Annotated in this window: 53 protein-coding genes and 1 tRNA gene (2 of these 54 only partly in view); 43 read left to right on the top strand and 11 right to left on the bottom strand. The window is 73.8% G+C overall.

Features of this window, described 5'->3' with window-relative positions; all coding sequences use genetic code 11:
* The 3 genes from rsgA to HKK73_RS13655 all read right to left on the bottom strand — a co-directional run.
* Positions 1–1050 carry the 5' portion of a ribosome small subunit-dependent GTPase A gene (gene rsgA / locus HKK73_RS13665; RefSeq protein ID WP_171468203.1) on the bottom strand. 18 nt of this gene lie to the left of the window's left edge, so the window shows 1050 of its 1068 coding nt (coding positions 1–1050); it begins with the start codon at positions 1048–1050; its stop codon lies beyond the left edge, outside the window.
* Positions 1050–2399 (bottom strand): 3-phosphoshikimate 1-carboxyvinyltransferase, encoded by a 1350-nt coding sequence (gene aroA / locus HKK73_RS13660; protein ID WP_171468202.1) that lies wholly within the window; start codon positions 2397–2399, stop codon positions 1050–1052. Before aroA ends, rsgA begins: the two co-directional genes overlap by 1 nt.
* A gap of 82 nt (positions 2400–2481) precedes the next feature.
* Positions 2482–3108 carry a DoxX family membrane protein gene (locus HKK73_RS13655; RefSeq protein ID WP_009862310.1) on the bottom strand — a complete coding sequence of 209 codons (627 nt, stop codon included), beginning with the start codon at positions 3106–3108 and terminating at the stop codon, positions 2482–2484.
* A gap of 304 nt (positions 3109–3412) precedes the next feature.
* Between HKK73_RS13655 and HKK73_RS13650 the strand changes: the two genes are divergently transcribed.
* Complete coding sequence (locus HKK73_RS13650) at positions 3413–4144, top strand: sigma-70 family RNA polymerase sigma factor (RefSeq protein ID WP_076405969.1); 732 nt, start codon at positions 3413–3415, stop codon at positions 4142–4144.
* Positions 4141–4476: a mycothiol system anti-sigma-R factor gene (gene rsrA, locus HKK73_RS13645; protein ID WP_241005831.1), complete on the top strand. Its 336-nt coding sequence runs from the start codon at positions 4141–4143 to the stop codon at positions 4474–4476. The genes HKK73_RS13650 and rsrA overlap by 4 nt, the downstream gene beginning before the upstream one ends.
* A gap of 109 nt (positions 4477–4585) precedes the next feature.
* Here rsrA and HKK73_RS19435 read toward each other — a convergent pair whose 3' ends face one another.
* Positions 4586–4660, bottom strand: coding sequence for a 50S ribosomal protein bL37 (locus tag HKK73_RS19435; protein WP_099052597.1), 75 nt, complete (start codon positions 4658–4660; stop codon positions 4586–4588).
* Between the two features lie 230 nt (positions 4661–4890).
* Between HKK73_RS19435 and HKK73_RS13640 the strand changes: the two genes are divergently transcribed.
* The 3 genes from HKK73_RS13640 to HKK73_RS13630 are packed head-to-tail and all read left to right on the top strand — an operon-like array spanning position 4891 to position 7273.
* Positions 4891–5820 carry a DUF4097 family beta strand repeat-containing protein gene (locus HKK73_RS13640; RefSeq protein ID WP_171468201.1) on the top strand — a complete coding sequence of 310 codons (930 nt, stop codon included), beginning with the start codon at positions 4891–4893 and terminating at the stop codon, positions 5818–5820.
* Positions 5820–6419 carry a PadR family transcriptional regulator gene (locus HKK73_RS13635; protein ID WP_076405974.1) on the top strand — a complete coding sequence of 200 codons (600 nt, stop codon included), beginning with the start codon at positions 5820–5822 and terminating at the stop codon, positions 6417–6419. Before HKK73_RS13640 ends, HKK73_RS13635 begins: the two co-directional genes overlap by 1 nt.
* Positions 6420–6469: 50 nt before the next feature.
* Positions 6470–7273: a DUF4097 family beta strand repeat-containing protein gene (locus HKK73_RS13630; RefSeq protein WP_021483234.1), complete on the top strand. Its 804-nt coding sequence runs from the start codon at positions 6470–6472 to the stop codon at positions 7271–7273.
* Positions 7274–7345: 72 nt separating this feature from the next.
* On the opposite strand, the gene HKK73_RS13625 is transcribed toward HKK73_RS13630, so the two are convergent.
* On the bottom strand, positions 7346–7969 hold the full coding sequence (locus HKK73_RS13625; RefSeq protein ID WP_031316757.1) for a GDSL-type esterase/lipase family protein: 624 nt from the start codon (positions 7967–7969) through the stop codon (positions 7346–7348).
* Positions 7970–8057: 88 nt separating this feature from the next.
* Positions 8058–8972 (bottom strand): aldose 1-epimerase family protein, encoded by a 915-nt coding sequence (locus HKK73_RS13620; protein WP_082774797.1) that lies wholly within the window; start codon positions 8970–8972, stop codon positions 8058–8060.
* Positions 8973–9080: 108 nt separating this feature from the next.
* Here HKK73_RS13620 and HKK73_RS13615 point away from each other — a divergent pair, with 108 nt between their 5' ends.
* Positions 9081–10076 (top strand): aldo/keto reductase, encoded by a 996-nt coding sequence (locus HKK73_RS13615; protein ID WP_043655897.1) that lies wholly within the window; start codon positions 9081–9083, stop codon positions 10074–10076.
* A gap of 102 nt (positions 10077–10178) precedes the next feature.
* Here HKK73_RS13615 and HKK73_RS13610 read toward each other — a convergent pair whose 3' ends face one another.
* From HKK73_RS13610 to HKK73_RS13600, 3 genes are all read right to left on the bottom strand, one after another.
* The gene (locus HKK73_RS13610; RefSeq protein ID WP_249355983.1) at positions 10179–14006 is read right to left on the bottom strand and encodes a multifunctional oxoglutarate decarboxylase/oxoglutarate dehydrogenase thiamine pyrophosphate-binding subunit/dihydrolipoyllysine-residue succinyltransferase subunit; all 3828 of its coding nucleotides are present in this window, start codon (positions 14004–14006) and stop codon (positions 10179–10181) included.
* Positions 14007–14401: 395 nt separating this feature from the next.
* A complete protein-coding gene (locus HKK73_RS13605) occupies positions 14402–15598 on the bottom strand; it encodes a cell wall metabolism sensor histidine kinase WalK (RefSeq protein ID WP_137281208.1) in 1197 nt (398 codons plus the stop codon).
* Positions 15595–16401 (bottom strand): response regulator transcription factor, encoded by an 807-nt coding sequence (locus HKK73_RS13600; RefSeq protein WP_228075110.1) that lies wholly within the window; start codon positions 16399–16401, stop codon positions 15595–15597. Before HKK73_RS13600 ends, HKK73_RS13605 begins: the two co-directional genes overlap by 4 nt.
* Before the next feature lie 186 nt (positions 16402–16587).
* On the opposite strand from HKK73_RS13600, the gene HKK73_RS13595 reads away from it, so the two are divergent.
* The 4 genes from HKK73_RS13595 (at position 16588) to HKK73_RS13580 (ending at position 20585) form a co-directional block, all read left to right on the top strand.
* On the top strand, positions 16588–17964 hold the full coding sequence (locus HKK73_RS13595) for a hemolysin family protein (protein ID WP_085388699.1): 1377 nt from the start codon (positions 16588–16590) through the stop codon (positions 17962–17964).
* Positions 17961–19004 (top strand): hemolysin family protein, encoded by a 1044-nt coding sequence (locus tag HKK73_RS13590; RefSeq protein WP_085387547.1) that lies wholly within the window; start codon positions 17961–17963, stop codon positions 19002–19004. Before HKK73_RS13595 ends, HKK73_RS13590 begins: the two co-directional genes overlap by 4 nt.
* A 155-nt stretch (positions 19005–19159) precedes the next feature.
* Positions 19160–19966, top strand: coding sequence for a D-alanyl-D-alanine carboxypeptidase family protein (locus HKK73_RS13585; protein WP_085387548.1), 807 nt, complete (start codon positions 19160–19162; stop codon positions 19964–19966).
* Between the two features lie 55 nt (positions 19967–20021).
* Positions 20022–20585 (top strand): hypothetical protein, encoded by a 564-nt coding sequence (locus HKK73_RS13580; RefSeq protein WP_171468200.1) that lies wholly within the window; start codon positions 20022–20024, stop codon positions 20583–20585.
* A gap of 39 nt (positions 20586–20624) precedes the next feature.
* Here the strand turns inward: HKK73_RS13580 and HKK73_RS13575 are convergent, their stop codons facing one another.
* Positions 20625–21257 carry a CYTH domain-containing protein gene (locus HKK73_RS13575; protein ID WP_034655122.1) on the bottom strand — a complete coding sequence of 211 codons (633 nt, stop codon included), beginning with the start codon at positions 21255–21257 and terminating at the stop codon, positions 20625–20627.
* Between the two features lie 112 nt (positions 21258–21369).
* Positions 21370–21442, bottom strand: a tRNA-Arg gene (locus HKK73_RS13570).
* Positions 21443–21677: 235 nt separating this feature from the next.
* Here HKK73_RS13570 and argS point away from each other — a divergent pair.
* The 33 genes from argS to nrdH form a co-directional block, all read left to right on the top strand.
* Positions 21678–23363 carry an arginine--tRNA ligase gene (gene argS / locus HKK73_RS13565; RefSeq protein WP_171468199.1) on the top strand — a complete coding sequence of 562 codons (1686 nt, stop codon included), beginning with the start codon at positions 21678–21680 and terminating at the stop codon, positions 23361–23363.
* Entirely contained in the window at positions 23360–24748 is a 1389-nt protein-coding gene (lysA, locus tag HKK73_RS13560) for a diaminopimelate decarboxylase (protein WP_171468198.1), read from the top strand. The genes argS and lysA overlap by 4 nt, the downstream gene beginning before the upstream one ends.
* Positions 24749–24907: 159 nt before the next feature.
* Entirely contained in the window at positions 24908–26245 is a 1338-nt protein-coding gene (locus tag HKK73_RS13555) for a homoserine dehydrogenase (protein ID WP_086150772.1), read from the top strand.
* A complete protein-coding gene (thrC, locus tag HKK73_RS13550; protein WP_171468197.1) occupies positions 26245–27348 on the top strand; it encodes a threonine synthase in 1104 nt (367 codons plus the stop codon). The genes HKK73_RS13555 and thrC overlap by 1 nt, the downstream gene beginning before the upstream one ends.
* On the top strand, positions 27348–28277 hold the full coding sequence (gene thrB, locus HKK73_RS13545) for a homoserine kinase (protein WP_043658744.1): 930 nt from the start codon (positions 27348–27350) through the stop codon (positions 28275–28277). Before thrC ends, thrB begins: the two co-directional genes overlap by 1 nt.
* Positions 28278–28526: 249 nt before the next feature.
* Positions 28527–30647, top strand: a complete 2121-nt coding sequence (rho, locus tag HKK73_RS13540) for a transcription termination factor Rho (protein WP_171468196.1) — start codon at positions 28527–28529, stop codon at positions 30645–30647.
* 164 nt (positions 30648–30811) lie between these two features.
* Complete coding sequence (gene rpmE / locus HKK73_RS13535) at positions 30812–31030, top strand: 50S ribosomal protein L31 (protein ID WP_021483241.1); 219 nt, start codon at positions 30812–30814, stop codon at positions 31028–31030.
* Positions 31031–31232: 202 nt separating this feature from the next.
* Positions 31233–32336, top strand: a complete 1104-nt coding sequence (prfA, locus tag HKK73_RS13530) for a peptide chain release factor 1 (protein WP_171468195.1) — start codon at positions 31233–31235, stop codon at positions 32334–32336.
* Position 32337: 1 nt separating this feature from the next.
* On the top strand, positions 32338–33348 hold the full coding sequence (gene prmC / locus HKK73_RS13525) for a peptide chain release factor N(5)-glutamine methyltransferase (RefSeq protein ID WP_171468194.1): 1011 nt from the start codon (positions 32338–32340) through the stop codon (positions 33346–33348).
* Positions 33345–34115, top strand: a complete 771-nt coding sequence (locus HKK73_RS13520; protein ID WP_171468193.1) for an L-threonylcarbamoyladenylate synthase — start codon at positions 33345–33347, stop codon at positions 34113–34115. Before prmC ends, HKK73_RS13520 begins: the two co-directional genes overlap by 4 nt.
* Positions 34112–35368: a glycosyltransferase family 4 protein gene (locus HKK73_RS13515; RefSeq protein WP_085387555.1), complete on the top strand. Its 1257-nt coding sequence runs from the start codon at positions 34112–34114 to the stop codon at positions 35366–35368. The genes HKK73_RS13520 and HKK73_RS13515 overlap by 4 nt, the downstream gene beginning before the upstream one ends.
* Entirely contained in the window at positions 35365–35916 is a 552-nt protein-coding gene (locus HKK73_RS13510) for a hypothetical protein (protein ID WP_253705644.1), read from the top strand. Before HKK73_RS13515 ends, HKK73_RS13510 begins: the two co-directional genes overlap by 4 nt.
* Positions 35917–36154: 238 nt before the next feature.
* Complete coding sequence (gene atpB / locus HKK73_RS13505; RefSeq protein ID WP_021482770.1) at positions 36155–36949, top strand: F0F1 ATP synthase subunit A; 795 nt, start codon at positions 36155–36157, stop codon at positions 36947–36949.
* A 104-nt stretch (positions 36950–37053) separates the two neighbouring features.
* Entirely contained in the window at positions 37054–37284 is a 231-nt protein-coding gene (locus HKK73_RS13500) for an ATP synthase F0 subunit C (RefSeq protein ID WP_021482769.1), read from the top strand.
* On the top strand, positions 37284–37892 hold the full coding sequence (locus tag HKK73_RS13495; RefSeq protein WP_034653505.1) for a F0F1 ATP synthase subunit B: 609 nt from the start codon (positions 37284–37286) through the stop codon (positions 37890–37892). Before HKK73_RS13500 ends, HKK73_RS13495 begins: the two co-directional genes overlap by 1 nt.
* Positions 37892–38707, top strand: a complete 816-nt coding sequence (locus HKK73_RS13490; protein ID WP_043655661.1) for a F0F1 ATP synthase subunit delta — start codon at positions 37892–37894, stop codon at positions 38705–38707. The genes HKK73_RS13495 and HKK73_RS13490 overlap by 1 nt, the downstream gene beginning before the upstream one ends.
* Positions 38708–38816: 109 nt before the next feature.
* Positions 38817–40448 carry a F0F1 ATP synthase subunit alpha gene (gene atpA / locus HKK73_RS13485; protein ID WP_034653508.1) on the top strand — a complete coding sequence of 544 codons (1632 nt, stop codon included), beginning with the start codon at positions 38817–38819 and terminating at the stop codon, positions 40446–40448.
* A gap of 2 nt (positions 40449–40450) precedes the next feature.
* Positions 40451–41347: a F0F1 ATP synthase subunit gamma gene (locus HKK73_RS13480; protein WP_021480884.1), complete on the top strand. Its 897-nt coding sequence runs from the start codon at positions 40451–40453 to the stop codon at positions 41345–41347.
* A 91-nt stretch (positions 41348–41438) separates the two neighbouring features.
* Positions 41439–42920, top strand: a complete 1482-nt coding sequence (atpD, locus tag HKK73_RS13475) for a F0F1 ATP synthase subunit beta (RefSeq protein WP_021480886.1) — start codon at positions 41439–41441, stop codon at positions 42918–42920.
* 132 nt (positions 42921–43052) lie between these two features.
* Positions 43053–43319 (top strand): F0F1 ATP synthase subunit epsilon, encoded by a 267-nt coding sequence (locus HKK73_RS13470; RefSeq protein ID WP_021480887.1) that lies wholly within the window; start codon positions 43053–43055, stop codon positions 43317–43319.
* A 13-nt stretch (positions 43320–43332) separates the two neighbouring features.
* On the top strand, positions 43333–43749 hold the full coding sequence (locus tag HKK73_RS13465; RefSeq protein ID WP_034653511.1) for a DUF2550 domain-containing protein: 417 nt from the start codon (positions 43333–43335) through the stop codon (positions 43747–43749).
* A gap of 64 nt (positions 43750–43813) precedes the next feature.
* A complete protein-coding gene (nucS, locus tag HKK73_RS13460; protein ID WP_021480889.1) occupies positions 43814–44509 on the top strand; it encodes an endonuclease NucS in 696 nt (231 codons plus the stop codon).
* Positions 44510–44728: 219 nt separating this feature from the next.
* A complete protein-coding gene (locus HKK73_RS13455) occupies positions 44729–45418 on the top strand; it encodes a TetR/AcrR family transcriptional regulator (protein ID WP_171468192.1) in 690 nt (229 codons plus the stop codon).
* Positions 45415–46401, top strand: coding sequence for a YndJ family transporter (locus HKK73_RS13450; RefSeq protein ID WP_171468191.1), 987 nt, complete (start codon positions 45415–45417; stop codon positions 46399–46401). The genes HKK73_RS13455 and HKK73_RS13450 overlap by 4 nt, the downstream gene beginning before the upstream one ends.
* The gene (locus tag HKK73_RS13445) at positions 46398–46919 is read left to right on the top strand and encodes a DUF1990 family protein (protein WP_171468190.1); all 522 of its coding nucleotides are present in this window, start codon (positions 46398–46400) and stop codon (positions 46917–46919) included. The genes HKK73_RS13450 and HKK73_RS13445 overlap by 4 nt, the downstream gene beginning before the upstream one ends.
* A 48-nt stretch (positions 46920–46967) precedes the next feature.
* Complete coding sequence (locus tag HKK73_RS13440; protein ID WP_171468189.1) at positions 46968–48248, top strand: N-acetylglucosamine-6-phosphate deacetylase; 1281 nt, start codon at positions 46968–46970, stop codon at positions 48246–48248.
* Positions 48249–48493: 245 nt separating this feature from the next.
* Positions 48494–49546 carry a LacI family DNA-binding transcriptional regulator gene (locus tag HKK73_RS13435; protein WP_137281218.1) on the top strand — a complete coding sequence of 351 codons (1053 nt, stop codon included), beginning with the start codon at positions 48494–48496 and terminating at the stop codon, positions 49544–49546.
* Positions 49547–49616: 70 nt separating this feature from the next.
* Entirely contained in the window at positions 49617–50918 is a 1302-nt protein-coding gene (locus HKK73_RS13430; RefSeq protein WP_034653513.1) for an ABC transporter substrate-binding protein, read from the top strand.
* A gap of 101 nt (positions 50919–51019) precedes the next feature.
* A complete protein-coding gene (locus HKK73_RS13425; RefSeq protein WP_081895893.1) occupies positions 51020–52009 on the top strand; it encodes a carbohydrate ABC transporter permease in 990 nt (329 codons plus the stop codon).
* Positions 52009–52932, top strand: coding sequence for a carbohydrate ABC transporter permease (locus tag HKK73_RS13420; protein ID WP_085387561.1), 924 nt, complete (start codon positions 52009–52011; stop codon positions 52930–52932). Before HKK73_RS13425 ends, HKK73_RS13420 begins: the two co-directional genes overlap by 1 nt.
* Positions 52933–52989: 57 nt before the next feature.
* Positions 52990–55287, top strand: a complete 2298-nt coding sequence (gene yicI, locus HKK73_RS13415; RefSeq protein WP_171468188.1) for an alpha-xylosidase — start codon at positions 52990–52992, stop codon at positions 55285–55287.
* Between the two features lie 129 nt (positions 55288–55416).
* On the top strand, positions 55417–56904 hold the full coding sequence (locus tag HKK73_RS13410; RefSeq protein WP_253705643.1) for a GH1 family beta-glucosidase: 1488 nt from the start codon (positions 55417–55419) through the stop codon (positions 56902–56904).
* A 642-nt stretch (positions 56905–57546) separates the two neighbouring features.
* Positions 57547–57671: the 5' portion of a glutaredoxin-like protein NrdH gene (gene nrdH, locus HKK73_RS13405; RefSeq protein WP_021480849.1), read on the top strand. It continues 121 nt past the right edge of the window; 125 of the gene's 246 nt are visible here — the first part of the coding sequence; it begins with the start codon at positions 57547–57549; its stop codon lies beyond the right edge, outside the window.

Here is a 57671-nt window from a genome sequence, read left to right as displayed (position 1 = left end):
CGAGGCGAGCACGCGCCGGAACGACTCGAGCCGCGCCGCGCGGGCGTCGCGGGTGACGTCGTCGGGGGAGTCGGCCACCCAGTCGTCGAGCGCGCAGTCCGGCGCGTCGTCGAGGTGGGTGCACCCGCGCGGGCACGCGGCGGCGACGGCGTCGAGGTCCTCGAACGCGCGCAGCAGGTGGTCGACCTGCACGTGCGCGAGCCCGAACGACCGCACGCCCGGGGTGTCGATGACCCACCCGCCGCCCGGCAGGCGCAGCGCGACCGCCGACGTCGACGTGTGCCGGCCGCGCCCCGTGACGTCGTTGACGTGCCCCGTCGCGCGCCGGGCGTCGGGCACGAGCGCGTTGACGAGCGTCGACTTCCCCACACCCGAGTGCCCGACGAACACCGACGTGCGCCCGGCCAGCGCCTCGCGGACCGCGTCGAGCGGCTCGATGGCCCAGCCGTCCGGCGCGAGGCCGTCGGGCGCGCGCCGCGTGACGACGACGGAGACGCCGAGCGGCTCGTACAGCGCGCGCAGCGGCGCCGGGTCGGCGAGGTCCGCCTTGGTGAGGCACAGCAGGACGTCCATGCCGGCGTCGTACGCGGCGACGACGCACCGGTCGATCATGCGCGTGCGCGGCTCGGGCTCGGCGAGGGCGGTGACGACGACGAGCTGGTCCGCGTTCGCGACGATGACGCGCTCGTACGGGTCGGTGTCGTCGGCGGTGCGGCGCAGCACCGCCGACCGCTCCTGGATGCGGACGATGCGCGCGAGCGAGCCGTCGTCCCCGGTGACGTCGCCGACGAGGTCGACGCGGTCCCCGCACACGATCCGCGTGCGCCCGAGCTCGCGCGCCTTCATCGCGAGGACGGTGCGCTCGTCCTCGGCGCCGACGACCGTCCCGTCGTCGGTCCCGCCCACGAGCAGCGTGTACCGGCCCCGGTCCACGCCCGTGACGAACCCGGTCACCGCGTCCGCGTGCTCGGGGCGCTGCTTGGTGCGCGGGCGGCTGCCGCGCTTGCCGGGGCGCGAGCGGAAGTCGGACTCGTCCGGGACGCGGGCCATCAGCGGGCCGCCGCTCCCGAGCCGCCGAGCATCCGCTCCCACATGCCCGCGAAGCCGGGGAGCGTCTTGGCCGTCGTCGCGACGTTCTCGACGCCGACGCCCGGCACGCGCAGCCCGATCACGGCGGCCGAGGTCGCCATGCGGTGGTCGTGGTAGGTGCGGAAGACGGCGCCGTGCAGGGGGCGCGGCGTGATGACGAGCCCGTCGCGCGTCTCCTCGGCCTGCCCGCCGAGGCGCGTGATCTCGGCCGCGAGCGCGGCCAGGCGGTCGGTCTCGTGCCCGCGCAGGTGCGCGATGCCGCGCAGGCGGCTGGGCCCGTCGGCGAGGGCCGCGAGCGCGGCGATCGTGGGGGCGAGCTCGCCGGCGGCGTGGAGGTCCACGTCGACGCCGCGCACCTCGCCCGTGCCCGTCACGGTGAGCACGTCGCCGTCCAGGGACGACGTGGCGCCCATGGCCTCGAGCAGCTCGGGGACCATCGCGCCGGGCTGCGTGGTCGCCGTCGGCCAGCCCGTGACGCGCACGGTGCCCCCGGCGACGAGCGCGGCCGCGAGGAACGGCGCGGCGTTCGACAGGTCGGGCTCGACCTGCACGTCACGCGCCGCGATCGCCCCCGGCTCGACGCGCCAGATCGCCGGGCGCGAGTCGTCGACGACGACCCCGACCTCCCGCAGGACCTCCACCGTCATCTCGATGTGGGGCATGCTCGGCAGCGTGTGCCCGACGTGCCGGACCGTGAGGCCCTGGTCGTAGCGCGCCGCCGCGAGGAGCAGCCCGGAGACGAACTGGCTCGACGCCGACGCGTCGATGTCGACGGACCCGCCGCGGACCCGGCCGCGCCCGCCCACGGTGAACGGGAGCGTCGTGGGCAGGCTGCCGCCGTCGTCGCCCGCGACCGGGACGTCCAGCGCGCTGAGCGCCGCCACCACCGGGCCCATGGGCCGCACCCGCGCACCCTCGTCGCCGTCGAACCGCACCGCGCCGTCCGCCAGCGCCGCGACCGGCGGGAGGAAGCGCATGACCGTCCCGGCGAGCCCGCAGTCGACGTCGACCGGTCCGCGCAGGGTGCCGGGTGTCACGTGCAGCTCGGTCGGCGACGCGCCCTCCTCGATCCCCACGCCCAGCGCGCGCAGCGCCGCGATCATGAGGTCGGCGTCGCGGCTGCGCAGCGCGCCGCGCAGCGTCCCGGGGCCGTCGGCGAGCGCCGCGAGCACGAGCAGCCGGTTCGTCAGCGACTTCGACCCCGGGACCTCGACCGTCGCGTCGAGCGGCCCGCCCGCCGTGGGCGCGACCCAGGCGTCGGCCGGGGCGGGGGACGGTGCGTCGGTGGGCGCGGGGGGCTGCGTCGTCATGGCGTCCAGGCTAGTGGAGCGTCGCCGCCCGACGGCGGCCGGTCCCGCCCCGCGGACGGGCGCGGCCGCGCGGTGCGACGCGTCAGGCGACCTTGGCGCGGACGGCGGCCCCGGCGTCGTGCACGGCGCCCGCGGTGCTGCTCGCGGCGTGCTGCGCGGCGTCCTGGGCGGCCTTCGCGGCGCGGCGAGCCGAGCGTGACACGTCCTTCGCGGTGCTCTTCGCCCCCGCGACGACGGCCTCCTGCTTCGCCTGCTTGGCGAGCGCGAGGTCGTGCCGCGCCCGCTCGAGACGCCACTGGACGCCCGGGCGGCCCTCGTAGTCGGCGCCCGCGATGAGCGCGGCCCCGATCGCCCCGACGTTCGCGACGAACTTCCGCGTCCGCTCGGTGCGCGTGGCCTCGCCGCCCGTGAACGGCTGGTTGACGACGGCGAGCGGGACCGTGAGCGCGGCGAGCGCGAGCGCGGCGGTCCGGGGCGCCTTGCCGACGGCGAGGCACAGGCCAGCGACCGCCGTCGCCGCGCCGTGGGCGCGGACGAGCGTCGTCACCTGCCGCTCGCTGAGCGGGGCCTCGATGCCGACGCGCTTCTCGACGAGCTCGACGCCCGCGCGCGCGGCCCGCACGTGCTCCGCCGGCTTGAGCGCGGCCTGGACCCCGTCGTAGACGAACCACGAGGCCAGCATGGGCCTCGCGAGGTGACGCAGCAGCATCGGTTCTCTCCTCATCGCTGGTGACTCGCCGGTGCCCTGGGCGGGCGTCCTCCGGTGGGTCCCAGCCTGCCGCGCCCCCCGGGACGGCGCCACCCGCGGCGGTGCCCGGGCCGGGAATGCCTGGGGGCGCTCGCGGGTTGCACCCCTCGTGACCGCCCTGCTCCAGACTCCCGCACCCGCCGCCCGGGTCGCGTCGACGACCCCGGCGCCGGACGCCGCGTTCGCCGCCGCGTGGTCGGTGCCGAGCCGTGCGCGGGACGCCTCATCGAACACCCAGACGAACGGGGGACTAGGCTCGTTGTTGATGACAGAGCGAATCTCCGGCAGCGACGTCTCCGGCAGCCCTGCGACGACGTCGGGAACGACGCCGGACGACGGTGCGCCCGCCGGTACGACGCCGCCCGCCGACGCGACGGACGCCGAGGACACGAACCGCGCCCCGGAGGCCGAGAGCGACGCCGCGCGCGCCGCCCGGTTCGAGCGGGACGCCCTGCAGTACCTCGACCAGCTGTACTCCGCCGCGCTGCGGATGACGCGCAACCCCTCGGACGCCGAGGACCTGGTGCAGGAGACGTTCGCGAAGGCGTTCGCGGCGTTCCACCAGTACCGCCCGGGCACGAACCTCAAGGCGTGGCTGTACCGGATCCTCACGAACACGTTCATCAACACGTACCGCAAGAAGCAGCGCGAGCCGCAGCAGGCGCAGACGGACGACGTCGAGGACTGGCAGATCGCGCGCGCGGCGTCGCACACGTCGCAGGGCCTGCGCTCGGCCGAGGCGGAGGCGCTCGACCGCCTGCCGGACTCGGACGTCAAGCGCGCGCTCCAGGAGCTCCCGGAGGACCGGCGCATGGTCGTGTACTACGCCGACGTCGAGGGCTTCCCGTACAAGGAGATCGCGGAGATCATGGGGACACCGATCGGCACGGTCATGTCCCGCCTGCACCGAGGCAGGCGCCAGCTGCGCGAGCTGCTGGCCGACTACGCCGCGAGGCGAGGACTGGTGGGCGCGAAGAGCCCCGGAGGTGAGTCGTGAGCACGTCAGAGACCCGTGAGCCCGGACGGGGTCCGGTCGAGGAGCCGGTGACCCCGATCCCGCACTCGACCGCGGGCGAGTCCGAGTGCGAGCACGCGCTCACGCACCTGTACGAGTACCTGGACTCCGAGATGACGCCCGACGACGAGCTGCGCATGCGCCAGCACGTCGCGCACTGCTCGCCGTGCCTGGCCGAGCTGAGCGTCGAGGAGCTCGTCAAGCAGCTCGTGCGCCGCTCGTGCCACGAGAAGGCGCCGGCAGGGCTGCGGGAGCGCATCCACACGCAGCTCACCGTGATGGTCTCGACGACGACGGTCGTCGAGACCCGCTGACCCGGGCCGGGGGCCAGCCCCCGGGGCCCGCGCGGACGAGAGAGGGCCCGGACCGACGACGTCGGTCCGGGCCCTCTTCCGTGCTCCCCCTCGTGGGGGCTGCGCCGTCTCAGGCGTTGGGGCGCTTGCCGTGGTTCGCGGCGTTGCCCTTGCGGCTGCGACGCTTGCGTCCGCGCTTGCTCATGGTGTTCTCCTGACGGTCGGGGAGTGCTGCCGGTCTCGGCGGTTCTCGACGGGTGTCGACGTGGAACGACCGGTCTCGGCGTGTCCAGTCCGTCTCCCATGGTCCCACACGCGACCCCTTGTCACGGTCGAGCACGCGATATATCGTGTCTGGCGGAACGAGATATATCGCGAGTGCCTCCGGCCGTCCTGGTCGACCCGGCGCGCGCGGCGACCAGGACGGAGCGCGGGATGACGCAGGAGCTCTGGACCCTCACCGGTCCGCAGGCCATCGACCTCGCGCTCGTGCGCCGGCTCGACGCGACGATGATCGGCGGGCGCATCGACGTCGTCGCGCACGAGGACCCGGCACGGACCGACGCGCGCGTCGAGGTGCACTCGGTGAGCGGGCGCGCGCTCGAGGTGCGGCTCGACGGGACGACGCTGCGGGTGGGCTACGGCCCGTTCGAGGCGGGCTGGAAGGGCTTCCTCGAGCGCTTCCGCACGTACACCGGCAAGGACGCCGCGGAGGTCCACGTCGCCGTCCCGGCGGGCGCGCAGGTCGAGGTCGCGACCGTGCAGGGCGAGGCGCTCGTCGCGGGCGCCCGCGAGGGCGTGCGGCTCGCGACCGTGTCCGGCGCCGTCATGACGAGCCGGACCCGCGGCCCGCTGCGCGTCGACACCGTCTCCGGCGAGGTCGCCGCGAGCGAGCACGACGGCCCGGTCCGGATGGAGTCCGTCTCCGGCGGCCTCACCGCGACGGGTGCCCTGCGCTCGCTGCGGCTCGACTCGGTCTCCGGCTCCGTGACCGTGGACACGCGCACGACGCCGGACGAGATCACGGTGAGCGCCGTCTCCGCCGACGTGCTCGTGCGCCTGCCCGACCCGGACGCGATGGACTACGCCGTGCGCTGCCTCAGCGGCCGGCTCGTCGTCGACGGCGAGGAGCAGCGCGGGTCCGCGCGCTCCTTCCACCGCGCGGCGCGGCTCGGCGCGGGCGCGCCCGTCCGCGTCTCGGCCGTCTCGGGCGACGTCACCGTGCTGCGGGGGACGGCCGGGACGTCGTCCGCCCCGGCCGACGCGCCCCCGGTGCAGGACGCGGCCCCGGACGCCCCGGCGTGGGGCAGCCCCGGTGCGCCCGCCGGGCGACCGGCCTCCACGAGCGGCCCGGTGGACCGCTGATGGCCACCGTCTTCGCCCACGGCCAGCTCCGGCTCTACCTGCTGGCGCTCCTCGCGTCCGGCCCCAAGCACGGGTACGAGCTCATCACCGAGCTCTCCGAGCGGTTCGGGGGCACGTACCGCCCGAGCGCCGGGACGATCTACCCGCGCCTCGCGCGGCTCGAGGACGAGGGCCTGGTCCACCGCAGCGCCGACGGGCGCAAGACGACGTACGAGCTGACCCCCGCGGGGCGCGCCGAGATCGAGGCGCGGCGCGCGGACGTCGCGGCGCTCGAGCACGGCATCGCCGAGACGGTGCGCCAGCGCGCCGAGGCGCTGCGCGCCGACGTGCAGGGCTCGCTGCGCGGGCTGCGCGCCGAGCTCGCCGCCGCCGCCCAGACGGCGCGCGCCCGCCCGCGCGACGGCGAGCACGACACCCGCCGTCGCGAGTCGACCGCGCGCCGTGCCGAGGCGGAGGCCGTGCTCCAGCGCTTCCGCGACGAGCTCCGCGCGGACCTGCGCCGGGCGGACGCGACCGGCGGGGTGCCCGAGCTGACGGTCGACACGCTGCGCACCGTGCTCGACAGCGCGCGCCGCGCCGTGCGGTCCACCCTGCCCTGACGTCCCGAGACCACCGACCACGCACCAGAGAACCGAACGAGGAGAAGCGCATGAGCACCGAGTCCTGGGTCATCAACGCCCCCCGGAGCGTCGACGTCGCGGACGTCCGGCGCGTCGTCGTCCAGCTCACGGACGGGTCGGTCGACGTCGTCGCCGACCCCGGCCGCGAGAGCGGGGCGCACCTCGACGTGAGTGAGGTGTCCGAGCGCCCGCTGCAGGTGAGCGTGCACGACGGCGAGCTGCGCGTCGGGTACGACTTCGCCGGCATCGAGGGCCTCGTCGACCGCGCGAAGGGCCTGCGCGACAAGGACCGCGCCGTCGTGCGGGTCACCGTGCCCGCGAGCGTCCCGCTCAAGGTGACGACCGCGCGCGCCGCGGCGACCGTCGTCGGGACGCGGGCGGACGTGTCCGTCACGACCGGGACCGGCGCCGTCCGCGTCCAGGGCGTCTCGGGCACGGCGTCGGTCCGCACGGCCACCGGCTCCGTCGACGTCGGCGAGCACGTCGGCGACGTTCACGTGACCACCGCGTCCGGCACCGTCACGCTCGGCGGCACGCTCGGGCGCGTGTCGGTCAACACCGTCACGAGCGGCGTCGAGGTCGTCGCGCGCGAGAGCACCCCGCTCGTCGACGCGCGCACGGTCTCGGGCGACGTGGCCGTGCGCCTCGGCGCCGGCTCGGCCGTGAACCTCAAGGCCCGCAGCGTCACCGGCAAGGCCGTGCTCGACGGCGTGCGGCTCGACTCCAGCGCGCAGCGCACCACGTCCGTCGACCACGTCGACCAGCACGGCGCGGGCGGCGCCTACGTGTCGGCGAGCACCGTCTCGGGCGACCTCACGGTCTCGCGCGGCTGAGCGGTACCGCCCCGACGGCGAGGGCGAGGCGTGGTCCGTGACCACGCCTCGCCCTCGTGCGTCGGGGCGGGCTCAGACGGTGTCGTCGGGCAGGCCGAGCCACGCGTGCCAGCCGGTGTGCAGCACGAGCCACGCCATGAGCCCGTAGCCCGCCTGGCCGGGGAAGCCGTTGCCGCTCTGCGCGAGGTCGGCGAGCCACTGCTCGTGCGTGACGAGCGGGCTGAACGTGTCGACGTAGGGGACGCGGCGCCGGTTCGCGACGTCAGAGAACGCGTGGGACAGCTCCGCGAGGCGCTCCGCGTCCTGCGCGTGGCCCGGCGGCGGCCCGACGACGAACGTGGGCAGGCGGTGGGACTCCGCGACGTCGAGCACGTTCGCGAGGTTGAGGCGTGAGCGCGCGACCGACAGCCCCGCGTCGAGGTCGTGGCGGCCGAGGCCGATGACGAGGCGGTTGTCGACGTCCGGCTCGGGGGAGAACCGGCGCGCGGTCTCCGCCTCCCAGCGCTGGCTGAGCGCCGTCGTCGTCTCGCCGGGGATGGCGAGCGGGAACACGTACGCCGGCTGGGGGAAGCGCGTGCGCGCGACGACGCGCCCCGCCCACCCCAGGGCCTTCGCGTCGCCGACGCCGGCGCTCAGCTCGTCGCCGACGACGCAGATCCGTACCTCACGACTCACCGCGTCTTCCACGAGCGCCATTCTCCCCGACGCGGGCCGCGCGGGTCGATCCGAGCCGGTGCGGACGGCGTGTCGACCCGCGCGGGGGTCGCCGCGGCGCCCGGACGCCTCAGGCCAGCGTCGCTCCCCAGGTCACCTCGTGGGACGCCCCGGGCTCGAGCCGGACGAGGCGCTCGCCCGTGCGGAACGCGTCCGCGACGCAGCTCATCGGCTCGGCGGCGACGCCGGTGCGGCGGAACGCGACGTCGCCGACGTGGTCGCCCGTGCAGACCTGCCACGTGTCCATCGAGCCGTCCATCCACACGGCGGCCGTGCGGCCGTCGGGCGCGGTGAGGCGGATCCAGGACAGCCCGTCCTCGTCGCGCAGCACGTCGACGTACGCGTCGTCGAGGTCGACGCCCGCGAGCAGGCGCGGCTCGCGCAGGTCGAACGTGCCGGTGGCGGGCTCGGTGCCGGTCGGCAGGAGCCGCTCGTCGGTCGTGACACGCGTCGCGGCGTCCAGGCGCAGCGTGCACGCGTCGAGGTCCGCGCCGTCCGCCGAGAGCCACGGGTGGAAGCCGACGCCGTACGGGGCGGTCGCCGTGCCGACGTTCGTCGTGCGGACGTGGACGCGCAGCCCCGCGTCGTCGAGCGAGTACGTCACGCGGGCGACGAGGTCGAACGGGTAGCCCGGCGACGGCGGCAGGTGCAGCTCGAGCGTCGCGCGCGCGGCCTCGTGCTCGACGACCGTCCAGCGCTGCCAGCACGCGAGGCCGTGCAGCGCGGTCCCGCGGTCCGGCTCCGAGATCGGGACCTGGTACGTCGTGCCGTCGACCGTGTACTGCCCGTCGCGCAGCCGGTTGGGCCAGGGGAGCAGGACGGCGCCGTTGAACGCGGGCGACACCTCGTCCTCGCCGAAGGGCGTGAAGACCGGCCGGCCCCCCACCGCGTACTCGCGGACGGCCGCTCCGACCTCGGTGATCGTCGCTGCGTGGTCGCCGTGGGCGATGCGGACCTGGGCTCCTGAGGGGGCATGGGTGTTCACGCTCACATACGGTACTCGGCGTGCGCGGGTGCGCGATGCGCCCACGCCCGTCAGACTCGGTGCCCGGGTGTGTCTTCCGGCGCACCCGACGCAGCACGAGGAGGAACGATGGAACGACAGGTGCTCGGGCGGACGGGACGGCTCGTCTCGGTCGTCGGACTGGGAACCTGGCAGCTCGGCGCCGACTGGGGCGACGTGAGCGAGGACGACGCGCGCGCCGTCCTCGACGCCTCCGCGCAGGCCGGCGTGACGTTCTTCGACACCGCGGACGTCTACGGCGACGGGCGCAGCGAGCAGATCATCGGCTCCTACCTCGCCGACAACCCCGGCCACGGGATCACGGTCGCCACGAAGATGGGCCGCCGGGAGCCGCAGGACGCCGACAACTACACGCTCGCCAAGTTCCGCGAGTGGGTCGACCGCTCGCGCCGCAACCTGCGGACCGACCGGCTGGACCTCGTGCAGCTGCACTGCCCGCCGACCGCCGTCTACTCGCGCGACGAGGTCTACGACGGCCTCGACACGCTCGTCGCCGAGGGTGCGATCGCGAGCTACGGCGTGAGCGTCGAGACCGTGGACGAGGCCCTCACGGCCATCGCGCGCCCCCACGTCGCCACGGTGCAGATCATCCTCAACGCGTTCCGGCTCAAGCCGCTCGACGCGGTGCTGCCCGCGGCGTCCGACGCCGGCGTCGGCGTCATCGCGCGCGTCCCGCTCGCGTCCGGGCTGCTGTCCGGGAAGTACACGAAGGACACGACGTTCGCCGCGGACGACCACCGCACGTACAACCGCGACGGCAGCGCGTTCGACGTCGGCGAGACGTTCTCGGGCGTCGACTTCGAGACCGGCGTGCAGGCGGCGGCCGAGTTCACCACGCTCGTGCACGACGTCGTCGGGCAGGACCTCACCCCGGCCCAGGTGGCCATCGCGTGGGTCTGGCAGCAGCCGGGCGTGTCGACCGTCATCCCCGGCGCGCGCAACGTCGAGCAGGCGCGGTCGAACGCCGCCGCGGGCGACGCGGACGTCCTCGGCCCGCTCTTCACCTCGGGCGTGCGCGAGATCTACGACCGCTACCTGCGCGAGAAGATCCACGACCGCTGGTAGGTCGGCAGGACCGGCCCCCGGTCCGACGGCGACGGCGCACCGACGACGAAGGCCCCCTCCGCGCGGAGGGGGCCTTCGTCGTGCGCGGGTCGTGCGAGCCGGTCAGCGGGCGAACGCCTGCTCCAGCAGCACGGCCTGCTGCGCCTGGTGCTTCTTCGCCGTGCCGGCGGCCGTGGAGGCCGACGCCGGGCGGGAGACGACGCTCACGCGCGGCAGGTCCTCGGGCAGGTTGATGTGCACGAACGACCAGGCACCCTGGTTCTCGGGCTCGTCCTGGACCCAGACGACCTCGGCGCCCGGGTACTTCGCGAGCTCGGCCCGGATGCCGTCGACGTCGAGCGGGTACAGCTGCTCGAGGCGGACCAGCGCCACGCCCTCGTCGCCGCGCTTGGTGCGCTCGGCGAGCAGGTCGTAGTAGACGCGGCCCGTGCACAGGAGCACGCGGTCGACCTTCGCCGGGTCGGCCGACGCGTCCGGGATCACCGGGCGGAACGTGCCGGTCGTGAAGTCCTCGACGCTCGACGCGGCCGCCTTGAGGCGCAACAGCTGCTTCGGCGTGAAGACGATGAGCGGACGACGCGGGCGGGCGTACGCCTGCCGGCGGAGCAGGTGGAAGTACGACGCCGGCGTGGACGGCTGCGCGACCGTCATGTTGTCCTCGGCCGCGAGCTGGAGGAAGCGCTCGATGCGCGCGGACGAGTGGTCCGGTCCCTGGCCCTCGTAGCCGTGGGGGAGGAGCATGACGACCGAGGAGTACTGGCCCCACTTCTGCTCGGCGGACGAGATGAACTCGTCGATCACCGTCTGGGCGCCGTTGACGAAGTCGCCGAACTGCGCCTCCCACAGCACGAGCGCGTCGGGGCGCTCGACCGAGTAGCCGTACTCGAACCCGAGTGCTGCGTACTCCGAGAGCGAGGAGTCGTAGACCCAGAACTTCGCTTGGTCCGCCGACAGGTACAGCAGCGGCGTCCACTCGGCGCCCGTCTCGCGGTCGTGCAGGACGGCGTGACGCTGCACGAACGTGCCACGGCGCGAGTCCTGGCCGGCGAGGCGCACCGGGGTGCCCTCGACGAGGAGCGAGCCGAACGCGGCGAGCTCGCCGAAGCCCCAGTCGATGTTGCCCTCGACGGACATCTGCCGGCGCTTCTCGAGGAGCTGCGCGAGCTTCGGGTGGACGGTGAAGCCCTCCGGCGGCGCGACGTGCACCTGGCCGACGCGCTCGAGGACCGAGCGGTCGATCGCCGTCTTCCAGCCGACCATGGTCCCGGCGTCCTCGAGCTGGGACTCCGGGCGCTCGAGACCGGCGACCGGCTCGCGGTCCGCGGCGGGCGTGAAGCCGCCCTCCTTGGTCTCGGTGAAGACGCGCTCGAGCTGGGCCTGGTAGTCCTGGAGGACGTGCTCGGCCTCCTCGAGCGTGATGTCCCCGCGCGCGACGAGGTTCTCGGTGTACAGCTTGCGCACCGAGCGCTTCGCCTCGATGAGGTTGTACATGAGCGGCTGCGTCATCGAGGGGTCGTCGCCCTCGTTGTGACCGCGGCGGCGGTAGCAGATCATGTCGATGATCACGTCGCGGTCGAACTGCTCGCGGAACGCGAAGGCGAGCTCGGCGACGCGCACGCACGCCTCGGGGTCGTCGCCGTTCACGTGGAAGATCGGGACCTGGTAGCCCTTGGCGACGTCGGTCGCGTACGTCGTCGAGCGCGACGACGACGGGCCCGTGGTGAAGCCGACCTGGTTGTTGATGATGACGTGCACGGTGCCGCCGGTGCGGTACCCGCGCAGCTGCGCGAGGTTGAGCACCTCGGGCACGACGCCCTGGCCCGCGAAGGCCGCGTCGCCGTGGATGAGGATCGGCAGCACGGAGAAGCCGTCGCCGCCCAGGTCGATGCGGTCCTGCTTGGCGCGCACGATGCCCTCGAGCACCGGGTCGACCGCCTCGAGGTGCGAGGGGTTCGCCGCGAGGTAGACCTTCGTCGTCGCACCGGTCTCGGCCGTGAAGACGCCCTCGGTGCCGAGGTGGTACTTCACGTCGCCCGAGCCCTGGACGCTCTTCGGGTCGAGGTTGCCCTCGAACTCCGCGAAGATCTGCGCGTAGCTCTTGCCCGCGATGTTGGCGAGCACGTTGAGCCGCCCGCGGTGCGCCATGCCGATGCCGACCTCGTCGAGGCCGTTCTCGGCGGCCTTCGACAGGATCGCGTCGAGCAGCGGGATGAGCGCCTCGCCGCCCTCGAGCGAGAAGCGCTTCTGCCCGACGAACTTCGTCTGCAGGAACGTCTCGAACGCCTCGGCGGAGTTGAGGCGGCGCAGGATGCGGAGCTGGTCCTCGCGCGGCGTACGCGCGTACCCGGACTCGAGGCGCTCCTGGAGCCACTTGCGCTGGGTGCGGTCCGCCAGGTGCATGTACTCCACGCCGACGGTGCGGCAGTAGGAGTCGCGCAGCAGGCCGAGGATGTCGCGCAGCGTCGACTTGGTGCGGCCGCCGAACCCGCCCGTGGGGAACGTGCGGTCGAGGTCCCACAGCGTCATGCCGTGGTTCTGGATGTCGAGGTCGCCGTGCTTGCGCTGGCGGTACGCGAGCGGGTCGGTGTCGGCCATGAGGTGGCCGCGCGAGCGGTAGGAGTGCACCAGCTCGGCGATCTTGGCGGGCTTGGCCGCCTCGATCTCGGCGTCCGTCGTGTTGTCGCGGACCCAGCGCACCGGCTCGTAGGGGATGCGCAGCGCGGCGAACACGCGGTCGTAGAAGCCGTCCTCGCCGAGGAGCTTCTGCGACAGGATGCGCAGGAACTCGCCCGACTGCGCGCCCTGGATGATGCGGTGGTCGTAGGTCGACGTGATCGTCAGGACCTTCGAGATGCCCAGGCGGGCGAGCCGCTCGGTCGAGGCGCCCGCGAACTCCGCGGGGTAGTCCATCGCGCCGACGCCGATGATCGTGCCCTGGCCCTGCATGAGGCGGGGCACGGAGTGCACGGTGCCGATGCCGCCCGGGTTGGTGAGCGAGATCGTGGTGCCCGCGAAGTCGTCGACGCCGAGCTTGCCGCCGCGCGCACGGCGCACGAGGTCCTCGTAGGCCGCCCAGAACTGGGCGAAGTCCATCGTCTCGGCCTTCTTGATGCTCGGCACGAGGAGCTGGCGCGAGCCGTCGGGCTTCGCCAGGTCGATCGCGAGCCCGAAGTTCACGTGCGCGGGCTGGTTGATCGCGGGCTTGCCCTCGATCTGCGTGTAGCTCGCGTTCATCACCGGCATGTCGGCCAGCGCCTCGACGAGCGCGAAGCCGATGAGGTGCGTGAACGAGATCTTGCCGCCGCGACCGCGCGCGAGGTGGTTGTTGATGACGATGCGGTTGTCGACCATGAGCTTGGCCGGCACCGCGCGCACCGACGTCGCCGTCGGCACCTGGATGCTGGCCTCCATGTTCGTCACGACGCGCGCGGCCGGGCCGCGGAGCTTCTGCACGTCGTCCGTGGCCTGGTCCTCGGGCGCGGGGGCGCCGGCGACCTTGCGCGCGGGCACCTGGGCGTACGGCGCCGTCGCGGGCTGGGCGGTCGCGACGGGGCGCGACGCGTGCACGGCCTCGACCGCGGCGTTGACCGCCGGGTCGGCCGGGAGCTTCGGCGGCTTGACGCGCTGCGCGGCCTCGGCGGCGGCCGAGCCGTCCGTCACGGCGGTCGGCGCCGCGGGTGCCGGCGCGGTGGGCGCCGCCGGAGCGGGCGAGCCGTTCGCCGCGGCCGGGCGGGACCCGTTCGCGGGTGCCGCGGCCGGGACGGACCCGTTCGAGGGCGCCGCCGGGGCGTCGCTCGTGGTGTCGGCGTCCGAGCGCTCCGCAGGGCGGTAGTCCTCGAAGAAGTCCCACCACGCGGGGTCTACCGCGTTCTTGTCCTGGAGGTACTGCTCGTACAGCTCGTCGACGAGCCACTCGTTCGCTCCGAACACGGAGCTTGCGTCGCTGATCGCCTCTGACTCAGCCTTCGGGGACACGCGAGGATCGCCCACTTTCACACACAGGTCGCTGTCGGTCACAGCCCGCGACCGTGGCACGACGGCGCACCGCTGCTGCGGCGCCCCCGACGTCGGCACGGGCTCGTCCGGGTTCCGGACCACTCCAGCCTAGGCCCTCGTCGTCGGCCTCGGGCGTTGGGCCGAGCGTTCCGGCGCGGCCTGTTCGCGGGTTCTTCACGCCGTGTCTGGGCCAGGCAAACGTGACCCCACGCGCACCTCGTCGGAGGGCAAGATCGCGGAATTCCACGCCATCCCGAGGTATCTCCGCGCGGCGGTGTGACGCATCTCACGCACGAGCGCGGGCGGGTGCGCGCGCTGTCAGGACGGAGTCACCGCACGTCGGGGTGCGCCGTGTACGACGCGTCCCCGTCCTCGGGCGGGAACGGCGCGGAGCCCGCGTGCGCGGGCAGCGTGACGCGCATCGTCGCTCCCCGGCGCGAGTCCGCGACCTCGATCCGGCCGCCGTGCAGGTCCACCGCCCAGCGCACGATCGCGAGCCCGATCCCCGTGCCGCCCGTCGAGCCGCCCGTCGTCGTGTGCGCGCCCGTCGCGCTGGCCCGGGCGAACCGCTCGAAGATCCGCTCGCGGTCCTCCTTGGCGATCCCCGGGCCCTCGTCGACGACCTCCAGCACGACGTCGTCGTCCACCGGGTACGCCTCGAGCCGGATCTCCCCGCCCTGCGGCGAGTGCCGGATCGCGTTCTGCAGGAGGTTGGTCACGACCTGGTGCAGCCGCTCGCGGTCCGCCTCGAGCACGAGGTCCGGGGGCGTGACGTCGACGACGTAGCGCAGCTGCTTGCCCGCCTCGACCATCGACACGGCCTCGGCGTTCTCCTCGAGGAAGTCGCCGACGTCGATCTGGGTGATGTTGAGCGCCGCCGCGCCCGCCTCGATGCGCGACAGGTCCAGGAGGTACGCGACGAGCCGCGTGAGGCGCTCGGTCTGCGCGAGCGACATCTCCATCGTCGCGGGCGTCGGGGGCGTCACCCCGTCCACGACGTTCTCGAGCTGGGCCTGGAGCGCCGCGATCGGGGTGCGCAGCTCGTGCGAGACGTTCGCGATGAGCTCGCGGCGCACCTGGTCGCTCGTCGCGAGGTCCTCCGCCATGACGTTGAACGCGACCGCGAGCTGGCCCACCTCGTCGCGGCTCGTGGCGCGCACGCGCCGCGTGTAGTCGCCGTCGGCCATCGCCCGGGCGGCGGCGGTCATCTCCCGCAGGGGGGACGTCATACCGCGCGCGAGGAGCTGCGTGAGCAGCAGCGACAGCACGATCGCGAGCGGGAACGTGCGTGACGGCCCGAGCTGGTTCTGCAGCCCGATCCACGTGATGAGGACGGCGAGCGTCACCGTCGCGGCGACCAGCACGCCGAGCTTGATCTTCAGCGAGCGGAACGAGTCGAGCGGCCGGACGTCGGGGAGGTGCGGGCGGATCGTGTGGGCCCGGTGCGGTCCCGGCCGCGCCGGGCCGGGAGCCTGCGCCTGGCCCGGGTCCGTGCCGCCGGCGGGGTCGGCGGGGGAGGAGGTCATCCGGCGGGCGGCTCGAACGCGTAGCCGACGCCGTGGACCGTGCGGATGAGGTCCGCACCGAGCTTGCGGCGCAGCGCCTTGATGTGGGAGTCGACGGTGCGCGTCCCGCTGGCGTCGGCCCAGTCCCACACCTCGGCGAGCAGGCGCTCGCGCGTGAGGACCGTCTTCGGCGAGCTCGCGAGCATGACGAGCAGCTCGAACTCGGTGGGCGTGAGGTGGACCTCCTCCCCCGCGCGGTAGACGCGGCGCTGGGCCTTGTCGATCGTCACGTCGCCCACCGTCATGGGCGGGTCGCTCGGGGCGGAGCTCGCGGCCTGCGTGGCGCGGTCGACGCGGCGCAGCAGCGCCTTGATGCGCGCGACGAGCTCGCGCATGGAGAACGGCTTCGTCATGTAGTCGTCCGCGCCGACGCCGAGCCCGATGAGCATGTCGGTCTCGTCGTCGCGCGCGGTGAGCATGAGGATCGGGACGGGCTGCTCCGCCTGGATGCGGCGCGTGACCTCGAGGCCGTCGATGCCGGGGAGCATGACGTCGAGGACGATCGCGTCCGGGCGCAGGCGCGCCGCGGCGTCGACGGCGGACAGGCCGTCGCGCGCGACCTCGACGCGCCAGCCCTCCGCGCTCAGCCGCTGCGCGATGGCGGTCGCGATCGCGGGCTCGTCCTCGACGACGAGGACCGTGGCCGCCTGCTGCGGGGTGCCGCCGCCGGCCACCGGGGCGGTCGTGGGCACGGGCCCGCGGCCGGGGACGGGACCGGCCCCCGCGCCGGTCGGTGCTGCGCTCGCTGCCCTCGGATCTGCCATGGGATACAGCGTGGCACACGTCGGCCCAGGTCGGCCGGATTTCGTCGTCGTCGGGGGACCAGGTCGCGCGCTCGTGCGGTGCCGCCCGGGGGCCGCCGGGCCGTCCCTCCCGGGCGCCGCGCGACGGGCGAGCGCTAACATCGTCGGCACGATGAAGAGCACCTCCCGATATCGGTGGAGCACCTCGTGGTAGGCGACTGGGTCATGGTCGCGCTCGGGGTGCTCCTCACCGCAGGTACCGCCGTCTTCGTGGCCAGCGAGTTCTCCCTGGTCACCCTCGACCCCGCCGTCCTCCCCGCCGGGGACGACGCCGACCAGGAGGGCGACAGACGCGGCTCCCCGCCGTCGGGCGGGCCGGGCGGCCCCGACCGCCGCGACCGCAGCGTCCGGGCCGGGCTCAAGCACCTGTCGACCGAGCTCTCCTCGGCGCAGGTCGGCATCACCCTCACCACGATCCTCCTCGGGTACACCGCGCAGCCCGCGCTCCTCGCGCTCTTCGGGGACGCCCTGAGCTCGACGCCGCTCGGCCACGCGGCCTCCGCGGTCCTCGCGGGCGTGCTCGCGCTGCTCGTCGTGAACTTCGTCTCGATGCTCTTCGGCGAGCTCATCCCCAAGAACTTCGCGCTCAGCGCGCCCTACGCCACCGCGCGGCAGGTCGTGCCCGTGCAGCGGCAGTTCACCAAGCTGTTCCGGCCGGTCATCGCCGTGCTCAACGGCTCGGCGAACGCGATCCTGCGCCGCGTCGGGGTCGAGCCGCGCGAGGAGCTGTCGGGCGCCCGCTCGGCGTCCGAGCTCGCCGCCCTCGTGCGCCGCTCCGCCCAGGAGGGCACGCTCGACGTCTCCGTCGCGACCCTCCTCACCAACTCGATCGAGCTCGACGAGCTGAGCGCCGTCGACGTCATGACCGACCGCATGCGCATGGTCGTCGTGGACCGGGACGCGACCGCCGCGGACGTCGTCGACGCCGCCCGGCGCACCGGGCACTCGCGGTTCCCCGTCATCGGCGAGGACCGCGACGACGTCGTCGGCCTCGTCCACCTGCGCCGCGCCGTCGCCGTCCCCTACGAGCGGCGCCACGAGGTCCCCGCGGCGGCCCTCATGGCCGACGCCCCGCGGGTGCCCGAGACGGTGCGGCTCGGCCCGCTCCTCGTCGAGCTCCGCGGCTTCGGCCTCCAGATGGCGGTCGTGGTCGACGAGTACGGCGGCACCTCGGGCGTCGTCACGCTCGAGGACGTCGTCGAGGAGCTCGTGGGCGACGTCGCGGACGAGCACGACCCCCGGCGCTCCGGCGCGGCCCGCCGCGCGGACGGCTCGTGGCTCGTGCCCGGCGTCATGCGGCCCGACGAGCTCACCGAGGTCACCGGGCTGCGCGTCCCCGAGGACGGCGCCTACGAGACGCTCGGCGGCCTCGTCATGGCCCGCCTCGGCCGCGTCCCCGAGCCCGGCGACGAGATCGCCGCGGGCGAGGGCCGGCACCGCGTGGTGCTGCGCGTGGAGGCGATGGAGGGGCGGCGCGTCGAGCGGCTCTCGGTCCGCGCGACACCGACGGAGGGGGACGCATGAGCTCGACCACCGCGCTCCTCGTCGCGCTCCTCCTGCTCGCCGGCAACGCGTTCTTCGTCGGCGCCGAGTTCGCGGTGATCTCCGCGCGCCGCTCGGCGATCGAGCCGCTCGCCGCGCAGGGCAACCGCCGCGCCCAGACGGTCCTGTGGGCGATGGAGCACGTGTCGCTCATGCTCGCGTGCGCCCAGCTCGGCGTGACCGTCTGCTCCACGGGACTGGGCGTCGTCGCGGAGCCGGCCATCGCGCACCTCATCGAGGACCCGCTGCACGCGCTCGGCGTGAGCACCGCGCTCGCGCACCCGATCGCGTTCGTCGTGGCGCTCGCGATCGTCGTCTACCTGCACGTGGTGCTCGGCGAGATGGTCCCGAAGAACCTCGCGGTCTCCGGGCCGGAGACGGCCGTGATGTGGTTCGGCCCGCCGCTCGTGTGGATCGGGCGCGTGCTGCGCCCCGTCATCGTCGCGCTCAACTGGCTCGCGAACCACGCGGTGCGCGCCACGGGCGTCGAGCCGAAGGACGAGGTGGCGTCGGCGTTCACCGCCGAGGAGGTGCAGTCCATCGTCGAGCACTCCCAGGCCGAGGGCGTGCTGCGCGACGAGCAGGGGCTGCTGTCCGGGGCCATCGAGTTCTCCGAGCGCACCGCGCAGGACGTCATGGTCCCCGTCGCGGACCTCGTCACCGTCACCGAGGGGTGCACGCCCGATGAGGTCGAACGCCTGGTCGCCAAGACCGGCTTCTCCCGGTTCGCCGTCGCGGACGTCACGGGCGACCTCGTGGGCTACCTGCACGTCAAGGACGTGCTCTACGCGGACGAGACGACGCGCGAGGCCCCGGTCCCGTCGTGGCGCGTGCGGGCGCTCGCGGCCGCCGCGCCCGACGACGAGGTGGAGGACGCGCTGCGCGCCATGCAGCGCTCGGGGGCGCACCTGGCGCGCGTCGACGGTCCCGAGGGCGGGGGCGCGCTCGGGGTGGTCTTCCTCGAGGACATCCTCGAGGAGCTCGTCGGCGAGGTGCGCGACGCGATGCAGCGCCGGCACTAGGCCGGCGTCCCGGCCGGCGCGAGGGTGCCCGAGGGCGCTCCGCCGAGGCTCTGAGCAGGGGACTTGGCATCGCCGGAGCCCTTCGTTACTGTTCCGTGATTGATCGGTCATCGGTGGCTCGGAGCCACCCCGACGACGTGAGAGGCAGGTGGCGGGTGGAGTCGCAGCACGGCGCACCCGCCCTCGACTCACGACGGGCCCGGCGCGAGGCGGAGCAGGGCTCCCGGCGTCGCCGCCCCCAGGCACAGGTCTCCAGCCAGCACCGCTGGGTGCCGCGCGTCGCCGTCCTCGGGACGCTCGCCGCCGCGACCATCGCGATGCCGCTCTCCGCGGGCGCCGACGACGCGCTCGGCAGCGGGTCGCCCTTCGAGCCGGAGACCCGCCCCGTCGGCCCGAGCGCGCTCGACCTCGCGACCGCCGCCGCGACCGCACCCGCCGTCTCCCCGAGCGTCGCCGCCGCGCCCCGCGTCGAGGTGCGCCGCGAGGCGGCCTCCCGCTCCGCCGCGCGCGACCCGCTGCCGGGCTGCGACCCGACCGTCCGGCCCGAGGGCACGAACGGCAAGCTCGACGAGCACGCCCTGTGCGAGCTGTGGCAGGCGGACGAGCACCTGCGACCCGACGCGGCCGTCGCGCTCTCCGCGATGAACGAGGCGTTCCGGGCCACCTTCGGCCGGGACCTCTGCCTCGTGTCGTCGTACCGCACGCTCTCGACGCAGGTCTCGCTCAAGTCCTCCCGCGGCGCCTTCGCGGCGCCCCCCGGCTGGTCCATGCACGGGTGGGGGCTCGCGATCGACCTCTGCTCCGTGGAGACCGGCTCGCGCGAGGTCTACGCGTGGATCAACCAGAACGGCGCCACGTACGGCTGGGCCAACCCGGCGTGGGCCAAGCGCGGCGGCAGCGGCGCCTACGAGCCCTGGCACTTCGAGTTCGTCCAGGGCGTCGAGGAGATCCAGAACTCCTGACGCGCCCCCGGCCGGCCGCCCCGCGCCCGGCCGCCCCGCGCCGTATCGTCGGACCGTGGCCGACCTGCTCCTCGCCGCGGTCGTCCTGCGCCGTCCCGAGCACGCGCTCGCCGCGCAGGTGCTGAGCCTCGCCGTGGGCGGCCTCGTCCGCGTGGAGCCGACGGCGCCCGGCGAGCCTCCGGTCCTCGTCCTCCTCGACGCGTCGCGTGCCTCCGAGCGCGAGCACCTCGCGCTGTCGACCCTCTTCGGCGGGACGGCGGGCGAGGGGGCGCGCGTCGCGCTCGACCCGGCCGACGACGCCCTGCGCCGCCGGGTGCACGACGCCGCGCGCCAGGTCGTGCGCAGCGCCCGCCACGACGGCTACCTGGAGGCGGGACGGTCACGCCGGCTCACGGAGAAGGGCGACGCGGTGCGGGCCGACCTCGTCGCGCTGGAGGACGCCGTCGAGCGCGAGGTCGCGGAGGCGCGCGCGCACGACCGGCCGCGCGAGCACGTGTCGCCCGGCGCGCTGCCGTGGGCGGTCCTGTTCGGGCACGAGCCCGGGTGGGTGCCGGTCGACGGGCGCACGGTCCGGTTCGACGTCGCCGCGGTGTGCGCGGCTGCGGACGCGCTGCGCTGACCCGAGGACCGGGCGTCCGGGCGCGTGCCCGTGCGGTGCCTACGGGCCGGAGAGCCGCTCGTTGCGGCCGAAGTCCTGGAGGAACCGCGGGCCGGACGCGGCGAGCTCGGCCTCGAACTCCTCGCGCCACGCGCCGTAGGGGCGGCCCGCGAGCGCGTCGTTGGAGAACCGGGGATCGTCCGTGAGCTCGGTGACGCAGAAGGCGGGGATCTGCAGGTCCGTGACGGGACCGGTGCGCTCGCACTCCGCGACGACGAGCGGGTGGTTCGCCCCGCCGAACACGTCGACGACCCAGCCGTCGGCCCCGACCCACACGGAGTAGCGGGTCTTGACGACGCGCGCACCGCCGCGGCGGATCATCTGGACGCCCACCGCCACGTCGACCTCGCGCTCCGCCTCGTAGCGCGTGCCGCCGGCCATCGGGCCCTTGACGGTGAGCGTGCACAGGTCGACGGCGGGGGCGTAGCGGTCGAGGAGTCGGACCGGGTCGGTCGTCGCGTCCATCGTCGCGTCGACCGTGGGCACCTTCGCGCGCAGCCGCAGCGCGTACCCCTCGTCGGCCAGGTAGTAGCTCTGCACGATGAGCGCGGGCGCGTCGCGCAGGTCCTCGGGCAGCTCGCGCACGAGGAACCGGCGCTCGAACTCGAAGTCCCCGTAGCCGCCGTCGGTCATGGGCCCACCGTAGCGGGAGCGCGCGGGTCGTGGCGGGACCTCGCGCAGCGGGCCCGGAGACGGCGCGAGCCCGGCCGCGCGAGGCGGGCCGGGCTCGTGGGAGCGGTGCGGGTGCCCTCGATAGGATTCGAACCTACGACCTTCTGCTCCGGAGGCAGACGCTCTATCCACTGAGCTACGAGGGCGAGCGCCGACGGTGACCGCCGACGCGATGCACGAGACTACCAGCCCGCAGGGGGTGCGCGGACCCGGCGCGGCCGGCTGCCGACCGGGTGCGCCGCCCCGGTGCTCCGGCCCGGCGCGGAGACGCGGGGGAGCGGGCCCGGCCCCCGGCGCGGCGGGACGGGGCCCCGGCGCGGCGGGACGGGCGGCGGTGAAATGGCGCGACGGACGGCCCCCGCGCCTCGGTAGAATCGCCCGGTGACCCCCGACGAGCTCTCCGAAGCGCTGAGCGCTGCCCTGGCCGCCGCCGTCGCCGACGGCACCCTCGCCCTGGACCCGACCGCGGTCCCCGAGCGCGTCCACGTGGAGCGACCCCGCCAGCGCGAGCACGGCGACTGGGCCACGAACGTCGCGCTGCAGCTCGCGAAGAAGGCGGGCACGACGCCGCGCGCGCTCGCCGAGGACCTCGCGCGCCGCCTCGCCGCGCACCCGGGCATCCGGGCCGTGGACGTCGCCGGCCCCGGCTTCCTCAACATCACGCTCGACGCGGCCGCCGCGGGCGAGCTCGCGCGCACCATCGTCGAGGCCGGCCCGGCGTACGGGCGCGGCGACTCCGCGGCGGGCAAGAAGGTCAACCTCGAGTTCGTCTCCGCGAACCCGACCGGGCCCATCCACATCGGTGGCGTCCGCTGGGCCGCCGTCGGCGACTCGCTCGCGCGCGTGCTCGAGGCGAGCGGCGCGGACGTGACGCGGGAGTACTACTTCAACGACCACGGCGCCCAGATCGACCGCTTCGCGCGCTCGCTCCTCGCGCGCTCGCGCGGCCAGGAGGCGCCGGAGGACGGGTACGGCGGCGAGTACATCACCGAGATCGCCGACGCGGTCGTCGCCGACGCCCTCGCCGCGGGCGACCCCGACCCGCGCACGCTCCCGGACGCCGAGGCGCAGGAGGTGTTCCGCGCGCGCGGCGTCGAGCGCATGTTCGGCGAGATCAAGGAGTCGCTCCACGACTTCGGCGTCGACTTCGACGTCTACTTCCACGAGGACTCGCTGCACGAGTCGGGCGCCGTCGAGCGCGCCGTCGAGCGCCTGCGCGCGTCCGGTCACATGTTCGAGAAGGACGGCGCGACCTGGCTGCGCACGACCGACTTCGGCGACGACAAGGACCGCGTCGTCATCAAGTCCGACGGCGAGGCGGCCTACATCGCGGGCGACATCGCCTACTACCTCGACAAGCGCGAGCGCGGCTTCGACGAGGTCATCATCATGCTCGGCGCCGACCACCACGGGTACGTCGGCCGCATGATGGCGGTCTGCGCGGCCTTCGGCGACACCCCGGGGAAGAACCTGCAGCTCCTCATCGGGCAGATGGTCAACCTCGTCAAGGACGGCCAGCCCGTGCGCATGTCGAAGCGCGCCGGGACGGTCGTGACGCTGGAGGACCTGGTGGACGCCGTCGGGGTCGACGCCGCGCGCTACTCGCTCGCGCGCTCGTCCGCGGACCAGAACATCGACCTCGACCTCGACCTGCTCGCGCGGGCGACGAACGAGAACCCCGTCTACTACGTGCAGTACGCGCACTCGCGCACCGCGGCGGTGGACCGCAACGCGGCCGACCGCGGCGTCGCGCGGGCCGACGGGTTCGAGCCCGCGCTGCTCGACCACCCGAGCGAGGCGGCGCTCGTCGGGCGTCTCACCGAGTTCCCGCGCATCGTCGCCCAGGCGGCCGAGCTGCGCGAGCCGCACCGCGTCGCGCGCTACCTCGAGGCCCTGGCCGGGGACTACCACACGTGGTACCAGCAGAAGTCGCAGCGTGTCCTGCCGTACCCGGACGAGGAGGTCACGGACACGCACCGCACGCGCCTGTGGCTCAACGACGCGGTGCGCCAGGTCCTCGCCAACGGCCTGGGGCTGCTCGGCGTGAGCGCGCCGGAGCGCATGTGAGCACGGGCCTGCCGGGACACCCCGGCGAGCCGTGGTCGCGCGGCGTGCGGCGCCGGGACGACGGCGTGGTCGAGGTCGCGGGCGTCGACGTCCACGACCTCGCGGCCGAGCACGGGACGCCCGCGTACGTGCTCGACGAGGCGGACTTCCGCGCCCGGGCGCGCGCGTACCGGACGGCGTTCGAGACGGCGTTCCGCGCCGTCGGGTCGGACGTCGACGTGTACTACGCGGGCAAGGCGCTGCTCACCGTGGCCGTCGCGCGCTGGGCGCGCGAGGAGGGCCTGCGCGTCGACACCGCGAGCGGGGGAGAGCTCGCGGTCGCGCTGCGCGCCGGCGTCCCCGGCCCGGAGATCGGCCTGCACGGCAACAACAAGTCCGACGCCGAGATCGGCCGGGCGCTCGACGAGGGCGTGGGCCGGATCATCGTCGACTCGCTCGTCGAGGTCGAGCGCGTCGCGCGGCTCGCGGGCGAGCGCGGCGTGGTCGCGCCCGTCATGGTCCGCGTGACGACGGGCGTCCACGCGGGCGGGCACGAGTACATCTCGACCGCGCACGAGGACCAGAAGTTCGGGCTGTCGATCGCGGCGCCGCGCCCCGCGGACGGCGGCGTGGCCGACGACTCCCCGGCGATGACGGCGCTGCTCGACGTCGTCGCGCGCCCCGAGCTGCGCCTGCTCGGGATCCACTCGCACATCGGCTCCCAGATCCTCGACCCCTCGGGCTTCGAGGTCGCGGCGCGCGCCGTGCTGGAGCTGCGGGCGCGGCTCGCGGCCCGCTCGGGCGTGCTCGTCGACGAGGTCGACATCGGCGGCGGCTACGGCATCGCGTACCTCCCGGGCGACGTCGCGCTCGACCCGGAGCGCGTCGCGAAGGACGTCGCGCGCGCGGTCGAGGCGGTGGCCGCGGAGCTCGGCACGCCGCTGCCGCGGTTCTCGATCGAGCCGGGGCGCGCGATCGTCGGGCCGGCCGGCCTCACGCTCTACACGGTCGGCACGGTGAAGCCCGTGACCCTCGACGACGGGCGCGTGCGCACGTACGTGTCGGTGGACGGCGGCATGAGCGACAACATCCGCCCCGCGCTCTACGCGGCGCAGTACCACGCGGAGGTCGTCGGCCGGGCGTCCGAGGCCGGGCCCGTGCTCGCGCGCGTCGTGGGCAAGCACTGCGAGAGCGGCGACATCGTCGTCCACGAGGTGCAGCTCCCCGGGGATGTGCGCGCGGGCGACCTGCTCGCGGTGCCCGCCACGGGGGCCTACGGCCGCTCGATGGCGTCGAACTACAACCTGCTGACGCGTCCTCCCGTGGTCGCCGTGCACGACGGCGCGAGCCGCGTGCTCGTGCGGCGCGAGACCGTCGAGGACCTGCTCGCGCTCGACGAGGGCTGACCCGCCGGCGCGCCCACAGGTCGGCATCCGACCTGTGGGCACGCCCCGGGCGGGCACGCGCGTCGCCGTATCCTGTGCCTGCGGCTCCCGAGCCACCCGGGCACGACCCGGGCCGCGCCCGGCGCCGCACCCGTCCTGACCACCCGAGGAAGGTCCGTCGTGCCGTCTGCCGCCGAGTCCCACCCGCCCCTGCGCGTCGCCCTGCTGGGGTGCGGCGTCGTCGGCACCCAGGTCGCGCGGCTGCTCACGGAGCAGGCCGACGACCTCGCGTCCCGGGTCGGTGCGCCCCTGGAGCTCGTCGGGATCGCGGTCCGCGACGCGTCCGCCCCGCGCGACGCCGCCGTGGACCGGTCGCTGCTCACGGAGGACGCGGCGAGCCTCGTCGAGCGCGCCGACATCGTCGTCGAGGTGATGGGCGGCACCGAGCCCGCGCGGTCGCTGCTGCTGCGCGCGATCGAGGCGGGCGCCGCCGTCGTGACGGCGAACAAGGCCCTCCTCGCCGAGGACGGCCCCACGCTCTACAAGGCGGCCGACGCCGCCGGGGTGGACATCTACTTCGAGGCCGCCGTCGCGGGCGCCATCCCGATCGTGCGCCCGGTGCGCGAGTCGCTCGCGGGCGACCGCGTGCGCCGCGTGCTCGGCATCGTCAACGGGACGACCAACTACGTGCTCGACCAGATGGCCACGACGGGCCGGGGCCTCGACGAGGCCGTCCGCGAGGCGCAGGACCTCGGCTACGCGGAGGCCGACCCGACGGCCGACGTCGAGGGGTACGACGCCGCGGCCAAGGCGGCGATCCTCGCGAGCCTCGCGTTCCACACGCGCGTGTCCCTCGACGACGTCGCGCGCGAGGGCATCCTCGCCGTCACGGCCGACGACGTCGCGTGGGCCGCGCAGACGGGCCACGTCATCAAGCTGCTCGCCATCGCCGAGCGGCGCGACGGCGGGGCGACCGGCGAGGCGGGCGTGTCCGTGCGCGTGCACCCGGCGCTCGTGCCGACCTCGCACCCGCTCGCGAACGTGCGCGGCTCGTTCAACGCCGTGTTCGTCGAGGCCGAGTCCGCGGGCGAGCTGATGTTCTACGGGCGCGGCGCGGGCGGGGCCCCGACGGCGTCGGCCGTGCTCGGCGACGTCGTCTCCGCCGCCCGCCACCGCGTGCTCGGGGGCAAGGGTCCGCAGGAGTCCACGTACGCCGAGCTCCCGATCCTCCCGCCGAGCGCCGCGGTCACGCGCTACCAGGTGCGGCTCGACGTCGAGGACCGCCCCGGCGTGCTCGCGCAGGTCGCGCACGCGCTCGCCGAGCACGGCGTGTCCATCGAGGCGGTCCGCCAGCCGACGGCGCGCGGCGCGGCCGACGTCGCCGAGCCCGGCGTCGCGGAGCTCCTCATCACCACGCACGCGGCGCCCGAGTCGGCGCTGTCGGCCACCGTCGCGGCGGTCGCCGAGCTCGAGCCCGTCCGCACGATCACGTCCGTCCTGAGAGTCGAGGGAGCCTGATGGCCCACCAGTGGCAAGGCATCATCGCCGAGTACCGTGACCGCCTGCCCGCGCACGTGTCCGAGCGGATCGTCACGCTCGGCGAGGGCGGCACGCCGCTCGTCGAGGCACCGGCCCTGTCGGCGCGCACGGGGGCCCAGGTCTTCGTCAAGGTCGAGGGCATGAACCCCACGGGGTCGTTCAAGGACCGCGGCATGACGGCGGCGATCTCCGCGGCCGCGGGACGCGGTGCGCAGGCGGTCGTGTGCGCGTCCACGGGCAACACGTCGGCGTCGGCGGCCGCCTACGCGGTGCGCGCGGGGATGACGTGCGCGGTGCTCGTCCCGGACGGCAAGATCGCGATGGGCAAGCTGAGCCAGGCGATCGCGCACGGCGCGCGGCTGCTCCAGGTCGACGGCAACTTCGACGACTGCCTCGTCGCGGCGCGCAAGCTCGCCGAGGCCTACCCGGTCGAGCTCGTGAATTCGGTCAACCCCGACCGCATCGAGGGCCAGAAGACGGGCGCGTTCGAGATCGTCGACGCGCTCGGCGACGCCCCGGACATCCACGCTCTGCCCGTCGGCAACGCGGGGAACATCACGGCGTACTGGAAGGGCTTCCGCGAGTACGCGGGCCAGGGCGCCGCGGGGCACGCGGGGGAGGGCCTGCCGGCCGTCGCGACGCGCACGCCGCAGATGTGGGGCTTCCAGGCGGCGGGCGCCGCGCCGATCGTCGCGGGCCACCCGATCACGGAGCCCGAGACCGTCGCGACCGCCATCCGCATCGGCAACCCCGCGTCGTGGGAGCTCGCCGAGGCCGCGCGCGACGAGTCGGGCGGCGTCATCGAGGCCGTCTCCGACGAGCAGATCCTCGCGGCGCACCGGGTCCTGTCGAGCGAGGTCGGCGTGTTCGTCGAGCCCGCGTCGGCGGCCGGCGTCGCCGGGATCCTCGCGCGCGCCGAGCGCGGGCTCGTGCCCGCGGGCGCGCGCATCGTCGTCACGGTCACGGGCCACGGGCTCAAGGACCCGCAGTGGGCGCTGCGCACGCTCGACGGCACCGAGGTCGAGCCGACGCGCGTGACCGCCGACGTGGTGTCCATCGCCGACGCCCTCGGGCTCGACTGATGCAGCTCGGCGCGGACCACGTGCGGGTGCGCGTCCCGGCGACGAGCGCGAACCTCGGCCCCGGCTTCGACGCGCTGGGCCTCGCGCTCGCGCTCCACGACGTGCTCGACGTGCGAGCGCTCGCGAGCGACGACGTCGTGGTCGACGTCGAGGGCGAGGGGGCCGGTGAGGTGCCCGGCGACGAGTCCCACCTGGTGGTGCGGGCCCTGCGGGCCGCGCTCGACGTGGCGGGCGCGCCGCAGACGGGTCTGCACCTGACGTGCGTCAACCGCGTCCCGCACGGGCGGGGCCTCGGCTCGTCCGCCGCGGCCGTCGTCGCGGGCATCGTGGCGGCGCGCGCGCTCGTCGCCGACCCGTCGGTCCTCGACGACGACGTCGCGCTCGGCCTCGCGACCGCGATCGAGGGCCACCCGGACAACGCGGCGCCCGCGCTGCTCGGCGGCGCGACCGTCGCGTGGGAGAGCGGGACGCCCGGGGCAGGGGCGCGTGCCGTCCGGCTCGACGTGCACCCCGACCTGCGGGCGACGGTGCTGGTCCCCTCGGCACGGCTCGCGACGAGCCGCGCGCGCGGGGTGCTCCCGGCGCAGGTGCCGCACGCCGACGCGGCGTTCAACGCGGGGCGGTCGGCCCTGCTCGTCGAGGCGCTCACGCGACGCCCCGACCTGCTGCTCGACGCGACCGACGACCGGCTCCACCAGGGGTACCGCGCCGGCGTCATGCCGACCACGTCGGAGCTCGTCCGCGCGCTGCGCGCGCGGGGGCTCGCGGCGACGGTGTCGGGTGCGGGCCCCACGGTCCTCGTCCTGTCCGCCGCGGAGCGCCTCGACGAGGTCGCGGGCGTCGCGGACGAGCTCGTCGGGGGGAGCGCGGACTGGTCGGTCCGCCGCCTCGACGTCGACACGCGCGGGGTCGTCGCCGAACGGCTCTGACCGCTGTCCTGCCGGTGCTAGGATGGTTTCAGCCTTCGGTCACGCTCTCGCATCAGCAGTCGAGCGTTCTCCAGCGCGGAAGTGCCGCGACAGAGCCCGTCCGAGAGAAGGCAATCCAGCCCGCGTCAGATGACGTCGTCGTACCACTGACGCGTGGTGACACCTGCGCACCGGCCGTCACGGCCGGGCGTCGACCACCCGCGGTCCGCCCTCTGAGAGACGGACGCAAACGAGGGGGAAGGGTCCTTCGTGACAGACACCATCGACACCGCCACGAGCAGCGCGACCGCTGCCGGCGGTACCGCCCGGAACGGCGCGCTCTCCACCCTGCGCCTCCCGGAGCTGCAGGCGCTCGCGTCGCAGCTCGGGGTCAAGGGCACGTCCAAGATGCGCAAGGGCGATCTCGTGGACGTCATCCGCGCCCGCACGGGCGAGCAGGGTGCTTCCGAGCGCCCCGCCGCGTCCCGGCGCGACACGGACGCGGCGCCCGCCGCGTCGCGTGAGACGAACGAGGCGCCCGTCGCCTCGGGGCGCGGCCGCAGCCGCCGCGCCGAGCGGCCTGCGGCGAGCCCCGCGGCCGGCAGCGACTCCCCGGCGACGCGTCAGGACGCGCCGTCGGCCGCGAGCCGCGAGGAGCGCACCGCCGCTCCCGTGCTCGACCTCCCGGTGCGCGCCGACGAGCAGCGCACGGAGCAGCGCGGCGAGCGCCGCGACGGCCGCCGCGACGCGCGCTCGGAGGCCGCGGCCGCGGTCGCCGAGGCCCTCGGCGAGGGCGTGCGCACGCGCGACACCGCGAACGAGTCGCCCGACGAGCGTGCTGCGCGCGCCGCGGCCGCCGTCGGCCTGGTCACGGGCGAGCGCGGCTCGCGTCGTGCGGGCCGCGGTGCCGGTGCCCCGCGCACGGGCGAGGGCGACGGCGACGCACCGCGCGCCGACCGCCAGCGTGACGGGCAGGGCGGCGAGCGCCAGCGCGAGCAGCAGCCGGAGAAGCAGTCCGGCCAGCAGTCCGGCCAGCAGGGCCGGGGCGAGCGTCAGGGCGACCGTCGTGACGACCGCCAGCTCCTGGACGACGAGCGCGGCGGGCGCCGCCGTCGGGGCCGCGACCGCGGTCGCGACCGCGACCGCAAGCGTGGCCGCAACCGCCAGGGACCGGACCTCTCGGGCCTCGACGACATCGAGGTCAACGAGGACGACGTCCTGCTCCCCGTCGCGGGCATCCTCGACATCCTCGACAACTACGCGTTCGTCCGCACCAGCGGCTACCTGCCGGGCAACAACGACGTCTACGTGTCGCTCGGCCAGGTGAAGAAGGCCGGGCTGCGCCGCGGCGACGCCGTGACGGGCGCCGTGCGCCAGCCGCGCGAGGGCGAGAACCAGGGCAACACCGCGCGCCAGAAGTTCAACGCGCTCGTCCGCCTCGACACGGTCAACGGCATGTCGCCCGAGGAGGCGCGCGAGCGTCCGGAGTTCAACCGGCTCACGCCGCTGTACCCGCAGGAGCGCCTGCGCCTCGAGAACTCCGAGGCCACGCGCCTCACGCCGCGCGTCATCGACATCGTCGCGCCGATCGGCAAGGGCCAGCGCGGTCTCATCGTCGCGCCGCCCAAGGCCGGCAAGACGATCATCATGCAGCAGATCGCCAACGCGATCGCCGCGAACAACCCCGAGGTCCACCTCATGGTGGTGCTCGTGGACGAGCGGCCCGAAGAGGTCACCGACATGGAGCGGACGGTCCGCGGCGAGGTCATCGCCTCGACGTTCGACCGCCCCGCGTCGGACCACACGATCGTCGCCGAGCTCGCGATCGAGCGCGCGAAGCGCCTGGTCGAGCTCGGTCAGGACGTCGTGGTGCTCCTCGACTCGCTCACCCGCCTGTCGCGCGCGTACAACCTCGCGGCGCCGGCCTCGGGCCGCATCCTGTCCGGTGGTGTGGACGCGTCCGCGCTCTACCCGCCGAAGCGGTTCTTCGGCGCGGCGCGCAACATCGAGAACGGCGGCTCCCTGACGATCCTCGCCTCGGCGCTCGTGGAGACGGGCTCGAAGATGGACGAGGTCATCTTCGAGGAGTTCAAGGGCACGGGGAACATGGAGCTCCGCCTGTCCCGCAACCTCGCGGACAAGCGCATCTTCCCGGCCGTGGACGTCAACGCGTCCGGCACGCGCCGCGAGGAGATCCTCATGTCGCAGGACGAGCTGAAGATCATCTACAAGCTCCGCCGCGTCATGGGCGCCCTCGACCAGCAGCAGGCGATCGAGCTGCTGCTCGGCCAGCTCAAGAAGACGCAGACGAACGTCGAGTTCCTGCTGCACGTCCAGAAGACGACGCCCGGCGGGCTGGCCGACGACGACAACGTCGGCCGCACGATCTGACGCGTCGCCCGGTCACCGACGGCTGGTGGCCCCGGGAAGTTCTCGGGGCCCCCGCGCGTTCTGGCACAATGGTTCGTCGGCCTGCGCTCGTCAGGCCGCCTGTCGCCGGTTCACAGGTGCGGTAGCCGCACCTGACCCGGAGACGTCACCCCAAGGAGAAAACCGTGAAGTCTGGTATCCACCCCGAGTACGTCGTCACCGAGGTGACGTGCACCTGCGGGAACACGTTCGTGACGCGCAGCACCGAGGCGTCGGGCAAGATCAGCTCCGACGTGTGCAGCGCCTGCCACCCGTTCTACACGGGCAAGCAGAAGATCCTCGACACCGGTGGCCGCGTGGCCCGCTTCCAGGCGCGCTACGGCAAGAAGGACGCCGACAAGTAGCAGCACCGCAGCGCCGGTGGTCCGAGCCCGACAACCTCTCCAGGGGCAGTCGGTGCGCTCGGACCACCGGCGCTGTCGCGTTGTCGGGGGTCGGCCGGAGCGCCGGACCCGGTGACGCGCCCGCGTGCGACCGCACGCCCGGTGCCCGCGCGCCGCGCCGCGACCGCCGTCCCGCACCGCCGTACCGCCCGAGGAGCCGTCCGTGACCGAGTCGTTCGCCGCCGTCGTGCCGCTGCTGGCCGAGCACGCCGAGATCGAGGCGCAGCTCGCCGACCCGGCCGTCCACGCCGACGCGGGCCGCGCCCGCACGCTCGGGCGGCGCTACGCCGAGCTGAACCAGGTCGTGGGCGCGTACCGGGCGTGGCGCGAGGCGAGCGACGACGCCGAGGCCGCGGCCGAGCTCGCCGCGCTGGGCGGCGACGACGGCGACGCGTTCGCCGACGAGCTCCCGGGCCTGCGCGCCACCGAGGAGGAGGCGCGCGAGCGCCTGCGCCGCGTGCTCGTCCCGCGCGACCCCGACGACGGCCGCGACGTCATCCTCGAGATCAAGGCGGGGGAGGGCGGCGAGGAGTCGGCCCTGTTCGCCGGCGACCTGCTGCGCATGTACCTGCGGTACGCCGAGCGCCGCGGCTGGAAGACGGAGGTCCTGGAGTCGACCGACTCCGACCTCGGCGGCTACAAGGACGTCCAGGTCGCGGTGAAGGCGCGCAGCACGCCGGCCGACCCGGCCGAGGGCGTCTGGGCCAACCTCAAGTACGAGGGCGGCGTGCACCGCGTCCAGCGCGTGCCCGTGACGGAGTCGCAGGGCCGCATCCACACGTCTGCCGCCGGGGTGCTCGTGTTCCCCGAGGTCGAGGACGCGGGCGAGGTCGAGATCGACCCGAACGACCTGCGCATCGACGTCTACCGCTCGTCGGGCCCGGGCGGGCAGTCGGTCAACACGACCGACTCCGCGGTGCGCATCACGCACCTGCCGACGGGGATCGTCGTGTCGATGCAGAACGAGAAGTCGCAGCTCCAGAACCGGGAGCAGGCGATGCGCGTGCTGCGCGCGCGCCTGCTCGCCGCGCAGCAGGAGGCGGCCGCCGCGGAGGCGGCGGACCTGCGGCGCTCCCAGGTGCGGACGGTCGACCGTTCCGAGCGCATCCGCACGTACAACTTCCCGGAGAACCGCATCGCGGACCACCGCACCGGGTACAAGGCGTACAACCTCGACCAGGTGCTCGACGGCGACCTCGACCCCGTCGTGCGCTCGGCCGTGGAGGCGGATGAGGCGGCCCGGCTCGCCGCCGCGGGCGAGGCCTGAGATGGGCGACGCGCGCACCGAGCGGTCCGTGCCCGCCGCGCTCACCGTGGACGACCTGCGGCGCGCGGTGCGGGCCGCCGAGGGGATCCTCGTGGAGGCCGGCGTCCCGTCCGCGCGCCACGACGCCGAGGCCCTCGCGGCCTGGAGCCTCGGCCTGCCGCGCCTCGAGTGGTACCGGCTCCCCGCGGGCGACGCCCCGCTCGCCCCCGCGCTCCCGACGGGCGCGACCGACCGCTTCCTCGCCGACTACGCGGACGCGGTGGAGCGCCGACGAGGGCGCGAGCCGCTCCAGCGCATCGTCGGGCACACCGTGTTCCGGCAGGTCACGGTCGAGGTGCTCGACGACGTCTTCGTGCCCCGCCCGGAGACGGAGACGGTCGCGCAGGTCGCGATCGACGAGGCGGCACGGCTCCTCGGCGACCCGGGCCGCGCGGACCGGCCGCCGCTCGTCGTGGACCTGTGCTGCGGGTCGGGCGTCATCGGGATCAGCGTCGACGTCGAGGTGCCGGGCTCGCGCGTCGTCGCGGTCGACCTCTCGCCCGACGCCGTCCGCGCGACGACGGCGAACGCCGCGCGCGTGGGGTCGGGCACCCAGCGCACGCTCGTCGGCGACGTGGGCGACCCGGCCCTGCTCGCCGAGCTCGACGGGACGGTCGACGTCGTCGTGTCGAACCCGCCGTACATCCCGCCGGACGCGGTGCCGGTCGACCCCGAGGTCCGCGACCACGACCCCGACCTCGCGCTCTACGGGCGCGGCGCCGACGGGCTGGAGGTGCCGCGCGCCGTCGTGCGCGCCGCCGTGCGCCTGCTGCGGCCCGGCGGCCTGTTCGTCATGGAGCACGCGGAGGTGCAGGCCGCCGACGTGCGCGCGGCCGCCCGCGCCGCGGACGCGTTCGTCGAGGTGCGCACCCTGACGGACCTCACGGGCCGCGACCGCATGGTCGTGGCACGACGAGCCGGTGCGGCCGGTGACCCGGGGTCGCCGCACGGGCGTGGAAGGATGGACCCGTGAGCTCCGTCCACCCCGTGACCGACCCGAACACCTGGGGCGCCGGCATCGACGAGGCGGTCAACGCGATCGCTCGCGGTGGCCTCGTCGTGCTGCCCACCGACACCGTCTACGGCATCGGCGCCGACGCGTTCGACGCCGAGGCGGTGTCCGCGCTGCTCGCCGCGAAGGGCCGCGGCCGGCACATGCCGCCCCCGGTCCTCGTCCCCGACGCGCGCACGCTCGACGGCCTCGCCACCGACGTGCCCGACGACGCCCGCCGTCTCGTCGAGGCGTTCTGGCCCGGCGGGTTCACGATCATCCTGCAGGCCCAGCCGTCGCTCGCGTGGGACCTCGGCGAGACGCACGGCACGGTCGCGCTGCGCATGCCCGACCACCCGGCCGCGCTCGCGCTCCTGCGCCGCACCGGGCCCCTCGCCGTGTCGTCCGCGAACGCGACGGGCCGCCCCGCGGCGCTGCACGTCGACGACGCGCGCGAGCAGCTCGGCAGGGCCGTCGGCGTCTACCTCGACGGCGGGACGGCGCCCGGGGGGGTGGCGTCCACGATCGTCGACGCGACGTCCGGCGCGCTGCGCGTCGTGCGGCAGGGGGCCGTGACGCTCGAGCAGCTGCGCGAGGTCGCGCCCGTCCTCGGCCCCGACGACGAGCCGGCCGCGGACGCCGCCCCGGAGCCGCCGGAGACGGTGCCCGCCGAGGCTGCCGTCCCCGACGCGCCCGCCGAGACCCGAGGCTCCGGCGACGCCGGGGAGCCGGAGGCGAACGGCGGGTGAGGGTCTACCTGCTCGTGATGCTCGTCGCCGCCGCGGTGACGTTCCTCGCGACACCCTTCGCGCGCTGGGTCGCGCTGCGCACGGGCGCCATCACGGCGGTGCGCGACCGCGACGTCCACACGATCCCGACCCCCCGGCTCGGCGGTCTCGCGATGCTGCTGGGGCTGGTGGTGGCGGTCGTCTTCGCGTCGCAGATGCCCTTCCTCGAGAGCGTCTTCGTCGGCGAGGTCGCGGGGCAGATGGTCGCCGACGCCCGGATCTGGGGGATCGTCGGCGCCGCGGCGATCGTCTGCCTGCTCGGCATCGCCGACGACATCTGGGACCTCGACTGGATGACCAAGCTCGCGGGCCAGGTGCTCGCGGCCGGGCTCATGGCGAGCCAGGGCGTCGTGCTGTTCACGCTGCCCATCCCCATCGGGGAGCAGCAGCTCATCTGGTCCTCGCGCCTCCAGCTCGTCGCCACGATCCTCGTGGTCGTGGTGGCCATGAACGCCGTGAACTTCGTGGACGGCCTCGACGGCCTCGCGGCCGGCCTCGTCGCGATCGGGGGCGCCGCGTTCTTCCTCTACTCGTACGTGCTCACGCAGAAGGCGAGCGCCGACGACTACTCGAGCCTCGCGACCCTCGTCATCGCGGCCCTCGTCGGCATCTGCGTCGGGTTCCTGCCGCACAACTTTCATCCCGCCCGGATCTTCATGGGGGACTCGGGCTCGATGGTCCTCGGCCTCGTGTTCTCCGCCGCGGCGATCGTCGTGACGGGCCGGGTCGACACGACCACGCTCTCCGGGGCGCAGCAGATCCCGGCGTTCATCCCGCTCCTCCTGCCGCTCGCGGTGATCCTCCTGCCGCTGCTCGACATGGCCATGGCGGTCGTGCGCCGCGTCGCGCGCGGCAAGTCCCCGTTCCACCCGGACCGCATGCACCTGCACCACCGGATGCTCGCGATCGGGCACTCGCACCGGCGCGCCGTGCTCATCCTCTACGTGTGGACGGCCGTGTTCGCGTTCGCCGCCGTCGCGCTGGTCCAGTGGCACTGGCACGGCGTGGCCGCAGGGCTCGCCGGGGCCGTCGTCGCCGCGGCGCTCCTCACGCTCGGACCGCTGCGCACGCGCGGGCGGTTCCTCGACGACGACGCCGCCGCGGCGGTCGACGTCCCGCCGGCCCTCGCGCCCCCCACCTCCTCCGCGCCTGGGTCCAGCGACCCGGCCGCGTCGTCCGCCGTCCCCACCCCGCCGAAGGAAGCCCTGAGATGACGACGAGCCAGCCCGAGCCCGCCCGCCCGGACGACCGACCGGACGCCAGGCCGGAGGGCAGGCCGGACGGCACGGTGGACGGCAGGTCGGGCAGCACGGCGACCGAGGGCCCCGTCGAGCAGACGATCGGCGCGCACGGCCGCGCCGTGCGTGCGGTGTTCCGCACCGCCCTGCGCGACGTGCTGGTGCTGCTCGGCGCGCTGACCGTGCTCGGCGTCGCGGTCGGTGCGCTCGTCGCGGGGCTGCCGGGCGTCTGGGGCGCGCTCCTGGGCGTGGGCGTCGCCCTGATCTTCTCCGCGACCACGGTCTGGACGATGCTGCGCACCGTCGACTCCAGCCCGACGACGACGGCCGCGATCGTCATGGCGAGCTGGCTCGGCAAGATGGTGGTGCTGATCGCCGTCCTCGTCGTGCTGCGCGGCATGGACTTCTACGACCGGTGGGTGTTCGCCGGGGTGCTGCTCGTCGGTGTGATCGGCTCCGCCGCGCTCGACTACCGGGCCGTGAGCAGGGGACGGATCCCGTACGTCGACCCCGCGGCGCGCTGACGTACCACCGGCGCGCCGCCGACGTACCACGGGGCCGCCGCGCGGGGGGAGGGACCCTCGTCCCGCAGCATGAGCAAAATGTCACAAGCGGCCGGGAACGGCGAGAGCACGCGGATCCATACGTTAGGCTACTGGCGAATCCATGACGGCCAGGTCCGACGGCGTGCCCACCCACGGGTGACGGCTGCCCGGACCACACGACCATTGGGAGTCCACCCTGTCCACGCTTGCGACCCCCGTGCTCCTCGCTGCATCCGAGAGCGAAGGTGGCTTCCACGCGCCGTCCATCGCCGACTTCTTCCCGCCGGCGATCCTCTTCGAGGGCACCATCTTCCAGATCGACCGGATCTGGATCGTCCGGATCGTGGCCACGATCGTCCTCCTCGCGATCTTCGTCGTCGCCGCGCGTCGGGCGCGCCTGGTCCCCGGGCGCTTCCAGAACGCGATCGAGATGATGCTGGACTTCGTCCGGGTCCAGATCGTCGAGGAGATCATGGGCAAGGAGCACGCCAAGCGCTTCGTCCCCATGATCACGACGATCTTCTTCGCGGTCCTCGCCTTCAACCTCACGGGCATCATCCCCGGCCTCAACATGGCCGGTACCGCCCGCATGGGCCTGCCCTTCCTGCTCGCGCTGTGGGTGCTCGTCACCTACTGGGCCGTGGGCATCAAGGCGCACGGCCTCGGCGGCTACCTCAAGAACAGCCTCTTCCCCCCGGGGATCCCGGCGCCGATCTACCTGATCGTCACCCCGATCGAGCTGCTCCAGATCCTCATCATCCGGCCGGCCTCGCTCGCGATCCGTCTCGTCGCCAACATGGTCGCCGGCCACATCATGCTGGTCCTGTGCTTCGCCGCGACGCAGTACTTCGTCTTCGAGGCGGTCCCCGCGATGAAGGCCTTCGGCGTCCTGACGCTCGCCGGCGGGCTGATCTTCACGCTCTTCGAGCTCCTCGTCGCGGCCCTGCAGGCCTACATCTTCGCGCTCCTCGCGTCGGTGTACCTGAACATCGCGCTCGAAGAGGAGCACTGACCCGAGGCCGCACCGCGCGCCCCGACCGACCCTCTCCCACCACGCACCACTCAATGTGACGCCCGGCCGACCGGTCGGGCGCCCAACGGAAGGAACGAGCACACGTGGACGTCACCACCCTCGCCGAGGTCTCCGGCAGCATCAACACGATCGGTTACGGCATCGCCGCGATCGGCCCGGGCATCGGCCTCGGCATCCTCATCGGCAAGACCGTCGAGGGCATGGCCCGCCAGCCTGAGGTCGCCGGCCAGCTCCGCGCCACCATGTTCCTCGGTGTCGCGTTCGTCGAGCTGCTCGCGCTGCTCGGGCTCGTCGCCGGCTTCCTCTTCCAGTGATGACGGCGCTGGCTGACGCCGCGCTGACCCTCGCGGCGGAGACCGGCGAGGAGCCGGCAGGCATCGACCTGTTCCTCCCCGCCGGCTACGACATCCTGTGGTCGGCCGTCGTCCTCGTCATCATCGCGGTCGTCTTCTACAAGGCGGTCCTGCCGAAGTTCCAGGCGGTCCTGGACGAGCGCACCGCGAAGATCGAGGGCGGTCTGGCCAAGGCGGAGTCCGCCCAGGCCGAGGCCGCGGCGGCGCTGGCGGAGTACCACCAGCAGCTCCAGGAGGCTCGCACCGAGGCGGCGAAGATCCGTGAGGAGGCGCGCGCCGAGGGCTCGGCGATCGTCTCCGACCTGCGGGCCAAGGCGTCCGACGACGCCGCGCGCATTGTCGAGACGGCGCACCGCCAGATCGAGGCCGAGCGCCAGCAGGCCGCGGTCTCGCTGCGCAACGACGTCGGTCTGCTCGCGACGGAGCTCGCCTCCAAGATCGTGGGCGAGTCGCTCGCCGACTCGGCACGCCAGAGCCGCGTCGTCGACCGCTTCCTCGACGAGCTCGAGGCCGCGGGTCCCGCGGCGGCGAGCGCGGCGGGCACCGGTCCCGGCACCGAGGAGCGCTGATGCGCGGAACGAGCGGCGAGTCCCTGACGCAGGCGCGGGACCGGTTCGAGCCGGTCCTGCGCTCGGCGGGCGAGAGCGCGCTCGCGCTCGGCGAGCAGCTCTTCGCGGTCACGGCGGCGCTCGACGAGTCGGCGCCGCTGCGGCGCTCGCTCGCCGACCCGTCCCGCTCCGGTGCGGACAAGGCGGCGCTGGTCACGGCCGTCCTCGCGTCGGGCTTCGACGAGCGCGTCGTCGACCTCATGGCCGGCCTCGTCCGGTCGCGGTGGTCGCGCGAGAGCGACCTCGCGGACGCGACCGAGCGCCTCGGTCTGGAGGCGGTCCTCGCGTCCGCCCAGTCCCGTGGTGCGCTCGAGCAGGTCGAGGACGAGCTCTTCCGGACGTCGCGCGCGCTCGTCGGGCAGCGCGAGGCACGGCAGATCCTCTCCGACGACACGATCGACCCCGAGCGTCGCGCCGCCTTCGTGCACGCGCTGCTCGGCGGGAAGGCCGACCGTGCGACCGAGGTGCTCGCGGTCCACGCGACGCGCGCGCTGCGCGGGCGCCGGTTCGTCCCGACGCTGGGTTGGATCGGTGAGGTCGCGGCCGAGCGTCGGCAGCGGCTCGTCGCCTCCGTGACGTCGGCGACGGTGCTCACGCAGGCACAGCTCGACCGCCTCTCGGCGCTGCTCGAGCGGGCCTACGGGCGTGCCGTGCAGCTCAACGTCACGGTCGACCCCGCCGTCCTCGGCGGGATGCGCGTCCAGGTCGGTGCCGACGTCGTGGACTCCACGGTGCTGGCCCGGCTGGCCGACGCGCGCCGACGTCTCGTGAGCTGACCGGCCCACCCTTCCGACCGACGACCGTCCTGCCGGCCACCGGCCGCACAACCGACAAACGTTCGACCGCACCCGAACCACGAGGTGCGGCCACGACAGGAGAAGAGCAATGGCTGAGCTGACGATCCGGCCGGAGGAGATCCGGGCCGCTCTGGACAGCTTCGTGAAGTCCTACGAGCCCGAGGGCGCCGTGTCCGAGGAGGTGGGCCGGGTCACCCTGGCCGCCGACGGCATCGCCCAGGTCGAGGGTCTCCCGGGCGCGATGGCCAACGAGCTGCTGCGCTTCGAGGACGGGACCCTCGGTCTCGCCCTCAACCTCGACGTCCGCGAGATCGGTGTCGTCGTGCTCGGCGAGTTCACCGGCATCGAGGAGGGGCAGGAGGTCCGTCGCACGGGCGAGGTCCTCTCCGTCCCGGTCGGTGACGGCTACCTCGGTCGCGTCGTCGACCCGCTGGGCAACCCGATCGACGGCCTCGGCGAGGTCGCGACGGAGGGCCGCCGCGCCCTCGAGCTCCAGGCGCCCGGCGTCATGGCGCGCAAGTCGGTCCACGAGCCCCTCCAGACGGGCCTCAAGGCGATCGACTCGATGATCCCGATCGGCCGCGGTCAGCGTCAGCTGATCATCGGCGACCGCCAGACGGGCAAGACGGCGATCGCGATCGACACGATCATCAACCAGAAGGCGAACTGGGAGTCGGGCGACCCGACCAAGCAGGTCCGCTGCATCTACGTCGCCATCGGCCAGAAGGGCTCGACGATCGCGTCGGTCCGCGGCGCCCTCGAGGAGGCCGGCGCGCTCGAGTACACGACGATCGTCGCGGCCCCGGCGTCCGACCCGGCGGGCTTCAAGTACCTCGCCCCCTACACCGGCTCGGCCATCGGCCAGCACTGGATGTACGGCGGCAAGCACGTCCTCATCGTGTTCGACGACCTGTCGAAGCAGGCCGAGGCGTACCGCGCCGTGTCGCTGCTGCTGCGCCGCCCGCCGGGCCGCGAGGCGTACCCCGGTGACGTCTTCTACCTGCACTCGCGCCTCCTCGAGCGTTGCGCGAAGCTCTCGGACGAGCTGGGCGCGGGCTCGATGACGGGTCTGCCGGTCATCGAGACCAAGGCGAACGACGTCTCGGCGTACATCCCGACGAACGTCATCTCCATCACGGACGGGCAGATCTTCCTCCAGTCCGACCTCTTCAACGCGGACCAGCGTCCGGCCGTCGACGTCGGCATCTCGGTGTCGCGCGTCGGTGGTGACGCCCAGGTCAAGGCGATGAAGAAGGTCTCGGGCACGCTGAAGCTCGAGCTCGCGCAGTACCGCTCGCTCGAGGCGTTCGCGATGTTCGCGTCCGACCTCGACGCGGCGTCGCGCGGCCAGCTCCAGCGTGGTGCGGTCCTCATGGAGCTGCTCAAGCAGGGCCAGTACTCGCCGTTCCCGGTCGAGGAGCAGGTCGCGTCGATCTGGGCCGGCACCAAGGGCAAGCTCGACGACGTCCCCGTCGAGGACGTGCGCCGCTTCGAGTCCGAGATGCTCGACCACCTGCGCCGCAACACGGACGTCTTCTCGACGATCGTCGAGACGGGCAAGCTCGAGGACGCGACCGAGGCGCAGCTCTCGGAGGCGGTCGACGCCTTCCGTGCCGGCTTCCTCAAGGGTGACGGCACGCCGCTCGTCGGCGGCGACACCGAGGACGAGACCGAGACGGAGATCGAGCAGGAGCAGATCGTCCGGCAGAAGAGGGCCTGAGCATGGCCGGATCCCAGCGCGTCTACAAGCAGCGGATCAAGTCGACGCAGTCGCTCAAGAAGATGTTCCGCGCGCAGGAGCTCATCGCCGCGTCGCGCATCGGCAAGGCCCGCGACCGCACCGCGGCCGCGGCGCCGTACGCTCGGGCGATCACCCGGGCGGTGTCGGCCGTCGCGACGCACACGACGACGCAGCACCCGCTGACGAGCGAGCGCACGGACACCAACCGTGTCGCGGTGCTCGTCGTCGCGTCCGACCGCGGCATGGCCGGCGCCTACTCGGCGTCGATCATCCGCGAGACGGAGCGCCTCGTGGAGCGGCTCGCCGCCGAGGGCAAGGAGGTCGCGCTCTACGCGGCCGGCCGTCGGGCGATCCAGTACTACACGTTCCGCGGGCGCGAGCTCGCGGGCACGTGGTCGTACGGGTCGGACGCCCCGAACGCGGAGGTCGCGGGCGAGATCGCCGAGACCCTGCTCGGTGCGTTCCTCGCACCGGCCGCCGAAGGCGGCGTGAGCGAGCTGCACATCGTCTATACGCAGTTCGTCAACATGGTCACGCAGCGCCCCCGCGTCGTGCGGATGCTCCCGCTCGAGGTCGTCGAGGGCGTCGCCCCCGCCGGCAAGCACGACGTGCTCCCGCTGTACGACTTCGAGCCCTCGCCGGAGGCGGTGCTCGACGCGCTGCTCCCGCGCTACGTCCGCAGCCGGATCTTCAGCTGCCTCCTCGAGGCGGCGGCGTCCGAGCTCGCGGCGCGTCAGCGGGCGATGCACACCGCGACGGACAACGCGGAGGACCTCATCCGCAACTACACGCGGCTCGCGAACCAGGCGCGCCAGGCGGACATCACCCAGGAGATCAGCGAGATCGTCTCGGGTGCCGACGCCCTGGCGGCGTCATGACGGGCCGCGAGGCCCGCGCGGCCAGCACCATCACCGACATCCTGACCGAACCCGCCGGGGACCACTCCGGCACTGCGAAGCGAGGCCAGCAATGACCGCCACCACCGTGGAAGCACAGGTCGAGCACTCCAGCGGTCCCGGCGTGGGCCGAGTCGCTCGTGTGATCGGCCCCGTCGTGGACATCGAGTTCCCGGCGGACGCCATCCCCGACATCTACAACGCGCTGACCGTCGACATCGACCTGTCGTCGCAGGGCGAGGGCGAGAAGTCGTTCACGCTCACGCTCGAGGTCGCGCAGCACCTCGGCGACTCGCTCATCCGTGCGATCGCCCTCAAGCCGACGGACGGCCTCGTCCGTGGCGCGCAGGTCACCGACACGGGCGCCCCGATCAGCGTCCCCGTCGGCGACGTCACCAAGGGCAAGGTCTTCAACGTCACGGGCGACGTCCTCAACGCCGAGCCCGGCGAGACGATCGAGATCACCGAGCGCTGGCCGATCCACCGCAAGCCCCCGGCGTTCGACCAGCTCGAGTCGAAGACCACGATGTTCGAGACGGGCATCAAGGTCATCGACCTCCTCACCCCGTACGTGCAGGGTGGGAAGATCGGCCTCTTCGGTGGTGCGGGCGTCGGCAAGACGGTCCTCATCCAGGAGATGATCCAGCGCGTCGCGCAGGACCACGGCGGTGTCTCGGTGTTCGCCGGCGTCGGCGAGCGCACGCGTGAGGGCAACGACCTCATCCACGAGATGGAGGACGCGGGCGTCTTCGACAAGACCGCCCTCGTCTTCGGCCAGATGGACGAGCCCCCGGGCACGCGTCTTCGCGTCGCGCTCTCCGCGCTGACCATGGCGGAGTACTTCCGTGACGTGAAGAAGCAGGACGTCCTCCTGTTCATCGACAACATCTTCCGCTTCACGCAGGCGGGTTCCGAGGTGTCGACGCTGCTCGGGCGCATGCCGTCCGCGGTCGGCTACCAGCCGAACCTCGCCGACGAGATGGGTCTGCTCCAGGAGCGCATCACCTCGACGCGTGGTCACTCGATCACGTCGCTCCAGGCGATCTACGTCCCGGCGGACGACTACACCGACCCGGCGCCGGCGACGACGTTCGCGCACCTCGACGCGACGACCGAGCTCTCCCGTGAGATCGCCTCGCGCGGTCTGTACCCCGCGGTGGACCCGCTCGCCTCGACGAGCCGCATCCTCGACCCGCGCTACGTGGGCCAGGAGCACTACGACGTCGCCACGCGCGTGAAGTCGATCCTGCAGCGCAACAAGGAGCTCCAGGACATCATCGCGATCCTCGGTGTGGACGAGCTCTCGGAGGAGGACAAGACGGTCGTCGCGCGTGCGCGCCGCATCCAGCAGTTCCTCTCCCAGAACACCTACATGGCGGAGAAGTTCACCGGCGTCGTGGGCTCGACGGTCCCGCTGAGCGAGACCATCGAGGCGTTCAAGAAGATCGCCGACGGCGAGTTCGACCACATCTCCGAGCAGGCCTTCTACAACATCGGTGGCCTCGAGGACCTCGAGCGCAACTGGGCCCGCATCCAGAAGGAGTACGGCGCCTGACCCGACGCTCGCACGGGGCCGGGCCGTACGGTCCGGCCCCGTGGGCGTCGCTCCCGACCCGGTCCGCCGCACGCGGACCGGGCGTCGTCCCGGACAGCACACCGGGCATGAACCGCCCATGAAGGAGTTCCCGTGGCACAGCTGAACGTCGACCTCGTGGCGGCGGACCGCAAGATCTGGTCGGGCCGCGCGCAGCGGGTCACGGCCCCCGCGGCGGACGGCGAGATCGGCATCCTCGCGGACCACTCGCCGCTGCTCTCCGTGCTGCAGGAGGGCTCGGTACGCATCGCGGGCGAGGGGGAGTCCCTCGAGGTCCGCGTCTCCGGCGGGTTCCTCTCCGTCGACTCGAACCAGGTCACGATCGTGGCGGACTCCGTCGAGTCCGTACCGGCCCGCTGACCTCCGCCCGACCATGACGCCCCTGGCCTGGATCGCGCTCGGACTGCTCGTCCTCGTCCTTGTCGCGATCGGGCTGGGGGTGTGGCGTCTGCGCGCCCTGTCGCACCGCGTCGGCTCGTTCGAGTGCGGCGCGCGGCGCGCGGGCGCCCCCGGGGCCCCGTGGGTCGCGGGCATCGCGCACTACGGCGTCGGCCGCATCGACTGGTGGCGGCTGTGGTCCGTGTCGCTGCGGCCCGCCCGCACCTGGTCGCGCTACGACCTCGTCATCGCGGGCCGTGAGCCGCTCGCCGGCGAGGCGTCCGACACCTACCTCGTCCGCTGCCGCTACCGCGGCCAGGACTTCGAGCTCACGATGTCGCGGGCCGCCTACGAGGGCCTCGCCTCCTGGCTGGAGGCCGCGCCTCCGGGGCGGCGCGACGTCGTCGTCTGAGGCGTCGCCCCGGGGGCAGACGCCGTGACCGGACCGCCCACCACCGACCCGGAGGACCCGCCTCATGCGCCTCGTCGTCGCCCGCTGCTCCGCCCGCTACACGGGCCGCCTGTCCGCCCACCTGCCGCTCGCGACGCGCGTGCTCATCGTCAAGGCCGACGGGAGCGTGCTGCTGCACTCGGACGGCGGGTCGTACAAGCCGCTGAACTGGATGAGCCCGCCGTGCTCGCTCGCGGTGCGCGCGCCCTCCGACGAGGCGCGCGAGCGCGGCGTCACGGAGGTCTGGGCCGTCCAGCACGCGAAGAGCGACGACCGGCTGGAGATCGAGCTGCACGAGGTGCAGCACGACAGCTCGCACGAGCTCGGCGTCGACCCGGGGCTCGTCAAGGACGGCGTCGAGGCGCACCTCCAGGAGATGCTGGCCGCGCAGATCGAGCTGCTCGGCTCGGGCCACACACTCGTGCGCCGCGAGTACCCGACGGCGATCGGTCCCGTCGACATCCTCGCCAAGGACCCGCTCGGCGCGACGGTCGCGGTCGAGATCAAGCGCCGAGGCGACATCGACGGCGTCGAGCAGCTCACGCGCTACCTCGAGCTGCTCAACCGCGACCCGCTGCTCGCGCCCGTGCGCGGCGTGTTCGCCGCGCAGGAGATCAAGCCGCAGGCGCGCGTGCTCGCGACGGACCGCGGCATCGGCTGCCTCGTGCTCGACTACGACGCGATGCGCGGCGTCGACGACGTCGACTCGCGTCTCTTCTGACGCCCGTCCCATCGCCGAGCAGGCGGTCGTGGTCCGTCCTGACCCCCGGACGAGCCACCATCGCCTGTTCGGCCCGCCGGGACCGCCTGCTCGGCGGCTGACAGCGGCAAACTGGCCACTCGGCGCGCGCCGTCACCGCACCGCGCGCCGCTCCCGCGCCGCACGGGACGCGACCGTGCCGTGGTAGTTTTTGAACATGTTCAAAAAGAGCCCCGACGCATGAGCGCGACGCCGAAGTCCGAGCGGACCCGCGCGCACCTGCGCGACGTCGCGATCCGGATGCTGCGCGACGTCGGCTACGAGCGCACGACAATGCGCGCCGTCGCGGCGGAGGCGGGCGTGAGCACGGGGAACGCGTACTACCACTTCCCGTCCAAGGACGCGCTCGTCCAGGAGCTCTACCTCGACGTGCAGCGCGAGCACGCCGCGCTCGCCGCCCCGGTCCTCGCGGCGGGCGGGTCGCTCGCCGACCGGCTGCGCGGCGTGTGGGGCGCGGCGATCGACGCGTTCGCCCCCTTCCACGCGTTCGGCGCGGAGTTCGTCTCGGTCGCGATCCGTCCGGGTTCCGACGCGAGCCCGTTCTCGGCCGCGTCGACCGACGCGCGCGACCTCTCGCGCAACCTCTTCGAGGAGGTCGTGGCGGGGACGTCGTCGCGCGTCCCGGCGCACCTCCGGGCGCGCCTGCCGGAGCTGCTCTGGCTGGCGCAGCTCGGCATCACGCTCTTCTGGGTCTACGACTCCTCGCCGGGGTTCGCGCGCACGCGCCGCCTCGTCGACGGCGGCGCGACGCTCGTCGGCAGCCTCGTCCGGCTGGCACGCCTCCCGGTCGCCCGCGGGGTGGTCGACGACGCCCTGCGCCTCGTCCAGGACGTCTCGGCGCCGGCCCCGACCCGGGGGGTGTCGTCGTGAGCCCGACGGGGGAGGCGGTCGTCGGGCTGCTCGTGGCGCTCGGCGCGGTGGTCGTGCTCCCGCTCGGCCTCCGGCTCCTCGGGCCGCAGGTCGTCCCGGCGCCGCGCAGCGCCGCGTGGCCGCTCGCCGGCGCCGCCGCCGTCGTGAGCCTCCTGCTGCCGCACAGCAGGCTGGCCGTCGTGCTGACGCTGCCCTTCGTGCTCGCGTCCGCCGTCCTGCTCGGGGCCGGCGTCCGCCTCGCCGTGCGCACGCTGCGCGACGTGACGCCTCCCGCCCGCCCGGGGCGCGCGCACGCCGTCGGGCCTGGTGCCGACCTGGGCGACGTGCCGCCGCGCGTCGACCTCGCGAGCCGGACCGCGACCGTGACCGCGCTCGTGCTGCCCGCGGTCGGGGCGAGCGCGCTCGTCGCCGAGCGCGCGGAGTGGGGTCTGCTCGGGTTCTCGGGCACGTACCTCGCCCTCACGGTGCCGCACATGCTCTACGCGGGCTTCGGGGCGGCGCTCGTCGCCGGCGCGGTCGCGCGGCTCACCCCGGGCGACCGGCTCGCGACCGCGGGCGCCTGGGGCGTCCCGGCCGGGACGGCGCTTGTCCTCGTCGGGTACTTCGTGGGCGACGTCGGCGAGCTCGTCGGGGCGGTCGTCCTCACGCTCGCGCTGTGGGCGACGGCGGCCGCCGTCGTGCGGTCGCTCGCGCGCCCCGGCGGACGGCCGGCCGCGGCCCGGGCGCTGCTCGGCACGGCGGCCGTCGTCGTGAGCGCGTCGATGGTGCTCGCGCTGTGGTGGGCGGGGGGCGAGGCCTTCGGGTTCGCGCACCCGAGCCTCGACGTCATGGCCGCGACGCACGGGGTCGGGAACGCGCTCGGCTTCGTGGTCTGCGCGCTGCTCGGCGTCCGGCTGCTCGCCCGCGACGGCACGACCCCGTCCCCGGCAGGGGACCCGGACCCGACGAGCCCCCGCCCGGGGGCCGAGAGGAGCACGGCATGACGTTCACCTACCCCGAGGTCGGGGCGACGCGCACGGACCGCTGGCCCGCGGGGTACCGGCACCTGCACGTGCGGCGCCGCCTCACCGACCGCGCCCGCCCGCCCGAGGACCTCGCCCGGCTGGGCGAGCAGCTCCTCACGTGGCAGGTGCACGCCGCGGCACGCGTGCGGCTCGAGACGGACGCCGCGGAGGCAGCCCCGGGGGTGCGGGTCACGACCTTGCTCGGCGTCGGGCGCCTGCGGCTGTACGAGCCGTGCGAGGTCGTGTGGGTCGAGCGCACCGAGCGACGCGTGGGTTTCGCCTACGGGACGCTCCCGGGCCACGCGTTCGTCGGGGAGGAGCGGTTCGCCGTCGAGCGCGACGATGCCGGCGACCTGTGGTGGCGCATCGACGTCTTCAGCCGCCCCGTGCTGTGGTGGGTGCGGCCGTTCTCGTTCGCCGTGCCGACGTTCCAGCGGCTGTTCGCCCTGCACCTCGGGCGGGGCGCGCGACGGCTCCTCGAGGCGTCGGACGGCTGACCCGAGAGGTTTGCACGCCGGGTGTACGAAGTGCGCCAGAATGGCCCCATGACCGACGCCGTCCGCAGCCCTCGTCCCGACCAGCAGCCCGGCACCGCGCGCGTCCTCGCGGGTCGCGTCGTCACCCCGGACGGGGTGCTCGACGACGGCGTCGTGGCCGTCCGCGACGGGCGGGTCGCGTGGGTCGGCCCGCGCGCGGAGGCGGCGGCCGCCGGGTTCCCCGACGTGCCCGCCGGGGACGGGGCGACCCTGCTCCCGGGCCTCGTGGACGTGCACGACCACGGCGGCGGCGGGTCGAGCTTCCCCGACGCGACGAGCGCGGCCGAGGCGCTCGGCGGGGCGCGCGAGCACCTGCGGCACGGCACCACGAGCCTCGTCGCGTCGCTCGTGACCGCGCCGCGCGACGTCCTGCTCGCCCGCGCGGCGACGCTCGCCGACCTCGCGGAGGCGGGCGAGATCGTCGGCATCCACCTCGAGGGCCCGTTCCTCTCGGAGGTGCGGTGCGGCGCGCAGAACCCGCACGACATGCTCGACGGCGACCCGGAGCTCGTCCGGGCGATCGCCGCCGCGGCACGCGGGCACCTGCGCACCATGACGGTCGCGCCCGAGGTGCCGGGCGTCGTCGGGCCCGGGGGAGTGATCGAGACGCTCGTCGAGGTCGGCGCCGTGCCCTCGATCGGGCACACGGACGCGACCACCGAGCAGACCGAGGCGGCGATCGCCGCGGGCGTCGCGGCGTTCGCCGCCGCGGGTCGGCCGGCCGCGCGGCTGACCGCGACGCACCTGTTCAACGGGATGCGCCCGCTGCACCACCGCGAGCCGGGGCCCGTGGCCGCGTGCCTCGCGGCGGCCGCGCGCGGCGAGATGGTCGTCGAGCTCGTCGCCGACGGCACCCACCTCGCGCACGGCACGATCCGCAGCGTCGTCGAGCTCGTCGGCCCGCACGTGGGGGCGGACGGCGCGGTCGCCGGGCCGGATGCCGTCGCGCTCGTCACGGACGCGATGGCCGCGGCGGGCATGGCCGACGGCGCGTACGAGCTCGGCCCGATGCGCGTCACGGTCGCGCACGGCGTCGCGCGTCTCACCGACGGCGGGGCCATCGCCGGTGGCACGTACCACCTGCTCGACGTCGTGCGCGAGACGGTCGAGGCGGGGGTGCCGCTCGTCGACGCGGTCCGCGCGGCGTCGTGGACCCCGGCCGGGGTGCTCGGCCTCGACGACCGCGGCGGGCTGGTCGCGGGGCTGCGTGCCGACGTCGTCGTGACGGACGGCGACCTGCGCGTGCGCGAGGTGCTGCGCGGCGGGGAGGGCGTCGACCTCTCCGCCTGACCCCGGACCCACCGGGGACCGATCGAGCCGCCGGGCGGTGCTGCCGCCCGGCGGCTCGTGCGTGTCCGGACGTCCTCGCAGGTCGGCGCGCCCGCGGAAACGAGAGAGCGTGCTCTCGCACGACGGACTTGACTCCACCCATTTGTTCAACCAATACTCGTAACATCGAAGCGCTTCGACGACGCGTTTCGACGAAGCGCTTCGACGGCCGAGGTGCGGGACCGGACCACAGGGGAGTGGTGAGGATGGCGACGATGCAGGACGTGGCGCGACGCGCGCAGGTCTCGCTGAGCACGGTCTCGTACGCGCTGTCCGGCACGCGTCCGGTCTCCGACGCCACGCGTCGGCGCATCGAGGACGCCATGGCCGAGCTCGGCTACCAGCCCAACGCGATGGCCCGCGGCCTCGCGTCCCGCCGCAGCCACGTGCTCGCCCTCATCTACCCCGCGATGGAGAAGGGCCTCGGCGGCACGGTCGCGGAGTTCGTCTCGTCGGCGGCGGAGACCGCGCGCGAGAACGGCTACCACCTGGTCCTGTGGCCCTTCCGCACGACCCAGGCGCCGGAGGTCCGCGACCTCGTGCGCCAGGGGATGGCGGACGGCGTCCTGCTCATGGAGGTCGCGCTCGACGACGCGCGGGTCGACGTGCTGCACGAGGCCGGCGTCCCGTACACGATGATCGGCCGGACGCGGGACGTCTCCGACCGGCCGTCGGTCGACATCGACTTCGAGCGCACGACGGACGACGCGGTCCAGCACCTCGTCGACCTCGGGCACCGCCACGTGGCGCTCGTCAACCACTCGCAGGCGACGGCGGACGACGGCTACGCGCCGACGTTCCGTGCCGAGGAGGGCTTCGAGGCGGCGATGCGCCGTCGCGGGCTCGAGCCGGTCGCGCTGCGCGTCGACGAGTCGCCGAGCGCCGGCCGCGACGCCGTCGCGACGCTGCTTGCGCGTGAGCCCCGCCTCACGGCGTTCGTCACCATGAACGAGATCGCGACGTTCGGCGTCGTAGCCGAGCTCCAGCAGCGCGGCGTCGCGATCCCCGGCGACATGTCGATCCTGTCGATCGTCACGTCGCCCGGCGTCGGGGAGATGAGCAACCCGCCGCTCACCACCATGCACGCCCCCGGGGCCGAGCTCGGCCGCCTGGGCGTGCACAAGCTGCTGTCCCTCGTGGACGGCTCCCGTCCGAGCACACCGAACGTGCTCATCCCGTGCGTCCTCGAGCCCGGCAGCAGCGTCGCCCCCGCGGCCGGCCGGGCACCGGACGACGACCCCGAGCCCGCGGCTCGCTGAACACCGACCGGCCGGGCGACGCCCGGCCGCCCTCCGGCCCCCGCCGGAACTCGATGAGGAGGACACGCACATGCTGCGATCCCGGAAGATCTCGCTCGTCGCTGCCGTGGCAGCGCTCCCACTCGCCCTCGGGGCGTGCGGGAGCTCCGGCGGCAGCGGCGGGTCCGACGACCAGACCCTGACGATCTGGCACTACGAGAACGAGGACTCGGCCATGGGCCAGGCCTGGGCCAAGGCGATCGAGATCTTCGAGGAGGAGAACCCGGACGTCGACGTCGTCGTCGAGAAGCAGACGTTCGAGCAGATCCAGAAGAACGCCAAGATCGTCCTCACCGGCGACGACGTGCCGGACGTCATGGAGTACAACAAGGGCAACGCGACCGCCGGCCAGCTCGCCGCGCAGGGCCTGCTGACCCCGCTCACCGACGCGGCGACCGAGCGCGGCTGGGACGAGAAGCTCAGCGGCTCGCTCCAGACGACCGCGACCTACGACGACCAGGGCCTCATGGGCTCGGGCGAGTGGTACGGCGTCCCGAACTACGGCGAGTTCGTGCAGGTCTACTACAACAAGGACATGTTCGCCCAGTACGGGCTCGAGGTGCCGACGACGCTCGAGGAGCTCGAGGCCGTCATGCAGGCCTTCAAGGCCCAGGGCGTGACGCCGCTCGCCGAGGCCGGTGCCGAGTACCCGATGGGCCAGCTCTGGTACGAGCTCGTGCTCGCGAACTCGGACCGGGACTTCATCGACCAGTACCAGCTCTTCGACGGCGACCCCGACTTCCACGGTCCCGAGATGACGCAGGCGACCGAGAAGCTCGACTCCTGGATCAAGGACGGCTACGTCGCGTCCGACTCCGCGGCGCTCACCGCCGAGGACATGGGCGTCTCGTTCATCAACGGCACCTACCCGATGATGGTCTCCGGCTCGTGGTGGTTCGGCCGCATCGTCGAGGAGATGGACGCCGACTGGGGCCAGTTCAACTTCCCCGGCAACACGCTCCAGGTCGGCTCGTCCGGCAACCTGTGGGTCGTCCCCGCGAACGCGGACTCGCCCGACCTCGCCGAGGAGTTCATCGACGTCACGCTGCGCCCCGAGGTGCAGAACATCCTCGCGGAGAAGGGCGGCCTGCCCGTCGCCGGTGACGCGTCCGTCATCACGGACGAGCGCACGCAGCAGCTCACCGAGAACTTCCAGGCGATCCTCGACGACGACGGCCTCGCGTTCTACCCCGACTGGCCCGTGCCCGGCTACTACGACGTGATCGTCAGCGAGCTCCAGTCGCTCATCAACCAGTCGAAGTCGCCGACCGAGGTGCTCGACGGCCTCGAGTCCGCCTACGTGGACGGCAAGGCGGACCTGCTCGACAGCTGAGCGGAACCGCCCGTCCCGGGCGGCCGGCCGGCACCTGCGTCGGCCGGCCGCCCGGGCACCACCCGAGCACCACCCGAGGACCTCCCGCGAAAGAGACCGTCATGACCACCCGCACCGACACCGTGCCCGAGGCCGGGCCCGGACCCGCGCCCGAGGCGTCGCGCGCGAGCACGGCACGCCGCCGTCGTCGCCGGCCCGCCTGGCTCCCGTACCTGCCCTACCTCCTGCCCGGCGCGGTGGCGTTCGTCGTCGTGATCGGCTACCCGTTCGCGATGAACGTCTACTACAGCCTGTTCAAGTGGCGCGGCGGCATGGCGCCGATGCGCTGGTACGGGCTGGGGAACTACGCCGACCTGATGCACGACTCGGCGTTCTGGACCTCGTTCCAGAACTCCATCGCGATGATCCTCGCGATGGTCGTCGTGCCGACCCTCGTCGGCCTCGTGCTCGCCGCCGTGCTGTTCGACTACCTCGGCCGCCGGTTCGGGCCCCGTGTCGCGGCGTTCCTGCGCGCGACGTACTACCTGCCCCAGATCCTCCCGGTCGCCGTGGCCGGCGTGCTGTGGAACTGGATCCTCAACGCCCAGACCGGCGCGCTCAACGTCATGCTGCGGGGGATCGGGGTCGAGAACCCGCCGAACTGGCTGGGCGACACCTCGACCGCGCTGCCGAGCGTCATGCTCGTGCTCATCTGGGTGCAGATCGGCTACCCGGTCGTCATCTTCATGTCCGCGCTCCAGCGCGTGGACCCCGAGCTCTACGAGGCCGCCGAGCTCGACGGCGCCGGCTGGTGGCGGCGCTTCGGGGCCATCACGATCCCGCAGATCCGTCCCGAGACGTTCGTCGTCACGCTCACCTGCACCGTCGCGGCGCTCAAGGTCTTCGGGCCCATCTACGTGCTCACGCGCGGCGGCCCCGAGAGCTCCACGCTCGTCCCGAGCTACTACTCGTACCTGAACTTCTTCGACAAGTCGAAGGTCGGCTACGGCGCCGCGGTGGCGACCGTGCTCACCCTTGTCATCATCGTCGTCGCCGTCGTGATCCTCGCGCTGCAGAGCCGCGCCGAGCGTCGTGAGCAGGAGGGCCGCTGATGTCCACCGTCACCACCACCCCCGCGGACGCCGTGGCGCCGGGCGCCCGCGCGTCCCGCCCCCGCCGCGCCCTGCGCGCCACGCGGCAGGACGAGCGCTACCGCCGCGGGATCGGCCGCTGGTTCGTGCTCGCCGCGGCGGTGCTCGTCGCGCTCCTCATGCTGTCGCCGTTCGTCATCATGGTGCTCAACGCGTTCAAGTCCCCGGCCGAGTACTCCCAGGACGGGCCGCTGAGCCTCCCGAGCGAGCTCTACCTCGACGGCGTGCAGAACTTCTGGACGCGCACGAACTTCCCGCAGAAGCTCTGGAACTCCGTCTTCATCTCGGCGCTCGTCGCCGTGTTCGGCACGCTCCTGTCGCTCCTCAGCGCGTACGCGATCGGCGTCGGCCGCATCAAGGGCCGGCTGTGGATCGTCACGCTGTTCCTCGTGGCGAACATGCTGCCGCAGGAGGCGCTCATCTACCCGCTGTTCGACATGGCGCAGAAGGTCGGCCTGTCGAACTCGCAGTGGTCGATCATCATCATCTTCACGGTCATCCAGGCGGCGTTCGGCACGTACCTGCTCTCGTCCGTGCTCGGGACGTTCCCGCCCGCGCTCCTCGAGGCGGCGCAGCTCGACGGCGCCGGCCGCTGGCGCATCCTGTGGCAGGTCGTGTACCCGATCGTGCGGCCGACGCTCGGCGTCCTCATGATCTTCTTCTTCATCTGGACGTGGAACGAGTTCTTCATCCCGCTGGTCATGCTGACGACCAACGACACCCAGACGATCCCCATCGCGCTCGCGTCGCTCCAGGGCGACCGGATGATGGACGCCCCGACGACCAACGCGGGCGCGCTCGTCTCGCTGATCCCCGCGCTGATCTTCTTCCTCATCTTCCAGCGCACCCTCACCCGCGGCGTGACGGCCGGCGCCGTCAAGTGAGGCCCCCGGCCTGACGCCCCGAGACACCGATACGCACCGACGAAGGAAGCACCACCCATGAAGTTCACCGACGGGTACTGGCAGGTCCGACCCGGCATGCACCCGCTGTACGCGGTCGAGGTCGACGACGTCCGCGCGGACGAGGCGGCCGGCACGCTCACCGTGTACGCGCCGACGGCGAAGATCCGCGGCCGGGGCGACACGCTCAACCGCCCGATGCTCACGACGACGTACTCCTCGCCCGCACCCGGCGTGATCCGGGTGCGCGTCGAGCACCACCAGGGCGCGGTGCGCCGGGGCCCGGCGTTCCAGGTGACCGGCGAGCCCGGGTTCCGGCCCGAGGTCGAGGTGCACGACGACGTCGCCGTCCTGCGGTCCAAGGACCTCGCGGTGCGCGTGCACCGGGGCGACCGCTGGCGCGTGGACTTCGAGGCGGACGGCGAGGTGCTGACCTCCTCGCTGCCGAAGTCGGTCGGGCACGTCACGTCGGACGACGGCGGCGCGTGGACCCACGAGCAGCTCGCGCTCGAGCCGGGCGAGCTCGTCTACGGCCTGGGGGAGCGGTTCGGCCCGTTCGTCAAGAACGGCCAGGTCGTGGACATCTGGAACGAGGACGGCGGGACGTCGAGCGAGCAGGCGTACAAGTCCGTGCCGCTCTACCTCACGACCAAGGGCTACGGGGTGTTCGTCGAGCACCCGGAGAAGGTCTCGTTCGAGGTCGCGTCCGAGGTGAACACGCGCGTCCAGTTCTCCGTCGAGGGGCAGTCGCTCGAGTACCTGGTCATCCAGGGCCCGACGCCCAAGGACGTGCTGCGCCGGTACACGGCGCTGACGGGCCGCCCCGCGCGCGTGCCGGCGTGGTCGTTCGGCCTGTGGCTCACGACGTCGTTCACGACGAGCTACGACGAGCAGACCGTGAACGGCTTCATCGACGGCATGGCCAAGCGCGACCTGCCGCTGTCGGTGTTCCACTTCGACTGCTTCTGGATGCGCGAGTACCAGTGGGTCGACTTCGAGTGGGACCCGCGCACGTTCCCCGACCCCGAGGGCATGCTCCGGCGTCTGCACGACCGCGGGCTCAAGGTGTGCGTGTGGATCAACCCGTACGTCGCGCAGCGCTCGCCCCTCTTCGCGGAGGCCGCGGAGCAGGGCTTCCTCGTGCAGCGCGAGGACGGGTCCGTGTGGCAGTGGGACCTGTGGCAGGCGGGCATGGGGCTGGTGGACTTCACCAACCCCGACGCGACCGCGTGGTACGTGGGCAAGCTCGAGGGCCTGCTCGACCAGGGCGTCGACTGCTTCAAGACCGACTTCGGCGAGCGGATCCCCGTCGACGGCATCGCGTGGCACGACGGCTCCGACCCGCGCAAGATGCACAACTACTACGCCCAGCTCTACAACGAGGCGGTCTTCCGGCTGCTCGAGCGCAAGCGCGGCGAGGGCGAGGCGGTCCTGTTCGCGCGGTCCGCGACGGCGGGCGGCCAGCAGTTCCCCGTGCACTGGGGCGGCGACTGCGACTCGACGTACGCGTCGATGGCCGAGTCGCTGCGCGGCGGCCTGTCGATGTCGATGTCGGGCTTCGGCTACTGGAGCCACGACATGGGCGGCTTCGAGGGCACGCCGGACCCGGGCGTGTTCAAGCGCTGGACGGCGTTCGGGCTGGTGTCGTCGCACTCGCGCCTGCACGGCTCGGGCTCGGTCCGGGTCCCGTGGGCGTTCGACGACGAGGCCGTCGACGTGACGCGCAAGTTCACGCACCTCAAGCTCTCGCTCATGCCGTACCTGGGGCGGGTGGCCGAGGAGGCGCACACCGACGGCGTGCCGATGATGCGGCCGCTCGTGCTCGAGCTCCCGCACGACCGCGCCGGGTACACCGCGGACACGCAGTACCTGCTGGGCGACGCGCTCCTCGTCGCGCCGGTGTTCCGCGCGGACGGCCGCGTGGAGTACTACGTGCCGGAGGGCACGTGGACGCGTCTCGTCCAGCCCGACGACGGCCCCGCCCTGAGCGAGACCGTGACCGGCCCGCGCTGGGTCACCGAGACCCACGGGTTCGACTCGCTCCCGGTGCTCGTGCGCCCGGGCACCGTCCTGCCGGTCGGCGCCCGCACCGACCGGCCGGACTACGCCTGGGCCGACGGCGTCACGCTGCACGCGTTCGAGCTGCCCGACGGGTACGACGAGCTCGTGGTCGTCCCGCCGTCGGACGGCGCGGCCGGGGCCACGTTCCGCGTGCGCCGGTCGGGCGCGACCCTCACGGTCTCGTCCGACGACGCCCCCGCGGCCTGGTCCGTGCGGGCCGGCGCGGCGGCGGCCGAGGCGCACGGCGCGACGAGCGTGACTCTCGACCTCGGCTGAGGACGTATCCTGGGCGGACGCGCCATGGAAGCGCTCCCATGGCGCGTCCGCCCGGCGTCGTCGCGCCGGCCACCGACCCGACCACCGTCGCGGACCACGTCGTCCGACGACCGACCAGCGAGGACCCTCGTGACCACCGACACCACCGCCCCCGTCGCCGTCGACGCGCAGGCCGCGCCCGCGTCGTCGGGCCGCCGCACGTTCCCGACCGACTTCCTCTGGGGCTCCGCGACCGCCGCCTACCAGATCGAGGGCGCCGCCGCCGAGGGCGGCCGCACGCCGTCCATCTGGGACACGTACTCCCACACCCCGGGCCGCACGCTCAACGGCGACACGGGCGACGTCGCGGACGACCACTACCACCGGTGGCAGGAGGACGTGCAGCACATCGCCGACCTCGGCCTCGGCGCGTACCGGTTCTCCATCTCGTGGTCGCGCGTGCAGCCGGGCGGCACCGGCCCGCTCAACCCCGAGGGCGTCGCGTTCTACTCGCGCCTCGTCGACGCGCTGCTCGAGAAGGGCGTCAAGCCCGTCGTCACGCTCTACCACTGGGACCTCCCGCAGGAGCTCGAGGACGCCGGGGGCTGGGCGAACCGGGACACCGCGTACGCGTTCGCCGAGTACGCCCGTCACATGGCGCGCGAGCTCGGCGACCGGGTCGACACCTGGACGACGCTCAACGAGCCGTGGTGCTCCGCCTACCTCGGCTACGGCTCCGGCGTGCACGCGCCCGGCCGCACCGAGCCCGCCGCGGCGCTCGCGGCCGTGCACCACCTCAACCTCGCGCACGGCCTCGCCGTCCAGGCGATCCGCGACGAGCTCGGCGAGGACGCGAAGACGTCCGTCACGCTCAACCTGCACGTCATCCGGCCCGACGACCCGTCGTCGGCCGCGGACCTCGACGCGGTGCGCAAGATCGACGCGCTCGCCAACCGCGCGTTCCTCGCGCCCATGCTCGACGGCGAGTACCCCGCCGACCTGCTCGCCGACACCGCGCACGTGAGCGACTGGTCGTTCGTGCAGGAGGGCGACCTCGAGACGGTGCGCCAGCCGCTGTCGATCCTCGGCGTCAACTACTACTCGACCGTGCGCGTGCGCCACTTCTCCGGCGAGGGCGAGCGGTCCGAGAACGACGGCCACGGCGCGTCGAGCCACAGCCCGTGGATCGGCGTCGACGACGTGGAGTTCGTCCAGCAGCCCGGCCCGTACACCGCGATGGGCTGGAACATCGAGCCCGCCGGCATGACCGAGCTGCTCGTGTCCGTGGCGACGACGTACCCGCACCAGCCGATGATGGTCACCGAGAACGGCGCCGCGTTCGCCGACGAGGTCACGGTCGCCGACGGGACCCCTCGGGTGCACGACGACCGCCGCGTCGCCTACCTGCACGACCACGTCGACGCCGTGGGCGCCGCGATCGACGCGGGCGCCGACGTGCGCGGGTACTTCGCGTGGTCCCTGCTCGACAACTTCGAGTGGGGCTACGGGTACGAGCGCCGCTTCGGGATCATCCGCGTCGACTACGACACGCTCGAGCGCACGTGGAAGGACTCCGCGCACTGGTACCGCCGGCTCGCGACGTCGAACGCGCTCCCCACGGTCGACGAGACCGCCTGAGCCGTCTCGCCCCGACAGGCCCGCCCGGTCGTTCCGGGCGGGCCTTCGTGCGCTCGTCCCTGAGCATGGCTCCGGTCCGCGCGGGCGGCAGGCGGTCCGTCACCGAGGGGTGACCTTTGTCGCACGGGCGCGGCGCGTGGTGCGACACGCCGAAGAAGCACGACACGCCGACGAGTTCACCGATCGTCGTGTCCGGATTGGGCTGATTCGCGCGGGCGGTGGCGCATCCTCAGGAGCGCGGGTACAGGCCGGTGGACGGGCCTCGACGGCTCCGCACAGGGTGTGGACCGACGTCGTCCCCACCCTGTGGACGGCGTCTCGCCGTCCGCGGGAAGACGCCGTTCCGGGCCGGTCGGATCGGTGGACGACGGGCTGTGGACGAGCGCTGCGGGGGAGTGTCAGAGGGGGCTGGGACCATGGATCCATGGCGCCTAGCACACCCGCCGGGGTGAAGTTCCACCACGACATCTAGTGCAGTGGCACGGTCTCGACCACTAGGTATAGTGGTTGCACACCCAGGGGGCCGGAGGCCTCCTGGCGAATCACACAGACGTAGTTCCACCGGTGTCCTTCGAGGTCAGAGATGTTTCTCCCTCCCCGAGGACCGTCCCGGACGAGAGCGCGAGACGAGGAGCCACCCCCATGAGCGTCACGGTCTACAGCAAGCCGGCCTGCGTCCAGTGCGACGCGACGTACCGCGCTCTCGACAAGAAGGGCATCGAGTACTCCGTCGTGGACATCACCCAGGACGCCGAGGCGCTCGAGCT

The organism is Cellulosimicrobium sp. 72-3 (assembly GCF_013127315.1).
In the GTDB taxonomy this organism is placed as follows: Bacteria; Actinomycetota; Actinomycetes; order Actinomycetales; family Cellulomonadaceae; genus Cellulosimicrobium; species Cellulosimicrobium funkei.
This window is presented reverse-complemented; position numbering and strand designations above follow the sequence as displayed.

Coding starts and splice junctions, on each gene's coding strand:
- aroA (WP_171468202.1), bottom strand. CDS start 2,399: ATGACGACGCAGCCCCCCGCGCCCACCGACGCACCGTCCCCCGCCCCG.
- HKK73_RS13655 (WP_009862310.1), bottom strand. CDS start 3,108: ATGCTGCTGCGTCACCTCGCGAGGCCCATGCTGGCCTCGTGGTTCGTC.
- HKK73_RS13650 (WP_076405969.1), top strand. CDS start 3,413: ATGACAGAGCGAATCTCCGGCAGCGACGTCTCCGGCAGCCCTGCGACG.
- HKK73_RS13640 (WP_171468201.1), top strand. CDS start 4,891: ATGACGCAGGAGCTCTGGACCCTCACCGGTCCGCAGGCCATCGACCTC.
- HKK73_RS13635 (WP_076405974.1), top strand. CDS start 5,820: ATGGCCACCGTCTTCGCCCACGGCCAGCTCCGGCTCTACCTGCTGGCG.
- HKK73_RS13630 (WP_021483234.1), top strand. CDS start 6,470: ATGAGCACCGAGTCCTGGGTCATCAACGCCCCCCGGAGCGTCGACGTC.
- HKK73_RS13625 (WP_031316757.1), bottom strand. CDS start 7,969: ATGGCGCTCGTGGAAGACGCGGTGAGTCGTGAGGTACGGATCTGCGTC.
- HKK73_RS13615 (WP_043655897.1), top strand. CDS start 9,081: ATGGAACGACAGGTGCTCGGGCGGACGGGACGGCTCGTCTCGGTCGTC.
- HKK73_RS13605 (WP_137281208.1), bottom strand. CDS start 15,598: ATGACCTCCTCCCCCGCCGACCCCGCCGGCGGCACGGACCCGGGCCAG.
- HKK73_RS13600 (WP_228075110.1), bottom strand. CDS start 16,401: ATGGCAGATCCGAGGGCAGCGAGCGCAGCACCGACCGGCGCGGGGGCC.
- HKK73_RS13590 (WP_085387547.1), top strand. CDS start 17,961: ATGAGCTCGACCACCGCGCTCCTCGTCGCGCTCCTCCTGCTCGCCGGC.
- HKK73_RS13575 (WP_034655122.1), bottom strand. CDS start 21,257: ATGACCGACGGCGGCTACGGGGACTTCGAGTTCGAGCGCCGGTTCCTC.
- thrC (WP_171468197.1), top strand. CDS start 26,245: ATGGCCCACCAGTGGCAAGGCATCATCGCCGAGTACCGTGACCGCCTG.
- thrB (WP_043658744.1), top strand. CDS start 27,348: ATGCAGCTCGGCGCGGACCACGTGCGGGTGCGCGTCCCGGCGACGAGC.
- prmC (WP_171468194.1), top strand. CDS start 32,338: ATGGGCGACGCGCGCACCGAGCGGTCCGTGCCCGCCGCGCTCACCGTG.
- HKK73_RS13510 (WP_253705644.1), top strand. CDS start 35,365: ATGACGACGAGCCAGCCCGAGCCCGCCCGCCCGGACGACCGACCGGAC.
- HKK73_RS13495 (WP_034653505.1), top strand. CDS start 37,284: ATGACGGCGCTGGCTGACGCCGCGCTGACCCTCGCGGCGGAGACCGGC.
- HKK73_RS13490 (WP_043655661.1), top strand. CDS start 37,892: ATGCGCGGAACGAGCGGCGAGTCCCTGACGCAGGCGCGGGACCGGTTC.
- atpA (WP_034653508.1), top strand. CDS start 38,817: ATGGCTGAGCTGACGATCCGGCCGGAGGAGATCCGGGCCGCTCTGGAC.
- HKK73_RS13480 (WP_021480884.1), top strand. CDS start 40,451: ATGGCCGGATCCCAGCGCGTCTACAAGCAGCGGATCAAGTCGACGCAG.
- atpD (WP_021480886.1), top strand. CDS start 41,439: ATGACCGCCACCACCGTGGAAGCACAGGTCGAGCACTCCAGCGGTCCC.
- HKK73_RS13465 (WP_034653511.1), top strand. CDS start 43,333: ATGACGCCCCTGGCCTGGATCGCGCTCGGACTGCTCGTCCTCGTCCTT.
- nucS (WP_021480889.1), top strand. CDS start 43,814: ATGCGCCTCGTCGTCGCCCGCTGCTCCGCCCGCTACACGGGCCGCCTG.
- HKK73_RS13455 (WP_171468192.1), top strand. CDS start 44,729: ATGAGCGCGACGCCGAAGTCCGAGCGGACCCGCGCGCACCTGCGCGAC.
- HKK73_RS13445 (WP_171468190.1), top strand. CDS start 46,398: ATGACGTTCACCTACCCCGAGGTCGGGGCGACGCGCACGGACCGCTGG.
- HKK73_RS13440 (WP_171468189.1), top strand. CDS start 46,968: ATGACCGACGCCGTCCGCAGCCCTCGTCCCGACCAGCAGCCCGGCACC.
- HKK73_RS13435 (WP_137281218.1), top strand. CDS start 48,494: ATGGCGACGATGCAGGACGTGGCGCGACGCGCGCAGGTCTCGCTGAGC.
- HKK73_RS13430 (WP_034653513.1), top strand. CDS start 49,617: ATGCTGCGATCCCGGAAGATCTCGCTCGTCGCTGCCGTGGCAGCGCTC.
- HKK73_RS13425 (WP_081895893.1), top strand. CDS start 51,020: ATGACCACCCGCACCGACACCGTGCCCGAGGCCGGGCCCGGACCCGCG.
- HKK73_RS13420 (WP_085387561.1), top strand. CDS start 52,009: ATGTCCACCGTCACCACCACCCCCGCGGACGCCGTGGCGCCGGGCGCC.
- yicI (WP_171468188.1), top strand. CDS start 52,990: ATGAAGTTCACCGACGGGTACTGGCAGGTCCGACCCGGCATGCACCCG.